Source organism: Pantoea rwandensis (genome assembly GCF_000759475.1).
In the GTDB taxonomy this organism is placed as follows: Bacteria; Pseudomonadota; Gammaproteobacteria; order Enterobacterales; family Enterobacteriaceae; genus Pantoea; species Pantoea rwandensis_B.
Window position 1 is genome coordinate 288,357 of the sequence record NZ_CP009454.1, and the last position, 57,671, is coordinate 346,027.

General features: G+C 55.2%; 53 protein-coding genes and 4 tRNA genes (2 of these 57 cut by a window edge). 13 read left to right on the plus strand and 44 right to left on the minus strand.

What is annotated here, in order from left to right:
- Positions 1-806: the 3' portion of an acetyl-CoA C-acyltransferase FadA gene (gene fadA, locus LH22_RS01250; protein WP_038643767.1), read on the plus strand. Its footprint begins 358 nt before the window's first position; 806 of the gene's 1,164 nt are visible here — the last part of the coding sequence; its start codon lies beyond the left edge, outside the window; the stop codon is at positions 804-806.
- Between the two features lie 45 nt (positions 807-851).
- Here fadA and fre read toward each other — a convergent pair whose 3' ends face one another.
- From fre to pepE, 3 genes are all read right to left on the minus strand, one after another.
- A complete protein-coding gene (fre, locus tag LH22_RS01255) occupies positions 852-1,553 on the minus strand; it encodes an NAD(P)H-flavin reductase (RefSeq protein ID WP_038643768.1) in 702 nt (233 codons plus the stop codon).
- 31 nt (positions 1,554-1,584) lie between these two features.
- Entirely contained in the window at positions 1,585-3,069 is a 1,485-nt protein-coding gene (ubiD, locus tag LH22_RS01260) for a 4-hydroxy-3-polyprenylbenzoate decarboxylase (protein ID WP_038643769.1), read from the minus strand.
- A 74-nt stretch (positions 3,070-3,143) separates the two neighbouring features.
- The gene (pepE, locus tag LH22_RS01265) at positions 3,144-3,875 is read right to left on the minus strand and encodes a dipeptidase PepE (protein ID WP_038643770.1); all 732 of its coding nucleotides are present in this window, start codon (positions 3,873-3,875) and stop codon (positions 3,144-3,146) included.
- A 216-nt stretch (positions 3,876-4,091) separates the two neighbouring features.
- Here pepE and rfaH point away from each other — a divergent pair, with 216 nt between their 5' ends.
- Positions 4,092-4,580 carry a transcription/translation regulatory transformer protein RfaH gene (gene rfaH / locus LH22_RS01270; protein ID WP_038643771.1) on the plus strand — a complete coding sequence of 163 codons (489 nt, stop codon included), beginning with the start codon at positions 4,092-4,094 and terminating at the stop codon, positions 4,578-4,580.
- On the opposite strand, the gene tatD is transcribed toward rfaH, so the two are convergent.
- The 10 genes from tatD to udp form a co-directional block, all read right to left on the minus strand.
- The gene (gene tatD / locus LH22_RS01275; RefSeq protein ID WP_038643772.1) at positions 4,577-5,359 is read right to left on the minus strand and encodes a 3'-5' ssDNA/RNA exonuclease TatD; all 783 of its coding nucleotides are present in this window, start codon (positions 5,357-5,359) and stop codon (positions 4,577-4,579) included. The two genes, rfaH and tatD, sit on opposite strands and share 4 nt — an antisense overlap.
- Before the next feature lie 83 nt (positions 5,360-5,442).
- The gene (gene tatC, locus LH22_RS01280) at positions 5,443-6,210 is read right to left on the minus strand and encodes a Sec-independent protein translocase subunit TatC (protein ID WP_038643773.1); all 768 of its coding nucleotides are present in this window, start codon (positions 6,208-6,210) and stop codon (positions 5,443-5,445) included.
- 2 nt (positions 6,211-6,212) lie between these two features.
- The gene (tatB, locus tag LH22_RS01285) at positions 6,213-6,878 is read right to left on the minus strand and encodes a Sec-independent protein translocase protein TatB (protein ID WP_038643774.1); all 666 of its coding nucleotides are present in this window, start codon (positions 6,876-6,878) and stop codon (positions 6,213-6,215) included.
- Between the two features lie 9 nt (positions 6,879-6,887).
- The gene (gene tatA, locus LH22_RS01290; RefSeq protein WP_038643775.1) at positions 6,888-7,133 is read right to left on the minus strand and encodes a Sec-independent protein translocase subunit TatA; all 246 of its coding nucleotides are present in this window, start codon (positions 7,131-7,133) and stop codon (positions 6,888-6,890) included.
- 110 nt (positions 7,134-7,243) lie between these two features.
- The gene (gene ubiB, locus LH22_RS01295; RefSeq protein ID WP_038643776.1) at positions 7,244-8,881 is read right to left on the minus strand and encodes a ubiquinone biosynthesis regulatory protein kinase UbiB; all 1,638 of its coding nucleotides are present in this window, start codon (positions 8,879-8,881) and stop codon (positions 7,244-7,246) included.
- Entirely contained in the window at positions 8,878-9,483 is a 606-nt protein-coding gene (gene ubiJ / locus LH22_RS01300; protein ID WP_038643777.1) for a ubiquinone biosynthesis protein UbiJ, read from the minus strand. Before ubiJ ends, ubiB begins: the two co-directional genes overlap by 4 nt.
- A 6-nt stretch (positions 9,484-9,489) precedes the next feature.
- Positions 9,490-10,248 (minus strand): bifunctional demethylmenaquinone methyltransferase/2-methoxy-6-polyprenyl-1,4-benzoquinol methylase UbiE, encoded by a 759-nt coding sequence (gene ubiE / locus LH22_RS01305; RefSeq protein ID WP_038643778.1) that lies wholly within the window; start codon positions 10,246-10,248, stop codon positions 9,490-9,492.
- A gap of 75 nt (positions 10,249-10,323) precedes the next feature.
- A complete protein-coding gene (gene rmuC, locus LH22_RS01310) occupies positions 10,324-11,835 on the minus strand; it encodes a DNA recombination protein RmuC (protein WP_038643779.1) in 1,512 nt (503 codons plus the stop codon).
- 85 nt (positions 11,836-11,920) lie between these two features.
- A complete protein-coding gene (locus LH22_RS01315; RefSeq protein WP_038643780.1) occupies positions 11,921-13,189 on the minus strand; it encodes a tetratricopeptide repeat protein in 1,269 nt (422 codons plus the stop codon).
- Between the two features lie 87 nt (positions 13,190-13,276).
- A complete protein-coding gene (udp, locus tag LH22_RS01320) occupies positions 13,277-14,038 on the minus strand; it encodes a uridine phosphorylase (protein WP_038643781.1) in 762 nt (253 codons plus the stop codon).
- A 300-nt stretch (positions 14,039-14,338) separates the two neighbouring features.
- On the opposite strand from udp, the gene LH22_RS01325 reads away from it, so the two are divergent.
- Positions 14,339-15,175 (plus strand): dienelactone hydrolase family protein, encoded by an 837-nt coding sequence (locus LH22_RS01325; protein WP_038643782.1) that lies wholly within the window; start codon positions 14,339-14,341, stop codon positions 15,173-15,175.
- 38 nt (positions 15,176-15,213) lie between these two features.
- Here LH22_RS01325 and metE read toward each other — a convergent pair whose 3' ends face one another.
- Positions 15,214-17,484, minus strand: coding sequence for a 5-methyltetrahydropteroyltriglutamate--homocysteine S-methyltransferase (metE, locus tag LH22_RS01330; RefSeq protein ID WP_038643783.1), 2,271 nt, complete (start codon positions 17,482-17,484; stop codon positions 15,214-15,216).
- A 215-nt stretch (positions 17,485-17,699) separates the two neighbouring features.
- On the opposite strand from metE, the gene metR reads away from it, so the two are divergent.
- On the plus strand, positions 17,700-18,629 hold the full coding sequence (gene metR, locus LH22_RS01335) for an HTH-type transcriptional regulator MetR (RefSeq protein ID WP_034827906.1): 930 nt from the start codon (positions 17,700-17,702) through the stop codon (positions 18,627-18,629).
- Positions 18,630-18,724: 95 nt separating this feature from the next.
- The gene (locus tag LH22_RS01340) at positions 18,725-19,207 is read left to right on the plus strand and encodes a DUF1456 family protein (protein WP_038643784.1); all 483 of its coding nucleotides are present in this window, start codon (positions 18,725-18,727) and stop codon (positions 19,205-19,207) included.
- Between the two features lie 484 nt (positions 19,208-19,691).
- Here LH22_RS01340 and LH22_RS01345 read toward each other — a convergent pair whose 3' ends face one another.
- Complete coding sequence (locus LH22_RS01345) at positions 19,692-20,561, minus strand: carboxylate/amino acid/amine transporter (RefSeq protein ID WP_038649734.1); 870 nt, start codon at positions 20,559-20,561, stop codon at positions 19,692-19,694.
- 433 nt (positions 20,562-20,994) lie between these two features.
- Between LH22_RS01345 and glpT the strand changes: the two genes are divergently transcribed.
- Positions 20,995-22,335 carry a glycerol-3-phosphate transporter gene (glpT, locus tag LH22_RS01350; RefSeq protein WP_038643785.1) on the plus strand — a complete coding sequence of 447 codons (1,341 nt, stop codon included), beginning with the start codon at positions 20,995-20,997 and terminating at the stop codon, positions 22,333-22,335.
- A 32-nt stretch (positions 22,336-22,367) separates the two neighbouring features.
- On the opposite strand, the gene yigL is transcribed toward glpT, so the two are convergent.
- A complete protein-coding gene (yigL, locus tag LH22_RS01355) occupies positions 22,368-23,168 on the minus strand; it encodes a sugar/pyridoxal phosphate phosphatase YigL (protein ID WP_038643786.1) in 801 nt (266 codons plus the stop codon).
- 32 nt (positions 23,169-23,200) lie between these two features.
- Entirely contained in the window at positions 23,201-24,193 is a 993-nt protein-coding gene (gene pldB / locus LH22_RS01360; RefSeq protein WP_038643787.1) for a lysophospholipase L2, read from the minus strand.
- A gap of 104 nt (positions 24,194-24,297) precedes the next feature.
- On the opposite strand from pldB, the gene rhtB reads away from it, so the two are divergent.
- Positions 24,298-24,921 (plus strand): homoserine/homoserine lactone efflux protein, encoded by a 624-nt coding sequence (rhtB, locus tag LH22_RS01365; RefSeq protein ID WP_034827889.1) that lies wholly within the window; start codon positions 24,298-24,300, stop codon positions 24,919-24,921.
- Between the two features lie 144 nt (positions 24,922-25,065).
- Here rhtB and rhtC read toward each other — a convergent pair whose 3' ends face one another.
- Genes rhtC through pldA form a run of 3 tightly spaced genes read right to left on the minus strand, consistent with a single transcriptional unit; the run spans position 25,066 to position 28,427 of the window.
- Positions 25,066-25,689, minus strand: coding sequence for a threonine export protein RhtC (rhtC, locus tag LH22_RS01370; RefSeq protein ID WP_038643788.1), 624 nt, complete (start codon positions 25,687-25,689; stop codon positions 25,066-25,068).
- A gap of 12 nt (positions 25,690-25,701) precedes the next feature.
- Positions 25,702-27,525, minus strand: coding sequence for an ATP-dependent DNA helicase RecQ (gene recQ / locus LH22_RS01375; protein ID WP_038643789.1), 1,824 nt, complete (start codon positions 27,523-27,525; stop codon positions 25,702-25,704).
- Between the two features lie 23 nt (positions 27,526-27,548).
- Positions 27,549-28,427, minus strand: coding sequence for a phospholipase A (pldA, locus tag LH22_RS01380; protein ID WP_038643790.1), 879 nt, complete (start codon positions 28,425-28,427; stop codon positions 27,549-27,551).
- A gap of 164 nt (positions 28,428-28,591) precedes the next feature.
- On the opposite strand from pldA, the gene LH22_RS01385 reads away from it, so the two are divergent.
- A complete protein-coding gene (locus tag LH22_RS01385) occupies positions 28,592-29,062 on the plus strand; it encodes a thioesterase family protein (protein ID WP_038643791.1) in 471 nt (156 codons plus the stop codon).
- 22 nt (positions 29,063-29,084) lie between these two features.
- A complete protein-coding gene (rarD, locus tag LH22_RS01390; RefSeq protein ID WP_038643792.1) occupies positions 29,085-29,984 on the plus strand; it encodes an EamA family transporter RarD in 900 nt (299 codons plus the stop codon).
- Here the strand turns inward: rarD and LH22_RS01395 are convergent.
- The 9 genes from LH22_RS01395 to LH22_RS01435 all read right to left on the minus strand — a co-directional run bounded on the left by LH22_RS01395 (position 29,955) and on the right by LH22_RS01435 (position 40,866).
- Positions 29,955-31,007 (minus strand): AbrB family transcriptional regulator, encoded by a 1,053-nt coding sequence (locus tag LH22_RS01395; RefSeq protein ID WP_038643793.1) that lies wholly within the window; start codon positions 31,005-31,007, stop codon positions 29,955-29,957. The two genes, rarD and LH22_RS01395, sit on opposite strands and share 30 nt — an antisense overlap.
- Positions 31,008-31,178: 171 nt before the next feature.
- Positions 31,179-32,132 (minus strand): magnesium/cobalt transporter CorA, encoded by a 954-nt coding sequence (gene corA / locus LH22_RS01400; protein WP_038643794.1) that lies wholly within the window; start codon positions 32,130-32,132, stop codon positions 31,179-31,181.
- A gap of 320 nt (positions 32,133-32,452) precedes the next feature.
- Positions 32,453-34,615, minus strand: coding sequence for a DNA helicase II (gene uvrD / locus LH22_RS01405; protein WP_038643795.1), 2,163 nt, complete (start codon positions 34,613-34,615; stop codon positions 32,453-32,455).
- Between the two features lie 174 nt (positions 34,616-34,789).
- The gene (yigB, locus tag LH22_RS01410; protein WP_038643796.1) at positions 34,790-35,506 is read right to left on the minus strand and encodes a 5-amino-6-(5-phospho-D-ribitylamino)uracil phosphatase YigB; all 717 of its coding nucleotides are present in this window, start codon (positions 35,504-35,506) and stop codon (positions 34,790-34,792) included.
- Positions 35,503-36,414 carry a tyrosine recombinase XerC gene (xerC, locus tag LH22_RS01415; protein ID WP_038643797.1) on the minus strand — a complete coding sequence of 304 codons (912 nt, stop codon included), beginning with the start codon at positions 36,412-36,414 and terminating at the stop codon, positions 35,503-35,505. The genes yigB and xerC overlap by 4 nt, the downstream gene beginning before the upstream one ends.
- Positions 36,411-37,115: a DUF484 domain-containing protein gene (locus LH22_RS01420; RefSeq protein ID WP_038643798.1), complete on the minus strand. Its 705-nt coding sequence runs from the start codon at positions 37,113-37,115 to the stop codon at positions 36,411-36,413. Before LH22_RS01420 ends, xerC begins: the two co-directional genes overlap by 4 nt.
- Positions 37,112-37,936: a diaminopimelate epimerase gene (gene dapF, locus LH22_RS01425; protein WP_038649736.1), complete on the minus strand. Its 825-nt coding sequence runs from the start codon at positions 37,934-37,936 to the stop codon at positions 37,112-37,114. The genes LH22_RS01420 and dapF overlap by 4 nt, the downstream gene beginning before the upstream one ends.
- A 29-nt stretch (positions 37,937-37,965) precedes the next feature.
- Positions 37,966-38,169 carry an LPS translocon maturation chaperone LptM gene (lptM, locus tag LH22_RS01430; protein WP_038643799.1) on the minus strand — a complete coding sequence of 68 codons (204 nt, stop codon included), beginning with the start codon at positions 38,167-38,169 and terminating at the stop codon, positions 37,966-37,968.
- Between the two features lie 135 nt (positions 38,170-38,304).
- Entirely contained in the window at positions 38,305-40,866 is a 2,562-nt protein-coding gene (locus tag LH22_RS01435; protein ID WP_038643800.1) for a class I adenylate cyclase, read from the minus strand.
- Between the two features lie 312 nt (positions 40,867-41,178).
- Between LH22_RS01435 and hemC the strand changes: the two genes are divergently transcribed.
- Genes hemC through hemY form a run of 4 tightly spaced genes read left to right on the plus strand, consistent with a single transcriptional unit; the run spans position 41,179 to position 45,210 of the window.
- On the plus strand, positions 41,179-42,120 hold the full coding sequence (gene hemC, locus LH22_RS01440; RefSeq protein ID WP_038649739.1) for a hydroxymethylbilane synthase: 942 nt from the start codon (positions 41,179-41,181) through the stop codon (positions 42,118-42,120).
- Positions 42,117-42,857: a uroporphyrinogen-III synthase gene (gene hemD / locus LH22_RS01445; protein WP_038643801.1), complete on the plus strand. Its 741-nt coding sequence runs from the start codon at positions 42,117-42,119 to the stop codon at positions 42,855-42,857. Before hemC ends, hemD begins: the two co-directional genes overlap by 4 nt.
- A 23-nt stretch (positions 42,858-42,880) precedes the next feature.
- Entirely contained in the window at positions 42,881-44,011 is a 1,131-nt protein-coding gene (gene hemX / locus LH22_RS01450) for a uroporphyrinogen-III C-methyltransferase (protein WP_034827857.1), read from the plus strand.
- Positions 44,012-44,013: 2 nt separating this feature from the next.
- On the plus strand, positions 44,014-45,210 hold the full coding sequence (gene hemY / locus LH22_RS01455) for a protoheme IX biogenesis protein HemY (RefSeq protein WP_038643802.1): 1,197 nt from the start codon (positions 44,014-44,016) through the stop codon (positions 45,208-45,210).
- A gap of 670 nt (positions 45,211-45,880) precedes the next feature.
- On the opposite strand, the gene LH22_RS01460 is transcribed toward hemY, so the two are convergent.
- From LH22_RS01460 to wzzE, 15 genes are all read right to left on the minus strand, one after another.
- A tRNA-Pro gene (locus LH22_RS01460) sits at positions 45,881-45,957 on the minus strand.
- Between the two features lie 45 nt (positions 45,958-46,002).
- A tRNA-Leu gene (locus tag LH22_RS01465) sits at positions 46,003-46,089 on the minus strand.
- A gap of 15 nt (positions 46,090-46,104) precedes the next feature.
- Positions 46,105-46,180: transfer RNA gene (locus LH22_RS01470), tRNA-His, on the minus strand.
- A 90-nt stretch (positions 46,181-46,270) separates the two neighbouring features.
- Positions 46,271-46,347, minus strand: a tRNA-Arg gene (locus tag LH22_RS01475).
- A 158-nt stretch (positions 46,348-46,505) separates the two neighbouring features.
- Positions 46,506-47,240 carry a lipopolysaccharide N-acetylmannosaminouronosyltransferase gene (gene wecG / locus LH22_RS01480; protein WP_038643803.1) on the minus strand — a complete coding sequence of 245 codons (735 nt, stop codon included), beginning with the start codon at positions 47,238-47,240 and terminating at the stop codon, positions 46,506-46,508.
- Positions 47,241-47,258: 18 nt separating this feature from the next.
- Positions 47,259-48,602 carry an ECA oligosaccharide polymerase gene (wzyE, locus tag LH22_RS01485; RefSeq protein ID WP_038643804.1) on the minus strand — a complete coding sequence of 448 codons (1,344 nt, stop codon included), beginning with the start codon at positions 48,600-48,602 and terminating at the stop codon, positions 47,259-47,261.
- Positions 48,599-49,669 (minus strand): TDP-N-acetylfucosamine:lipid II N-acetylfucosaminyltransferase, encoded by a 1,071-nt coding sequence (locus LH22_RS01490; protein ID WP_038643805.1) that lies wholly within the window; start codon positions 49,667-49,669, stop codon positions 48,599-48,601. The genes wzyE and LH22_RS01490 overlap by 4 nt, the downstream gene beginning before the upstream one ends.
- Positions 49,666-50,919 (minus strand): lipid III flippase WzxE, encoded by a 1,254-nt coding sequence (wzxE, locus tag LH22_RS01495; RefSeq protein ID WP_038643806.1) that lies wholly within the window; start codon positions 50,917-50,919, stop codon positions 49,666-49,668. Before wzxE ends, LH22_RS01490 begins: the two co-directional genes overlap by 4 nt.
- Positions 50,919-52,049, minus strand: a complete 1,131-nt coding sequence (gene rffA / locus LH22_RS01500; protein WP_038643807.1) for a dTDP-4-amino-4,6-dideoxygalactose transaminase — start codon at positions 52,047-52,049, stop codon at positions 50,919-50,921. The genes wzxE and rffA overlap by 1 nt, the downstream gene beginning before the upstream one ends.
- Positions 52,046-52,744, minus strand: a complete 699-nt coding sequence (gene rffC / locus LH22_RS01505) for a dTDP-4-amino-4,6-dideoxy-D-galactose acyltransferase (RefSeq protein WP_038643808.1) — start codon at positions 52,742-52,744, stop codon at positions 52,046-52,048. Before rffC ends, rffA begins: the two co-directional genes overlap by 4 nt.
- On the minus strand, positions 52,722-53,603 hold the full coding sequence (gene rfbA, locus LH22_RS01510; RefSeq protein WP_038643809.1) for a glucose-1-phosphate thymidylyltransferase RfbA: 882 nt from the start codon (positions 53,601-53,603) through the stop codon (positions 52,722-52,724). Before rfbA ends, rffC begins: the two co-directional genes overlap by 23 nt.
- Positions 53,604-53,626: 23 nt before the next feature.
- Positions 53,627-54,703 carry a dTDP-glucose 4,6-dehydratase gene (gene rfbB, locus LH22_RS01515; RefSeq protein ID WP_038643810.1) on the minus strand — a complete coding sequence of 359 codons (1,077 nt, stop codon included), beginning with the start codon at positions 54,701-54,703 and terminating at the stop codon, positions 53,627-53,629.
- Positions 54,700-55,959 carry a UDP-N-acetyl-D-mannosamine dehydrogenase gene (gene wecC, locus LH22_RS01520; RefSeq protein ID WP_038643811.1) on the minus strand — a complete coding sequence of 420 codons (1,260 nt, stop codon included), beginning with the start codon at positions 55,957-55,959 and terminating at the stop codon, positions 54,700-54,702. The genes rfbB and wecC overlap by 4 nt, the downstream gene beginning before the upstream one ends.
- Positions 55,960-55,961: 2 nt before the next feature.
- A complete protein-coding gene (gene wecB / locus LH22_RS01525; protein WP_038643812.1) occupies positions 55,962-57,086 on the minus strand; it encodes a non-hydrolyzing UDP-N-acetylglucosamine 2-epimerase in 1,125 nt (374 codons plus the stop codon).
- An 11-nt stretch (positions 57,087-57,097) separates the two neighbouring features.
- On the minus strand, positions 57,098-57,671 hold the 3' portion of the coding sequence (gene wzzE / locus LH22_RS01530; RefSeq protein ID WP_038643813.1) for an ECA polysaccharide chain length modulation protein. Its footprint extends 476 nt past the window's final position; only the last 574 of its 1,050 coding nucleotides appear in the window; its start codon lies off the right edge, out of view; the stop codon is at positions 57,098-57,100.

The following is a 57,671-nucleotide window of genomic DNA, read 5'->3' on the forward strand; positions in this document are numbered from 1 at the left end:
ATATGGGGCATGTGCCAATGAGCCACGGCGTGGATTTCCATCCGGGCTTGGGTCGAACGGTAGCGAAAGCCGCTGGCATGATGGGGTTGACCGCAGAAATGCTGGCGCGCATGCATCACATCACCCGTGAGCAACAGGATGCCTTTGCGCTGCGTTCACATCAACGCGCCTGGGCCGCGACCCAGCGAGGCGATTTCAAACGTGAGATCGTGCCGACCTATGGCCACGATGCCGACGGTGTGTTGAAACGCTATGAAACAGATGAAGTCATCCGTGAGGATACCACGCTGGAAGGATTGGCTGCGCTGCGTCCCGCGTTTGACCCGGTTAACGGTACCGTCACCGCAGGCACCTCTTCAGCACTCTCGGATGGCGCCGCCGCCATGTTAATCATGAGTGAAAGCCGCGCCCGCGAACTCGGACTGACCCCGCGTGCGCGCATCCGCAGCATGGCAGTTGTTGGCTGTGATCCCTCCATCATGGGTTACGGTCCGGTGCCGGCCAGCAAACTGGCACTGAAACGCGCCGGATTGAGCGTGCAGGATATCGATTTGTTCGAGCTTAACGAAGCCTTTGCTGCACAGACACTGCCGTGCATTAAGGATTTAGGATTGCTGGATCAGCTCAATGAGAAAGTGAATTTGAATGGCGGCGCGATTGCGCTGGGGCACCCACTCGGATGCTCGGGGGCGCGTATCAGCACGACGCTGCTCAATCTGATGGAACGTCGTGATGCGCAATTTGGTCTGGCGACCATGTGTATTGGCTTAGGCCAGGGCATCGCGACGGTATTCGAACGCGTTTAATACGTTGATGCACGTGTTCCCGCCCTTTCGGGCGGGCTTTTTTACTCAGATAAAGGCAAACGCATCGCCAAACATCTGCGCTTCAACCGCACCACGTTCCGCGCAGAAACGCTCGCGCGCTATCTTCGCCATCTCGAAACGACCCGCAATATAGATATCGTGCTCGCTGAGCGTCGCGTAATCCTGCATCACCGCTGTGAGTACGGTACCACTGCGCCCTTCCCAACCCTCTGCTGGCTGCTCCACCACCGGAATCACCTTGAGATGAGGATGCTTGACCGCCAACGCGTTCAACTCATCCAGATCGTACAAATGCATCAATTCCCGGCCGCCCCAGTAGATGGCGATATCGCGGTCTGGCTGCTGCGCCAGTGCCGTCAGCAGAATCGAACGTGCATAGGAGAAACCGGTGCCGCCCGCGATCAGAATAATGGGGCGATCGCTATCTTCACGCAGCCAGGCATCGCCATGCGGCATATCCACCGTGATTTGACGATCGTTTTTGATGCGATCCATCACCGCCATCGCGTAGAGATTGAGGTCAGATGCGCCAATGTGCAGCTCAATGATGTCTTTTTCCATCGGGGTTGAAGCCAGTGAGAAGGGGCGCTTATCACGCTCATCCATCACTACCATCAGGTATTGCCCCGCACGGAAAGTAAAATCCGCCGCAGGAATTAAACGGACGCGGTAAACGGTATCCGTAATCGCTTCGACCGAAGTCACCTTGCAGTTTAACGTCGTCATACGTGCCCTTTTTTATGGTTTTCTGCCGCCTTTAGCGCTGCGGCGGCTCGGCAAAGATAGCTAACTCATCCCAAATTGCGTCAATACGCGCGGTCACCGCCGGATCTTTTACAATCGGTGTACCCCATTCGCGAGTGGTTTCGCCCGGCCACTTATTGGTGGCATCAAGTCCCATCTTCGAGCCCAGGCCGGAAACCGGAGAGGCGAAGTCGAGATAGTCAATTGGCGTATTCTCCACCATCACGGTATCGCGCGCCGGATCCATACGCGTAGTGATCGCCCAAATCACATCGTTCCAGTCACGTGCGTTGACGTCGTCATCGCATACGATCACAAACTTGGTATACATAAACTGGCGCAGGAAAGACCAGACGCCAAACATTACGCGCTTGGCATGCCCGGCATATTGCTTTTTGATCGTCACCACCGCGAGGCGATAAGAACAGCCTTCCGGCGGCAAGTAGAAATCGACAATTTCCGGGAACTGCTTGATCAGAATCGGCACCAGCACTTCATTCAGCGCCACACCCAATACCGCAGGTTCATCCGGCGGACGACCGGTATACGTTGAATGATAAATCGGGTTGCGACGTTGCGTTACGTGCGTCACGGTAAATACCGGGAAGCTGTCTACTTCATTGTAGTAGCCTGTGTGGTCGCCGTAAGGGCCTTCTGGCGCCATGTCACCCGGTTCGATGTAACCTTCTAAAACGATCTCTGCGCTGGCTGGCACTTCAAGATCGTTAGACAGGCACTTCACCACCTCGGTTTTATTACCGCGCAACAAACCGGCAAAGGCATACTCCGACAACGTATCGGGCACCGGCGTCACTGCGCCCAGAATCGTGGCGGGATCGGCGCCCAGCGCCACGGACACCGGGAAACGTTCGCCCGGATGGGCTTTGCACCACTCCTGGAAATCCAGCGCGCCGCCGCGATGCGACAGCCAGCGCATGATCACGCGGTTTTTGCCGATCACCTGCTGGCGATAAATACCCAGATTCTGACGTTCCTTAAGCGGACCACGCGTGACGGTTAAGCCCCAGGTAATCAACGGCGCGGCATCGCCCGGCCAGCACTTCATCACCGGAATGCGCGACAGATCGACATCATCACCACTGAAAACCTCTTCCTGGCACGGTGCATTGCGCAGGCGCTTGGTCGGCATGTTCAGCACTTGTTTGAACTGCGGCATTTTATCGAACAGATCGCGGAAACCTTTTGGCGGCTCGGGTTCTTTCAGAAACGCCAGCAGCTTGCCCACTTCACGCAGCGCGCTGACCTCTTCCTGCCCCATGCCCATCGCCACACGCTTAGGTGTGCCAAACAGGTTACACAATACGGGCATGTCGTACCCTTTCGGGTTCTCAAACAGCAGCGCCGGACCGCCGGCACGCAGGGTGCGATCGGCAATTTCGGTCATCTCTAACTCAGGATCAATCTCCTGAGTGATGCGCTTTAACTCGCCGCGCTGCTCCAGCAACGCGAGGAAGTCTCGTAAATCCTGATATTTCATGCGGCGTTAGCTTCCAGCCAGAGTGAATTGGCCATTATAGGTCTGATTCACGCTGGCGTGTTGTGGTTTGTGGTTCAAGCTGGCTGACAGGAGAAAGGCACCAGCGATTGAATAGCCAGCACATCGTGATGTGCGGCGATTGGCTCACCATGACGGAACACTTTAAAGTCTTCGCCGCGCGCGCTGTAGTAACGCAGGCGGTTTTCACTGACGTGCAGGAAACTGGCTTCTCGCAGAGCGATCACCGACTCATGTGGATTGACGGCGCAGAACTCCGCTAGACGCTCATCACGGGTTTCCCCCATATGCCCGCTGACGTGAGCATCCAGGTAATGTGGGTTAATCTGCACCGGGAACAGGCCTAATGCAGGCAGAACCACGCTGCTGCGCACCGGCATGTCGTTAGTGGTACGAATCGATGGCGTGGCCACATTGCAACCGGCGCTCCAGCCGACGTAAGGCACATCTCGCTCACGCACGGCACGTTGAATCGCCACGATCAGCCCGTGCTCGTGCAGCATCTGATTGAGGAACCAGGTGTTGCCTCCGCTCACCAGGATTAACTCCGCCTGGTCAATTGCGGCCACCGGAGAGTCAAACTCGTGTACGGTGCGCACCTGAATACCCAATGAGTCAGACAGGTCTTGCGCACGCTGCGCATGGTCACCGCGAATGATGGCGTAGGGTACCAGTACGGCCGAGGTGATACCGCGCTGGGCGATCATTGCATGCAGTTGTGGGTGAGCGTAGCTCAGCAGTGGCGCGTCATCGGCCACTTTGCCATTACTTAATAAGAACAGTTCCATCAGCCAGTCCTTTTTCAAATGAGAGCGAAAGATGGGGAAGGAGTCTGATACAGATGGTCATCAGCCGTCAATTTTCTTGCAAGAAAGCGTTAATAAGCCGCACCAATCGGAAAATTCGTAGTGATTTTTATTTCACAGCCGCGTTTCCACTGGCCGATGCGCTATAACTCTGACAACAGGTTTGTTATTCTTAGCGTCCAATATTTGGGAGCAGTTATGGAATCCTGGTACTTACTCTATTGCAAACGTGGACAGCTGTTGCGCGCGAAAGAGCATCTTGAGCGGCAGGAGGTGAATTGCCTCAGCCCGATGATCGCTCTGGAAAAGATTGTGCGCGGTAAACGCACCACGGTGAGTGAGCCGCTGTTCCCCAACTATCTGTTTATCGAATTCGATCCGGAAGCGATTCACACCACCACCATCAGCAGCACACGCGGCGTCAGCCACTTTGTGCGCTTTGGCGCGCAACCGGCAACGGTCTCCAGCGAAGTGATTGAAGCGCTGCAAACCGATGTTCCGCAAATTATGCTGGATCCAGAAACGCCACAAAGCGGTGATGAAGTGATCATCACCGAAGGGACTTTTGAGGGGCTGCGCGCTATTTTTGCCGAGCCTGATGGCGAAACCCGCTCAGTGTTACTGCTGAACCTGCTCAACAAACAAGTGATGCGCAGCGTCGACAACAAACAGTTCCGTAAGCTTTAAGCCAGTTTAAACAGCTGACGTGCGTTGTGATTGACTTGCGCACCCAGCGTTTCAGCCTCTTCCCCACGCCAGTTCGCCACCTGCTGCACAATATGCGGCAGGAAACATGGCTCGTTTCGACGCGAAGGCGGCCGTGGATGCATATCACGCGGTAGCAGATAAGGCGCATCGGTTTCCAGCAGCAGACGCTCGGCTGGAATCAGTGGCAGCATCTCACGCAATTCCAGGCCACGACGCTCATCGCACACCCAGCCGGTAATGCCCACCGATAAACCCAAGGCTAGACACGATTCCAGTTCATCACGCGTGCCGGTAAAACAGTGTGCCACCGCGCCCGTCAATTTCGGCAGCCACGGCTCCAGCACCGCAACAAAACGATCGTGCGCTTCGCGGCAGTGGAGAAACACCGGCAGTTGTAACTCCGCTGCCAGCGCCAGCTGTGCATCAAAGGCGTACTCCTGCTGGTCGTGCGCCGAGAGATTGCGGTTAAAATCGAGGCCGCATTCACCGATCGCCACCACTTGCTCACTCTCAGCCAGACGGCGCAACGTGTTCGCCGTCTCTGCCGACCATTCACTGGCGTGATGCGGATGCACGCCGGCTGTAGACCAGCAATAGCCTGGGTGCTGTGCCGCGAGCTGACGCGCCTGCTGGCTCTCCAGCGCATTGGTGCCGGTAATCAGCAGGCCGGTGACGCCTGCTTCGCGCGCGCGTTTAACCACCTGATTGCGATCTTTTGCGAATTGCGTGCTGGTCAGGTTTACACCGATATCAAACATGTCTTCTCCCAAATAAAAACCGCCCAATGTGTGGGCGGTTTAGATTCTTAACGCTCATCCCGCTCGCTCGCGGGGATGCCTTGTCAGGATTCGGTATTCTGTTCCTCATCCTCTGAATCTGACGCCTTGCGCCCTTTACCCACATAGTAACGGGAGAAGAATACGCCGACTTCAAACAGGCAGTACATCGGAATAGCGAGCAAAGTTTGCGAGAAAACATCCGGCGGTGTGAGCAACATCCCAACAACGAACGCGCCAACCAGCATGTAAGGACGTTTCTTTTTCAAATCCTCTGGCGACGTAATGCCCGTCCAGCACAGCAAGACAATCGCAATCGGCACTTCAAAGGCCACGCCAAACGCCATGAAGATAGTCATCACGAAGTCGAGGTAATTGGTGATATCGGTGGCGATGGTGACGCCCTGCGGCGCGGTTTTGGCGAAGAAGCCAAACGCCAGCGGGAACACGATGAAGTAAGCGAAAGCCACGCCAACGTAGAACAGCAGCGTACTGGAGAACAGCAGCGGCATCACTAGCTTACGCTCATGGCGATACAGCGCAGGCGCCACAAAAGCCCACACCTGATACAAGATCACCGGCACCGCAAGGAACACCGAAACAATGATGGTGAGCTTAATGGGGGTGAAGAACGGTGAAGCCACGTCGGTGGCGATCATGCTGGCACCGGCTGGCATCTGGCTAATCAGCGGCGAAGCCACTAAGTGATAGATGTCGTTGGCGAAATAAACCAGGCACAAAAAGATAGCAAACACCGCAATAATGCAGTTCAGCAGACGCTTACGCAGCTCAATCAGGTGGCTGATGAGCGGTTGGGTATCTTCAACGGCCATGTTTATCTTTCATCTTTTACGGTGGGAGTGGGCGTCGCATTCTGCGCGGTATTAACAGGTGCCGCAGCCTCTGCTGTTACCGGTTGAGGTTTCTGAGCCGGTGCGCTGGCCGTGTGCTCTGGCGTTACCGCCTGAGGCGCCTGAGCCGGTGCGCTGGCCGGTTGCTCTGCCGTTACCGTTTGAGGTGCCTGAGCCGGTGCGCTGGCCTGGTGCTCTGCCGGTACCGCCTGAGGTGCCTGAGCCGGTGCACTGGCCTGGTGCTCTGCGGCCGCTGGGGTAACCGGCGGCTGGCTCGCCGTGACAGATTGTGCGGATACAGAAGACGGTTGATGAATGGTATTCGCTTCATCTTCCGCTTTCTCGATATCGATGCTCTGCTGCACAGAACGCTTCATCGAATCGGCGGTTTTACGCAGTTCTTCCATCGACTCTTTCAGTTCCGGCGAAAGCGAGCCACGGCCCGCCTCTTCGACCTTTTTCAGGCTGTCCTGCAATTCCTGCAGTTTCAGCTCCTGCGCCAGTTCGTTTTGCACGTTAGCAGCCAGGGAGCGAATCGCCCGAATCCAGCCCACGACGGTTTTCACCGCAACCGGTAATCGTTGCGGGCCAAGAACGATCAGCCCGATAACGAACACCAATACCAGTTCACTAAAACCAATATCGAACACAGTTAACCCTTACTTGTCCCGGGCGTCGTCTTTGCTCGCCGAGGTTTGCTGTTTGTCTGCCAGAGTCTTGGCGTTAAAGTCAGCGTCCTGCTCTTTCGGCTGATCCTTTTTATCGTCTTCATCGCCCATGGCTTTTTTGAAACCACGAATGGAAGAACCTAAATCCGAACCCAGGTTACGAAGTTTATTGGTACCGAACAGAAGAACAACAATGACGGCAATGATTAACAATTGCCAAATACTGATACCGCCCATGAGATATGCCTCTAATATTCTGTGAAAAACTTTGAATTGAAACGCACAGAAAGCCCGTATGAATTCGGGCTTTAGCCTGCGACATTACGCGATTTGCACCAGGCAAACAATCAGTTTGTCTTGCGCCAGCCTATCAGCCAGGTGACGATGCCAGCGGCCATTAATAGCGCTGGGAAGAAATCCCAGTCGGGTCGACTTAACAGCACTGCGGTGCCACTTAATAACAGTGTAGCCCCTACGCCAAACAGATAACGTGCCTTGTGATGGCGCGTGCGCTGTGCATTCATATCGCTGACCAGTTTATCGACGCTGTGCTGCAATAATTTATGCTGACGCATGCTGTCGTAGAACAGTTCAGGTAGCTCCGGCAGTTTTTCGGCCCAGAATGGCGCCTTCTCTTTCACCGCACGCAGAATCGCAGGAATGCCGATTTGATCTTTGATCCAATCTTCAAGGAACGGCTTTGCGGTTTTCCACAGGTCGAGCTGTGGATAGAGCTGGCGGCCAATGCCTTCAATGTAAAGCAGCGTTTTCTGCAACAGCACCAGCTGCGGCTGCACTTCCATATTGAAGCGACGCGCCGTGTTGAACAGGTTCAGCAGCACGTGGCCAAATGAAATCTCAGCCAGCGGCTTCTCAAAAATTGGCTCACACACGGTACGAATGGCGAACTCAAAATCTTCTACATTGGTATCCGGGGGAACCCAGCCTGAATCCACGTGCAGTTCCGCCACTTTGCGGTAGTCACGGTTAAAGAAGGCAATGAAGTTTTCCGCCAGATAGCGCTTATCTTCTTTATTCAGCGAACCGACAATACCGCAGTCAATCGCGATGTACTGCGGATCTTCTGGATGGTCGTAGCTGACGAAGATATTGCCGGGATGCATGTCCGCATGGAAGAAGCTATCGCGGAACACCTGGGTGAAGAACACCTGCACGCCGCGTTCTGCCAGCAGCTTCATGTTGACGCCATGTTTCTCCAGCGTCGCCACATCGGAAATCGGAATGCCGTAAATGCGCTCCATCACCATCATCGATTCGCTGCAGTAATCCGAAAACACTTCCGGCACATACAGCATCGGGCTCTGCTCGAAGTTGCGACGCAGCTGAATAGCGTTCGCCGACTCGCGCAGCAGATTGAGTTCATCAATCAGTGTCTTTTCGTAATCGCGCACCACTTCAACCGGGCGCAGACGACGACCATCCGGCAACAGACGAGGAACCCAATGCGCCATACGGTAAATCAGCTTCATATCCGCTTTGATCACCGGCAGGATGTCCGGGCGAATCACTTTGATCACCACGTCACGGCCGTTAGACTTCAGCGTGGCCGTATGCACCTGCGCGATAGACGCAGAAGCCAGCGGCTTAATATCAAAGTCGTCAAACCAGGTGTCGACAGGGCCGCCAATGGATTGTTCAATCTGCTGCTGGGCTTTCAGACCATCAAACGGCGCCACGCGGTCCTGCAACACCGCCAGTTCATCGGCGATGGCCGGTGGGAAGAGATCGCGGCGCGTTGACAGCATTTGGCCAAATTTAATCCAGACCGGGCCAAGCTGCTCCATCGCCAGACGAATACGCACGCCCGTCGATTCATTTTTGTGCTTGTTAGGGATCCAGAAGATGCAGCGCCGCCAGATGCGGAGCGGCAGTGTGATGCGCATGTGGGGGATCAGTTCATCAAGCCCGTAAGTCAGAAAGATCTTGATGATGAAGTATAAGCGCCGAATTTCTCCCAGCGTCATTTCGCCTCCAGCTGTGCTAAACGCGCTTCAAACGCATTAAGCGAACGTTCCATCGCTTCAACCTCTTCACAGAACCACGCCAGCTCCAGTGCGCCGGGGGCGACACGCCACTCTTCCGTCAGCACCTGACCGAGATAATCCTGCCGACGCGTCACCTGCTGCTGCACAAACTTCAGCGCCTGCTGAGCGGCCTGGCTGACACCCTGCGCGGCAATGTCGCCGATCCATGGAGCCAAATACTCGGCCGGATCGAGTTCGGCGAGATCCATCAGTGCGGAGAATTGCTGCACGACCTGTAAATCGCCTTCCACATCCAGCTCGCCGCTGCGGATCAAACTGGTCAGCTGCTGGCGATCGCGCAGTTTTGGCAAGGTGCTGAGGCGTAAGCTGACACTGCAATCGCTGCTGTCTTGCCAGTCACTCAACACATCCAGCTGGGATTCGCTAAACACCAGCACCAGCGGGAAATCCAGTTCCTGCAGGCGCAGCATGAGCACTTTACCCACCAGACGCTGACGCGCGGCTTTCAGGCTGCGATCACGATACAGAACACGATTGAGGGCGGTTTCAAGGCCGCCCGTGATAAGCGGGGTAAAAGTCATGATCAATCAGAACTTAAAGCCGCGATGCAACGCCACAATACCGCCGGTCATGTTGAAATAGGTGGTATTTTCAAAACCCACATCGTTCATCATCGCCTTCAGGGTTTCCTGGTCGGGATGCATACGAATCGATTCTGCCAGATAGCGATAGCTTTCGGCATCCTGCGCCACCAGCTGCCCAATACGCGGCAGGATGTGGAAGGAATAGGTATCGTAGGCTTTGCTCAGCGGTTCCAGCAGCGGTTTGGAAAACTCCAGCACCAGCAAGCGTCCACCTGGTTTCAGCACCCGGAACATCGAGGCCAGTGCCTTCTCTTTTTCGGTGACGTTACGCAAACCGAAAGAGATGGTGATGCAATCGAAATAGTTATCCGGGAACGGCAGCGCTTCGGCGTTGGCCTGCACATAGCTAACGTTGCCTGACACGCCCATATTGCGCAGCTTCTCGCGGCCCATCTTCAGCATCGAGCTGTTGATATCAGCCAAAACGACCTGACCCGTCTCGCCCACCAGGCGAGAGAATTTTGCTGTCAAATCACCGGTACCGCCGGCCAGATCCAGCACACGCTGACCACGACGCACGCCGCTGCTGTCGATGGTAAAACGCTTCCAGACACGATGGATGCCAAACGACATCAAATCGTTCATCAGGTCATATTTTGCCGCTACGGAATGAAACACGTCCGCGACTTTATCGGCCTTTTCGCTTTTCGCGACGGTCTGAAAGCCAAAATGGGTAGTTTCCTGCTGTGATTCATCTGCCATCGGGTTTACCTGTTCCACAAACAATTCTTGCCGAAGTGTATCAGAGTCGCGCTACGCGAGCACGCGACCACCGTGCTATTCGTTGATGCGGCGCAGAGAAGCGGCGGAGGAATCTGCCACATTTTCATTGGGCTCGGGATCGTCCGCCCAATTTTCGCCCGCCTCCTCCGGTTGCGCTCGCTCGACCAATTGGGGATTGATCGGCCGTTTAATCTCCACACCTAACGCGCGGAAGGATTCGCTTTGCGCAATCAAATTGCCGCGCCCTTCTGACAGTTTTTTCATCGCCTGGTGATAACTCTGCTGCGCTTTATCGAGGCTGTGACCGATACCGCTCATATCATCCACAAACAGTCGCATTTTATCGTACAACCGCGTAGCTCGGTCGGCGATGCGTTGTGCATTGCGACTCTGGTGCTCATAACGCCACAGGTTGTTGATGGTGCGCAGTGCCACCAGTAATGTCGTCGGGCTTACCAGCATGATGTTTTGCTGCAGCGCTTCGCTGATCAGCTCTGGCTGCCGATCAATCGCCAACAAGAACGCGGGCTCGACCGGAATAAACATCAACACATAATCCAGAGAGCGTAAACCGGGCAATTGTTGATAATCTTTTCGTCCCAGCAGCCGAATATGGCCGCGCATGGCGTTGACGTGCTCCTGAATCGCCTGCTCACGCGTGGCTTCATCTTCTGCGTTGAAATAGCGTTCGTAAGCCACCAGCGTCATTTTGGCGTCAATCACCACATCCTTGCCCTGCGGCAACCGCACGATCACATCCGGTTGCATCCTGCCCTGCTGCTCCAACTGCACGCTGACCTGCGTCTGGTATTCATAGCCTTCACGCAGACCGGAAGCTTCCAGCACCCGCGCCAGCACCACTTCGCCCCAGTTACCCTGGATTTTATTGTCGCCTTTTAGCGCTTTTGTGAGGTTGACCGCTTCCTGCGCCATTTGCGCGTTAAGCTGCTGCAGTTGACGAATTTCATGGGCCAGCGTATGGCGTTCGCGTGCTTCCTGGCCAAAGCTATCCGTCACCTGACGACGGAAACCATCCAGCTGTTCACGCAGCGGACCAATCAGCCCGTTGAGGCTCTGCCGGTTTTGCTCATCCACCCGACGTCCGCTGTTTTCAAAGATGCGGTTGGCCAGATTCTCGAACTGTGCGCTGAGACGCTGTTCGCTGTTAGTGAGCAGGCGCTGCTTCTCTTCTGCGCCAAAGCGCGTCTCTTCTAAACGGATGGTGACTTCACGCAGTTCAGCTTCCTGCGCACTGTTCACTTCCAGCTGATTACGCAATTCCCGGCTAAGCTGTTCGCTCTCACCACGCCAGTAATCGAGCTGTTGCAGCCGTTCCTGTGCACCGCTAAGCGTGCCATGAAGCTGCCGCAGTTCTTGCTCGCGCTGCTGAATTTGCTGCTGTAACAGTTCGAGTTGCTGCTGCTGGCGCTGTTGCGCCTCTTCCAGCAGGCGGCGTTCGGTAGTGAAGCTGGCGTACTGGTGTCCGGCACGCAACTGGGCCAAAATCCAGCCAAGGCCCAGTCCGGCCAGCGCCAGTGCGCCGCTAATGATAAGTTGCTGATCCATAATCCCCCCGCGGATCGTTTCGCTGAGGGAAAAGGTAAGTCGCTACTGTATGAATGTCCAGACTGTTGTGTAGCTGGCGTATGATTTACAGCGCTTTCACCGTCAAATCACCCGCTTTCCATGCATCAATCAGGAAAAACGGCATCGGCAACAGCCACTCACTGCCCTTCACTTTGGCGGGATAGCACCAGCTTTGTCCATTGTGAGTGAGTTCAACCTGCTGCCAGCCGTTATCAACATTCTCCACCTTGCCCGCCATGCTGGAATACCCGGCGTTGCTGCCGACGTGAAAACGCTCGGTTTGCCAGCGAATTGGCGGGTGTGCGGGCCACGCCTGGGCATGATGGAATCGGAAGATGTCGTCATGATTTAGCAGGCTTTCGCGCACCGTCGGCCACAACGCCACTTTGAGGAAGTACTGATCGGTGAAGCGTTCACTGCCGCTGTACTGGCCGATAAAGTCGCGTATCTGCTGCTCAACGTTGTGGAACACGCCATGACAGCCGCCCCACATGCCCGCCAGCAGCAGTTCGGTATGCGTAAAGTAATCACGCATATGATGGAACCAGCATGGCGATTGCAGCCAGGCTTCTACCGCCGCCACTTCACGCTCCGACAGCAGGGAGTCCGCATCTCGCACGATATAGCGTTTTACGCGGGGATCATCCATCACCAGAAAGCGCCACAGCGTCGGGAATAGGGTCTTCTCATGTGACATATCCACTAACTGGACATTCGACTGCTTTAGACGCTGCCAGACGTGTTGCGGCACGCTGTCGTCAAGATAGATGCGACACATCCAACCGGGATAGAACTCGCGCGCAACGTCGATATTTTTGATCAGCGTTTCACAGTAGCGCGGTTGGCCGCCATACAGACTGAATGAGATGATATTTTCAGTTGGGTTCGTGGGATTGAAAGACGGTGGCGCTGCTGCGGGATACGCCACTGTGTGGCCCTGACGAAAGATCGCGTCCGACTTCTCCAGCGACTCGCGGCCGTAACGTGCCACTTCATCGTGCTTTTCCAGCCAGCCACACACTTCCGTTAAGCCATCGAGCCAGGTGTCAGAGGCCTGCGCACGCTGTGCGGCTGGGGCCTGATAAATTTTTTGGTAGGTTTTGTAGGATTTTTTGTACTCGCCCACGCGCATCAGCGTTAGCGCATAGTCGCTGAGCACTTGCATATTTTGCGGCATGACGCGCAAAACTTCTTCACAGCACTGACGTGCCACGGGGAAGTCAGAGGCCGCCATTGCCTGGCGAAAACGTGCTGCCACGCTCTCAATACGAGACTGCGCAGCAGCGGGAGTAGGATTAAAGGCAGGACGCGGAGCAGAAACCGTTTTGCGCATAGTTGTTTTCTCAGTATCAGCTGAAAAACGTGCGCAATGTGATGGCAGCAGGGAATTCCTTATCCGTAATTCCTGCTGCCTTGCGCACTAAATTAAGCGACGCGCGGCTTCTACAACAATTTTCACCGCATCGCTTTCGGTCTGTTTCATGGTCGCGGCATCCGGGATCTCTTTCTGCGTACGGTTAACGATGACACCCGCCACCATGCCCGCTCGCAGCCCCTGACTGGCGCACATGGTTAACAGTGTAGCGGATTCCATCTCATAGTTAAGAACCCCCATTTGCTGCCACTCTTGCATTGATCCCTGGAAGCGATTCACCACACGTCCTGAGAACGTGTCGTAACGTTCCTGCCCCGGGTAGAAGGTGTCAGAAGAAGCGGTAATACCGATGTGCGTTTTGGCACCGCAGGCTTCTGCTGCGGCCACCAGCGCGGTGGTGCAGGTGAAATCGGCCACTGCCGGGAACTCCATCGGCGCAAAGTGCAGGCTGGCACCGTCAAGACGCACCGAAGCAGTGGTCACCAGCACGTCGCCGACATTGATATTCGGCTGGATCGCCCCGGTCGTGCCCACACGCAGGAAAGTACGCACGCCGAGCTGCGCCAGTTCTTCCACCGCAATAGAGGTCGATGGACCGCCGATACCGGTAGAACAGACCACCACCGGCTTGCCATCCACTTCCGCGAGGTAAGTGGTGAATTCACGGTGCGAAGCCAGATGCTGTGGATTATCCATCAGCGCAGCGATTTTTTTCACACGCTCCGGATCGCCGGGAACGATAGCCAGTGTGGCTCCTTTCAGATCGGCTTTAGTGATACCAAGGTGGAAAACGTCAGACTGGGCCATAACAGACTCCTGATAGATAAGGGATATGCGTGTCACTCTACGTGAGAGCGCCACATAAATATGTGATTTATTTCACCATCGACAATGAAACTTACATTATCAGGAAATTATTATGTGATTTTCATCACACATTGCAGCTCGGCAATTCCGAATTGCTACAAGCGGTACTGCGTAAGTTCGGGTGGCGGTGTTAATAGAGAAGAAGAACATAAGTACACATCCCTCTGAACCCTACGTCAGCCTTGCTCCTGGGCCAGGCTATAGTTACGTGATTGCGCACTTGCTAGCACGGAGAGAACAATGAAAACCGAAGACAATATGGCACAAAAATCAGCAGCCGGCGGCTTTGCCCCAGCCGTTCAGCCCATCGCCAGCAGCACCATTACCACCGTCAGTGACGCTATTCACACCGGTGAAACGTCTGTTCCCAGCCAGGGAGAGAACCTGCCAGCTTATTATGCCCGCCCCAAATCCTATGAAGGCAAGCTGCCGGTGATTCTGGTGGTGCAGGAGATTTTTGGCGTTCACGAGCATATTAAAGATATCTGCCGTCGTCTGGCGCTGGAAGGTTATCTGGCGGTTGCACCTGAACTCTATTTCCGTGAAGGCGATCCTGGTGACTACAGTGATATCCCGACACTGTTCAAAGAACTGGTCAGCAAGGTGCCCGATTCTCAGGTGCTGTCCGATCTCGATCACGTTGCCAACTGGGCCGCACGCCACGATGGCGATATTCGTCGCATGGCAATCACGGGCTTCTGCTGGGGCGGACGCATCAGTTGGCTGTTCGCCGCGCACAATCCGCAGGTGCGGGCGGCGGCGGCCTGGTATGGTCGGTTAGAGGGTGAGAAAACCCTCAAACAACAAAAACATCCTATCGATGTGGCCGTCGATCTTAACGCACCGGTGCTCGGATTGTACGGCGGTCAGGATGAGAGCATCCCGTTAGAGAGCATTGATAAGATGCGTCAGGCGCTGCATGCCGCCAATGCCAAAGCGGAGATCGTGGTGTATCCGGAAGCGGGACACGCGTTTAATGCCGATTATCGCCCAAGCTACCATGCTGACTCAGCCGCTGATGGCTGGGCACGGATGCTGGCCTGGTTTAAGCAGTATGGCGTTGCACCCAACGCGTAATAACAAGGGGCGCTGCACGGCGCCCCTGTTTATCGCGATTACGCCGATTCTGCGCGCAGCTTTTTCGCGGCGGTCACCATGTTCGCCAGCGCCTGCCGGGTTTCACTCCAGCCGCGGGTTTTCAAACCACAGTCCGGGTTGACCCACAAACGTGCGGGCGGAATACTTTGAGCCGCTTTGTGCAGCAGATCTTCAATCCATTCCACGCTGGGTACGTTCGGGGAATGAATGTCATACACACCTGGCCCAATTTCGTTCGGGTATTCGAACGCTTTAAACGCATCCAGCAATTCCATATCCGAGCGTGAGGTTTCGATGGTAATCACGTCCGCGTCCAGTGCCGCTATCGAATCCATGATGTCATTGAACTCGCAATAACACATGTGCGTGTGGATCTGCGTTTCATCCTGCGCCACAGCCGCGTTGAGGCGGAAGGCATCAACTGCCCAGGTCAGGTACGCAGCCCAGTCCGACTGGTGCAATGGTAAGCCTTCGCGCAGAGCGGGTTCATCAATCTGAATGATCCCGATCCCGGCTTTTTCCAGGTCTTCCACTTCATCACGCAGCGCCAGTGCAATCTGTTTAGCAAGGGTTTCCCGCGTCACGTCTTCACGCGGGAATGACCAGCACAGAATCGTGACGGGGCCGGTGAGCATACCCTTCACTGGCTTATCAGTCAGCGATTGCGCGTACTTCGCCCACTCAACGGTAATCGGCTGCGGGCGACTGACATCACCGATAATCACCGGCGGCTTCACACAGCGAGAGCCATAGCTTTGCACCCAGCCATTTTGCGTAAACACGAAGCCATCGAGGTTTTCGCCGAAGTATTCCACCATGTCATTACGCTCTGCTTCGCCGTGCACCAGCACATCCAGCCCGAGCCGTTCCTGTTCGGCAATCGCCTGCTTGATGTGCTCCGCGATGCCGGTGCGATAGTGGCCTCCATCGATATTGCCTTTTTTGAAGTCGAGTCGCAGGCCGCGAATTTCGGTGGTTTGCGGGAAGGATCCAATCGTGGTGGTCGGCCAGGCTGGCAGATTAAAGCGATGGCGCTGCGCTTTGGCACGTTCGTCATAGTGGCTGGCGCGCTCAACGTCTTTGGCCTGAATATTCGCCAGACGTGCACCCACTGCGGCATTGTGCACGCGCGAAGAATGAGAACGAGCACGAATCGGCGCGCTCCACTCCGTCAGCGAGGCCGCATCGTTATTATTGAGCGCCTGGCTCAACAACTTCAGCTCAGCACACTTCTGTAAAGCAAAGGCAAACCAGCTTTTCACTTCCGCATCGAGCCGGGTTTCGACACTGAGATCGATCGGGCTGTGCAGCAGCGAGCAGGAGGAACCAATCCACAGATTTTTACGCTGCCCGACCAGCGGTTTCAGGCGATCGAACCAGCGGCTGAGATCGGCACGCCAGACATTGCGGCCGTTGATCACCCCGACTGAGAGCAGCCAGTCGGTCGGGAGTTGTTGGTGAATATGCTGGATGTCATCTTTGCCATGCACCAGGTCAACGTGCAAACCTTGAACCGGCAGCGTCTTAATGACATCGAGATTTTGACCAATGCTGTCAAAGTAGGTCGTCAGTAGCAGTTTTACATGACCTTGCAGCGCATCGTAGGCAGGCTTGAACGCCTCACGCCATTCCTGTGGCAGCTCCAGCACCAGCGCGGGTTCATCTATCTGCACCCATTCAATACCGCGCTGATGCAGTTCAGCCAGCACTTGCTGATAGACCGGCAGAATCGCTGTCAGCAACGACAGGCGGTCAAACGGCTCACCTTTGACTTTGCCCAACCACAGGTAAGTGACCGGCCCCAGCAGCACCGGTTTGATCGGGTGACCCAGCGCCAATGCTTCGTCCACTTCTTCGAGCAGCTGTGTCCAGCTCAGTGAGAACTGCTGGCCTTGCGTGAATTCCGGCACCATATAGTGATAGTTGGTGTTGAACCATTTGGTCATTTCAGCGGCGGCGGCAGGTTCACCGCTGGGTGCGCGGCCACGTCCCAGACGGAACAGCGTATCGAGATCGACCGATCCATCCTGGTTCTGATGGCGCGCCGGCACATTGCCCAGCATCAGGCTGGTGGTCAGCACATGATCGTACCAGGCGAAATCGCCCACGGGCAGCAGATCCACCCCCGCGTCTTTCTGCTGTTGCCAGTGACGAGCGCGCAGCTCGCGCCCCACGGCCAGCAGCGCTTCCTGTGAGCTGTTGCCTGCCCAGTAGCTTTCCTGTGCTTTTTTCAGTTCACGACGCAGACCGACACGAGGGAAACCGAGCGTATGGTTCAGAATGGTCATTTAGTGATCTCCAGATATGCTTAACGAGTCGAGCCCGTTTACGTTCATCCAGCGAGTGAAATTGCCGTCCGCTGAACGCCTGAACTGGACGAAAGTCATGTGGCGGTGGCGCTTGCTTGAGATGTTTAGCCGTCCAGATGTTTACACCGCCATAATCTGCGGGTACTGTATGTTCCTCAAGCGCAATTTGTTCAATCTCGATGTGAAGGACTCTCATGATCGAACTCAAACACCTGAGAACGCTGCAGGCGTTGCAGAATACCGGCTCGTTGGCCGCTGCCGCCGCTCAGCTTCATCAGACACAATCGGCGTTATCTCATCAGTTCAGCGATCTGGAACAGCGGCTGGGCTTTCGCCTGTTTGTGCGCAAGAGCCAGCCGTTGCGGTTTACGCCACAGGGGGAAATCATGCTGCAGTTGGCCGAGCAGATTTTGCCGCAGATTCAGCAGGCGTTGCAGGCATGCCACGAGCCGCATCAGACCACGCTGCGCATTGCCATTGAATGCCACAGCTGCATTCAGTGGCTGACGCCGGCCCTCAATAATTTCCGCCAGAGCTGGCCGCAAGTGGTGGTCGATTTTAAATCGGGTGTGACTTTTGATCCCCAGCCCGCCTTGCAGCAGGGCGAACTGGATGTGGTGTTGACCTCCGATATCCTGCCGCGCAGCGGTTTGTTCTATACGCCGATGTTTGATTTTGAGGTGCGTCTGGTGCTGGCCCCGGACCATCCGCTGGCAAAGCTGGAACATATCTCACCAGAAGATTTAGCCGATGAGGTGCTGATGATCTATCCGGTGCAGCGTCAGCGTCTCGATATCTGGCGTCATTTCCTGCAGCCTGCAGGTATCAGTCCGGCGTTGAAGAGTGTGGACAATACGTTGTTGCTGATTCAGATGGTGTCAGCACAGATGGGTATTGCGGCCCTTCCGCATTGGGTGGTGGAGAGTTTTGAAAAGCAGGGTCTGGTGGTGACCAAAACATTGGGTGAGGGTTTGTGGAGCCGTTTATATGCCGCCGTGCGCGATGGTGAGCAGCGTCAGCCGGTGTTAGAAGCCTTTGTGCGCTTCGCCCGCCAGCACGCCTGTGACCATCTGCCGTTTGTACGCGATGCCGCTCGCCCGGGTTCATTGCAGTCAATTTCTTGATCATCCCATGGGCGACCTGTGTCGCCCGTGCTGTTATCCCTGCCCGGCCTGCTCTATAATGCGCCGCCTCAATCCGCGACCAAGAGAGTTTCACCATGACGAGTAACGATGTTCTGCGCAGCGTGCGCTATATGCTTGATTTGAGCGATAGCAAAGTGGTGGAGATTTTTGCCTTAGCGGGCAGTGAAGTGCCGCTGGAGGATGTGCAGGCGTGGATGAAGAAGGATGATGATGCGGCGTTCCGTAAGTTGCCGGACGTGCTGATGGGCTATTTCCTCAACGGTTTGATTTTCTTCCGTCGCGGTAAGAGTGAAGATGCGCCCGCACCTTCGGTTGAACGCCGTATGAATAACAATATTTTCATTAAGAAGCTACGTATCGCGTTTGCGCTGAAGACCACGGATATTCCCGTGGTGCTGGAGAAGGCAAACTTTAAGATTTCACAGGCTGAAGTCGGTGCGATTTTCCGTAATCCGGACCATAAGAACTACCGCGAGTGCGGTGACCAGATTCTGCGTAACTTTCTGAAGGGACTGACGATGATGAATCGTCCTGCGGCGCCTGCGAAAAAGGGCTGATGGCTTTTCAGGAATGGGCTGATTGCTGTGTGTTTGTGCTCAGTCAGGGATAGCGTGGCAGATCGCAAAGGAATCCCACATCCCTGTGGATCGGCCTCGCCATCCATGGCTCGGACGCTTTGCTCCTCTGCCACGCTATCCCTTCCCTTAAGCTTTGAGCGTCGCTTTGATATCAGGTCAGATGCAGGCCGCTCCGATCACGAAGGAATCTTACTTCCCTGTGGATCGGCTCGTCATCTATGGCTCGGACGCTTTGCTCCTCTGCCACGCTATCCCTTCCCTTAAGCTTTGAGCGTCGCTTTGATATCAGGTCAGATGCAGGCCGCTCCGATCACGAAGGAATCTTACTTCCCTGTGGATCGGCCTCGTCATCTATGGCTCGGACGCTTTGCTCCACTGCCACGCCATCCCTTCTCTTAAGCTTTTAGCGTCGCTTTGATAACAGAGCAAAGCAACGTGCTTGTTAGCCATTCAGCTCGGCCATTTAGGCATCGCTTTTGGACCCATGCCACACCACCCAACGCTTGTGCACGTATAGCGAAGCGAAAATGACAATCGCCCCGGCAATAAAGCTCGGCCAGTGCGGTTTTTCCTGCCAGATCGCCAGGTTCACCAGCAAGCCCGCCGGCACGTGCATGTTGTTCATGATGCCCAGCGTACCGGCATCGACCTGCGTCGCACCGTAGTTCCACATAAAATAGCCCAGCCCGGAAGCCGCCACGCCTAGCCACACCAGAATGCCCCACTGCAGTGAGGTGGTCGGCAGTTTGTTCGGGTTACCCCACAAGCTCCACGCAATGATGGCGATGATCACCGCGCCAAGATAGAACCACGAGAAGGCCGTGTGTTGCGGCATTGGGCGGGTTTCCTGCAGGCGCTTGTAGCCGACCATACCGATGGCAAAGCAGATGTTTGCCGCCTGCACCAGCAGCAAACCGAACCAGAAATGATCGCTAACTTTGTCATAGCGAATGATGGCCGCACCGGCTACCGCCAGCAGCGCGCTGAAGGCATAGCCGATTCGCAGCCGACGTCTGCTGAGCAAATCGTAAATCAGCGTGACGTAGAGCGGCGTCATCACGGTAAACAACAGGAATTCTGTCACGCTGAGGTAGGTATAAGCCTCAAAACTTAGCAGATACATGACGCCGAGTTGCAGCATTCCCACCAGCATGTACAGCAGGATGGTTGAGGCGCGATAGCCCTTCCAGCGCAGGAAGGGCAAAAAAACGAGCGCAGCCAACCCAAGGCGCATCAACACAGAGAACCAGGAGTCAACCTGGCCCGCAAGGTATTCCCCTATCAAACTAAAGGAAAAAGCCCACAAAATGGTGGTAACGATCAGTAACAGCACGGTATTGATCCCAAAATGAACAGTGGCGCTAGTGTAAACAAACTGTCGTGGACGGGCTGAAATTTCTGGTTGACGAGTGGTCAAATTAAAATCAAACAAATCGCCGAATCCTCTTCTCTCATTGAGATGAGGTCCACTGCCGAAATCAGCTCGCGGATTGCGGATGCAGTGAATGTCATTCGACGCAGCAACGGATTCCCCTTCCAAACCCAAAAGCCCCGACGCTTCATGCGCGAATACCAACATTTTTTGGTTTATATCGCTCTTTAATGTCATCAAAGTGTAACAATTGTGTCACACATCACAGTAACGTGGCGCAACCATCACTATCCTTTGCGCGAAATGGAACTTTGGTTTTGTTGTTACGCCAGAGGGCTTTTGACCCAACCTGCTGGGAATTTATAAAAATATCGCGCCCTGGAGGGCCACATACATGTTGAGTATCTTCAAACCGGCACCGCATCAGCCGCAAGTCGCTGACGATCGTGTCGATCCGCTTTATCGTCGGCTACGCTGGCAAATCTTCATCGGCATTTTCTTTGGCTATGCCGCCTATTACCTGGTCCGTAAAAACTTTGCGCTGGCGATGCCCTATTTAGTTGAGCAGGGCTTTTCGCGTGGCGATCTTGGCTTTGCGCTGTCCGGAATCTCCATCGCCTACGGTTTTTCCAAGTTCATCATGGGTTCCGTCTCTGACCGTTCAAATCCACGCGTCTTTTTACCTGCCGGACTGATTCTGGCCGCTGCGGTGATGCTCTTTATGGGCTTTGTGCCGTGGGCCACCTCCAGCATCATGGTGATGTTTGTGCTGCTGTTCCTGTGCGGTTGGTTCCAGGGTATGGGTTGGCCGCCATGCGGGCGCACCATGGTGCACTGGTGGTCACAGAAGGAGCGCGGCGGGATTGTCTCGGTGTGGAACTGCGCCCATAACGTGGGCGGCGGCATTCCCCCACTGCTGTTCCTGCTGGGTATGGCGTGGTTTAACGACTGGAAAGCCGCACTCTATATGCCGGCGTTTGGTGCCATCCTCATCGCCATTATTGCCTTTGCCCTGATGCGCGATACGCCGCAGTCTTGTGGCCTGCCACCGATTGAAGCTTACAAGAACGACTACCCGCCCGATTACAACGACAACCACGAGCAGGAGTTAACGGCAAAGCAGATTTTCATGCAGTACATCCTGCCTAATAAGCTGCTATGGTATATCGCGCTGGCTAACGTGTTTGTCTATCTGCTGCGTTACGGCATTCTCGACTGGTCACCCACTTACCTGAAAGAGGTGAAGCACTTCACGCTGGATAAATCTTCGTGGGCTTACTTCTTCTATGAATATGCAGGCATTCCCGGCACCCTGCTGTGCGGCTGGATGTCGGACAAGGTGTTCCGAGGCAATCGTGGCGCGACCGGCGTGTTCTTTATGACGCTGGTGACCATCGCGACGGTGGTGTACTGGCTTAACCCGCCAGGCAATCCAGGTATCGATATGCTGTGCATGATCGTCATTGGCTTCCTGATTTACGGCCCGGTGATGCTGATTGGTCTGCACGCGCTGGAGCTGGCGCCGAAAAAAGCCGCTGGTACCGCCGCGGGCTTTACCGGTTTGTTTGGTTATCTTGGTGGATCGGTGGCAGCCAGTGCGATTGTCGGTTACACCGTGGATTACTTCGGCTGGGATGGTGGCTTCATGGTGATGATTGCCGGATCGGTGTTAGCCGTGATTTTACTGCTGCTCACCATGATCAGTGAACATAAGCACAAGAAGCAGATGGCATAACGAGAATGGGCCGGTGATTCCGGCCCATTTTTTTAAGCAAGGAACAGCTTGCGCAGCGTATGCGGCACCGCATCTTCAGCATTGCTGCCAATCACTTCTAACGTTGGCAGCGTATCTTTCAGGCGCTGGTGCGCATTGCGCATAATGCAGCCTTTACCCGCCATGCTCAGCATTTCCACGTCATTCATGCCATCGCCAAAAGCGATGCACTCTTTCAATGAGTATCCGAGTTGTTTGGCGACGGCTTCCAGTGCATGCCCTTTCGATACACCACCCGCCATCACTTCCAGACAGGTCGGCAGTGAGAAACTGACATTCACGCGATCGCCCCAGCGCGCTTCAATCGCCAGTTCCAGTGGCGCCAGACGCTCAGGATCGTCACAGGTAAAGAACACCTTGCTGATACCGTCGGTTTCCAGCATGCCTGGCTGGTACACCTGATAGTTAAACACCGACTCGCGGAAGTAGTCCTGTTCCTCCGGGCGATGGCGGCTCATATACCACTCATCGTCGCGATACACGTGTGTCAGGATATGCTCATCGTGATACTGCAAACCGTAGAGTTCGCTGGCAATATCGGCATCGAGGTTATGGCTAAACACCAGTTCACCTGCTGCATTGTGCACACGAGCACCGTTAGAGGTGATCATGTACGCCGGAATGCCGAGGTTATCGCGCATCTGGCCCACGTCGATATAGTGACGACCGGTGGCGAAAACGAAGTGAACATCTTGCGCCACCAGTTCCTGCAGCGTGGTGCGAGCAAAAGGTGTCAGGCGGTGTTCCGGTGAGAGCAGCGTGCCATCCAGGTCGGATGCGACGATGTGGTACATGTAAACCTCTGGTATTGATGTCGGAAAATGAGTTAAACGTGGCGCTCGAAAAAATCGACCACCAGGTTAAGCGCTTCAGCGCGCATGGCGTCTGTTTCGAACAAAATCTCGTGACGCGCGCCTTGAATCACATACGGCACGGTTCCTTCGCAGGGATGTCCCGCATCGGCCATCGCCGTACAAAAAATATCTTGTGCGCGGTTATCCACCACATCGTCTTCGCTGGCCTGTAACACCAGCGCCGGTGTGGTAATTTTCGCCGCCTGACTGATGATGCTGCGTCCGGCATAGACGCCTTCACGCACCCAATGATAGGTCGGCCCTCCCACACGCAACCCCGGATCGTCGGCGTAAAAACGCAGGTTGCGCCGATAGCGTTCACGACTGTGCGTCAGGCGATTAATGCCAAACGGGCTGGCCCGCCAGCGGCCGGTGCCGAGCGCATAGCGTTCGCGGATTGCCGGCAGTTTTTCCGCCCAGTCTAAAATCGGGTACGCCATCCAGTCGGGCAACGGCAACACAATGCCAAACATCGGTGCCGAGAATACCGCCGCATGGAATGCCTGCGGCTGGCGCGCTAAAAACAGTGCCAAAATTGCACCGCCCATCGAATGGGACAGCACGTAGCGTTGCTGATAATGGTTGCTGACTATCTCTTTCAGATACAGCGTTTCCAGATCGTCAACGTAATGGTTGAATTCCACCACATGCCCGCGATGAGTATCCGCCAGCAAGCGATCGGAACGGCCCTGCCCGCGATGGTCAATTATCACCACGTCATAGCCGCAGTGAAACAGATCGTAAGCCAGTTCCGGGTATTTGATATAGCTTTCGATGCGGCCGGGCACAATCAGGATGACACGGCGATGTTGCGGTGAGGTGAAACGAACATAGCGAATCTTCAGGTTACCGACGCCGGTAAATTCACACTCCTCACGACGTCGCCAGAAGTCGAGCAGCGGACCCGTAGCAAAGGCCGAAAAGCCTTTCTCACGCCCGAGCCAACTCTGTTTGTGATGCTGCATCCGTCCCCCTGAAAAAAAGCCTCATCGCGCGCCTGTACGCCATAGCGCACCGCGATATTCTGGCGTATTGTGTCACACTTCGTTCACTTCAGGGAATGTCACACATGACCATTGAATGGTGGTTAACCTACCTGTTGACTACAACTATCCTCAGTCTTTCACCCGGTTCTGGTGCCATCAACACCATGAGCACCGGCATTAGCCATGGCTATCGCGGCGCGGCGGCTTCCATCACTGGCTTACAGCTGGGTCTGGCGATTCACATCGTGCTAGTCGGCGCCGGTTTGGGGGCGCTATTTTCACAATCGATCATGGCCTTTGAAGTACTGAAGTGGGCAGGTGCCGCGTATTTGGTGTGGCTTGGGATTCAGCAATGGCGTTCCGCAGGCGGTATTGATTTGGATGCCGTGGCGAAAGCGATGCCGCGTCGTCGTTTGTTCAAACGCGCTATCCTGGTAAATCTTACCAACCCGAAAAGCATCGTGTTTCTCGCCGCACTATTTCCGCAATTCATTCAGCCACACCAGCCGCAGCTCATGCAGTATCTGGTGCTCGGTGTCACCACCATCGTGGTTGATATTATTGTGATGATTGGTTACGCCACGCTGGCAACACGCATTGCGGGCTGGATTAAAGGGCCAAAACAGATGAAGCTGATGAACCGCACCTTTGGTGGCTTGTTTATGGCCGTCGGAGCCTTGCTGGCAAGTGCGCGCAGAATCGCGTAAGAGGTTTTGCAATCAGTCACACCGAGGGTAAATCGTCGGTGGTGCAGCCAGTTCGGCGCCGGCAAGCCGCACAAACCCCGGAACGTACACGAGGTACGTGAGGGGCGAGCACTGCCCGGTGCCGAAATGGCAAGGAAAATCGATTTAACGAGAAATAATCAGGTGAATGCCGAATCCGGCAAATAGCACACCCGCCATGCCATCAACCCACTTCGCCATACGCTGATACTTATCCCGCATCCACGGCAGCGCGAAGATTGCCGCCACCAGCGTAAACCAGGCAAAGGTTTCACCCACGATCAGCATGAACAGGCCCCAGCGCTCCATCGCACCCACATCATTGCCGACAAACAGTGAAAACACGCTGCCGAAGTAGATAATCGCTTTCGGGTTCGACAGATTAGTCAGAAAACCTTTCAGGAAACTCATACCTTTCTTTGGCAGTTCCACCACCGGCGCATTAACCTGTGGGGCTTTGTGCTGCTGACGAGCTGAGCGCAGCAACTGCCAGCCCATCCACAGCAAGTACAAACCACCGCCCACCATGATGATTTCATGCAGCCAGGCCATTTTCTGCAGGATCAGATGCAGGCCCATCAGCGCCACGCCCGCCCAGATGACGATCCCCAACGTAATACCCAACACGCCCATCATCGCCTCTTTGCGCGAGCGGCTGGCCGCCGTTTGCGACACAAAGAAGAAGTCCGGGCCTGGGCTCATTAGCGCAACCAGATGCACCAGCGCGACAGTGGCGAATAACATCAACATGGTTTCTTTCCTTTACTCTTCATCGACATGCTCTTTGATCATCACCAGGAACGGTTTACCAAAACGTTCCAGCTTGCGATGACCGACACCGTTCACGCTCAACATTTCTGACGCGGTAATCGGCATTTGCTCCGCCATCTCAATTAATGTGGCATCGTTAAACACCACGTATGGCGGAATGTTAGATTCGTCGGCAATCGCCTTACGCAATTTGCGCAGCTTGCCAAACAAGGTGCGATCGTAATTGCCACTGTGCACTTTTGGCGAGCTGCTGCGGCTCTTCACCGTGACGATGCGCGGTACCGCCAGCATCAATGGCACTTCGGCACGCAATACCGGACGCGCCGCTTCCGTGAGCTGTAAAGCGGAGTGCATGGCAATATTTTGCGTCACCATACCAAGATGGATCAGCTGACGCAGCACGCTGACCCAATGCTCCTGACTCTGCTCACGGCCGATGCCGTACACCGGCAATTTATCGTGCCCGTTATCGCGAATGCGATGGTTGGTGGAACCGCGCAGCACGTCGACAATATAGCCCATACCAAAGCGCTGGCCGGTACGATAAATGCTGGAAAGCGCCTTCTGCGCTTCCACTAAACCATCATATCGACGTGGAGGATCAAGGCAGATATCGCAGTTGCCGCACTGCTGCTGACGCCCTTCACCAAAGTAGTTGAGCAGCACTAAACGACGGCAGGTTTGCGCTTCGGCAAACGCGCCCATCGCATTGAGCTTGTGACGCTCAATATCTTGTAACGGGCCGGGCGCTTTCTCTTCCAGACATTTACGTAACCACGCCATATCCGCTGGATCGTAAAGCATCATCGCTTCGGCGGGCAGGCCATCACGCCCGGCGCGACCGGTTTCCTGATAGTAGGATTCGATATTGCGCGGAATATCAAAGTGCACCACGAAGCGCACATTAGGCTTGTTGATGCCCATACCAAATGCCACGGTGGCAACCACAATTTGCAGGTCATCACGCTGGAAGGCTTCCTGCACGTGCGCGCGCTGGGCGCTGTCGATACCGGCGTGATACGCGCCGACACTAAGCCCACGGCTTTGCAGACGCGCGGCCGTGTCTTCCACTTTGGCACGGCTGTTACAGTAAATAATGCCACTTTTACCCCGCTGCTCCTGTACATAGCGCAACAGCTGGTCGGTCGGTTTAAATTTTTCCACCAGCGTGTAGCGAATATTCGGGCGGTCAAAGCTGCTGATTTGAATCAGCGGATCGTCCATCTGCAACAGATGAGCGATGTCATTACGCGTGGTTTCGTCAGCGGTTGCCGTCAGCGCCATCACCGGCAGATCCGGGAAACGCTGACGCAGTTGACCAATCGAGCCATACTCCGGGCGGAAATCATGGCCCCATTGCGAGATACAGTGCGCCTCATCCACCGCCAGCATCACCGGATTCCACTGGTGCAGGCTGTCGAGGAAGTTATCCATCATCAGACGTTCAGGCGCGATATACAGCAGCTTCAGCTTACCGGTGCGACAATCCGCAAAGACCTGTTGCTGCTGCTCACGCGTCTGCGTCGAGTTGAGGCACGCCGCTGCCACGCCGTTGGCCAGCAATTGATCGACCTGATCCTTCATCAGTGATATCAGCGGTGAAACCACCAGCGTCAGCCCCTCGCGCACCAGCGCCGGGATTTGATAGCACAGCGATTTGCCGCCACCGGTCGGCATCACCACCAGACAATCACGCCCTGCGAGCGCGGTTTCGATGATGGTTTGCTGACCGGGGCGAAATTGCTGGTAGCCGAAGGTATCTTGTAATACCTGCTGCGCCAGCATTTCCTGATTAAGCACTGCCGATGTTGCCACGGTAATCCTGTTTTTCTGACTGGTTAGAACAGATCGTTAAGTGTTACACCCACGCCAAAACGGGTCTGACGATGGTTATAGTCGATAAGCGATTCACCATACCCGCTGAACAGCTGGGTGTAAAAGCGCACATGCTCAGAGATAGGATAGCTCCAGGCGAAAGTCGCGCCGCCATAGCCGCTGTTCCAGTTGTAGTTGCCTTCCACGCTGAAGATACTTTCACCCATTTCATAACCGAGCTTGGCGCGATAGTAGCCCATGTACTTGGTAATGTCGGGGTTATCATCGTTATTTTCATTTTCTGGAATGCGATACCACGGTTTGATTTCCGCAAGGAAGTTACCGTTCTGCGCCATCAGGCGCGCATAGACGCGGTTCCAGCTGCGTGATGTCGGATCGCTACGTCCGTTAGACTCGTGGTTAAGACCGGTTTCGATGTCGCGCAGAGTCCAGCCGGCAAAAGTGTAATCCGTTGCCCAGCCGAGGAAAATCTGCGGCTCATAGTTGGTTTCACGAAACGGCGATGACGCACCACGGTTGGAGAGCTGCCACCACGAGCGCTGCGTATAAGACGCGGCCAACACCGAGTTATCACCCAGAATGCCACGCCACAGTGGGAACGCCAGGCTGAGCTGGAATTTTACTTCATCGTTTTTTGCTTTGTCAGCCCAGTTGTACGAAGAGATCGCCTCTTTGTTCATGTCACTGGTGTAGGTGTAGAGCAAATAGTTGTTTTCGTAAGGATAAAGCACGAACGGGTTATCGTGTTTTTCCAACAGGTTCGCAATAATACTGCCCTTCACTGCCGGGGCGTCATGCACCTCTTTTATGGTGGCTTCATCAGCCTGTGCCAGCGCAGGTATCATCAAAGCTGCGGCCAGCAACGCGTATAGCTTACGCATAACATTCTCCAGGAACTGCGTGTTGTCATTATTAGGGCAATGTTCAAAAAGCACGCCATTCTACACGCAAAGACACAGGTTGATCAGTGCCGATTTCTGAAACTGGAAAGCCGCGCGAACGCGGCATAATATACACAACTCTTTAACATCTTAAGGCAGAAAACATGTCATCCCCGTTGCTGTCACAGCAGGAAGCTCGCCGCCTGATTGGCGAAATCTTTGTTTATCACATGCCCTTCAATCAGGCGCTGGGTTTAGAGCTGGATCGACTCGAAGCGGATTACGCCGAGTTGGGCTTTGCCAACAAAACCATGCTGGTCGGTAATGCGGCGCAGCATATTTTGCACGGCGGCGTGATTGCCTCAGTGCTGGATGTCGCCGCCGGTCTGGTGTGCGTCAGTCATGCGCTGTCGCGTCAGGAGAGCATCAGCGAAGAGGAACTGCGTCAGCGTCTGTCGCGCATGGGCACTATCGATATGCGCGTTGACTATTTACGCCCTGGACGCGGCGATCGCTTTGTCGCCACCAGCAGCCTGCTGCGCGCCGGTAATAAAGTGGCGGTGGCGCGAGTGGAACTGCACAACCAGCAGGGCGATTATATCGCCACAGCAACCGCAACCTATTTGATTGGCTAATGCCCTTTTTTTGGAAAGCATGATGGATACGCAACAAACGCGTCAGGGCATAGGTTATGCGCTCGGCGCTTACTTTATCTGGGGCATTGCGCCAGCCTACTTCAAGCTGGTGAAGGAAGTTCCACCGACAGAAATCATGACGCATCGCGTGATTTGGTCGGCACTGTTTATGCTGGTACTGATTACCCTGAGCCGCAGCTGGCAGCAGGTGCGCACGGTGCTCGCTCAGCCAAAGAAAGTGCTGTTGCTGGCCGTCACTGCCGTCACCATTGGCGGCAACTGGCTGCTGTTTATCTGGGCAGTGAATAATCAGCATATGCTGGAAGCCAGCCTCGGCTACTTTATCAACCCGCTGATCAACGTGGTGTTTGGCATGCTGTTCCTGCGCGAGCGCTTCCGCCGCCTGCAGTGGCTGGCGGTTTTACTGGCAACACTCGGCGTGCTGGTGCAGCTATGGCAATTTGGCTCGCTGCCGATTATTGGCCTTGGCCTGGCGCTGAGTTTTGCCGTCTATGGTTTGTTGAGAAAGAAAATTCAGGTGGATGCGCAGAGCGGCATGCTGATCGAGACCGCATGGCTGTTTCCGCTGGCGGCCATCTACTTGTTTGGCTTTGCTGACAGCGCCACCAGCCACCTCAGCGCCAATCCACTTAGCCTCAACCTGAAGCTGATCGCCGCAGGCATCATCACCACGATTCCACTGATGCTGTTTGCCGCCGCCTGTGCACGCCTGCGTTTGTCGACTGTGGGCTTTTTCCAGTATCTCGGCCCCACGCTGATGTTCCTGCTCGCGGTGGTGTTCTACGGCGAAAGTCTGACGCCAGACAAGATGGTCACCTTCGGTTTTATCTGGCTGGCGCTCGCCGTGTTTATCGTTGATGCAGTCGCATTCTCAGCTCGCACCCGCGTGCGCGTAACGTGAGATAAAGCGTGCGATAGCCGGGCCGGTCAGCAAGATGGTGAACAGGCGTAATGTCTGCAATGCCATCACAAATGCGATATCGACCCGGCTGCCCGCCGCAATAATCGCCACGGTATCCAACCCGCCCGGGCTGGTTGCCAGATACGCCGTCATCAAATCGACGTGCAACACTTGCGTCAGCATCCACGCCAATCCACCACACAGCAACATCAAGCCGAAAATCGACACCAGCATTTGCGGCAGGGTGCGCAGCGCCAGCAGGAAGATCGGGCGCGTAAAGCGCAAGCCCACGCTCCAGCCAATTAACGCATAGGCCAGCGCCAGCAACCACTCCGGCACCTGCAAAGTGGCAACATCGGTGCCGTGCAGCGTCGCACCAATCAGCGCGGGCAGCAGCAGCGCACCCGAAGGGATACGCAGTTTTTGTCCCAGCCAGGCGCCCGCGAACATCACCACCAATGTCAGGATGAAGCTGCTTTGTAAGGCAGGGAACCATACCAGCTCCACTGCACCACCGTTGGTGCCCAGCCCAATGCGTGCCACCACCGCGGCTGCAGTCGCCACAAACAGCACGCGCAGATACTGCATAAACGCCACTAAGCGCACGTCCGCACCGAAATCACCGGCCATCGCCACCATCGCAGAAGCGCCGCCAGGCGACGATCCCCACGCACCGGTTGGCCCTGGAAGGTTGCTAAAGCGCACCAGTAGAAAACCCGACAAACCGCTGGCCGCCAGCGTAAGCACCAATACCGCCAGCACCACCGGCCAATCCGCTAACAGCGGTGAGAGAATAGCCGGTGACAGCGTTTGCCCGATCATGCACCCCAACACCGCTTGTGCGAGCACAAACAAACGTTTGTCGATGCGGACGGTCGCGCCAGAAAGGCCCATGACGGTTCCGACGATCATCGGACCTAAAAGCAGTGCAGCAGGAAGGTGAAACAGCTGAAGAATGATCCCCAGTACTAACGAAGCAATCAGCAGAATGGTCCACTGCTGTCGCAAAGAAAGACGCGCCATAGGGTGGAAATCAGAAAGTGAGAAGTGACAAACAGCCTACGCAGAAAAGTTAAACCATGCCAGTTTTGTCGCGGCGCAATTTGTCACGCATCTGTTAGCAGCATTGTCGCTTCAGATGAACGCGATAAATCGCGCCGCTACGAAATCGGTAAAACCTGTCTGGCCGTGTTATTACAACCAGTTTTTCCGTTTGAAATAGAGGTACGGCGCTAAACCGGCGAGGATCATCAGGGAGATCGCACCAGGATAACCGAAGCTCCACTTCAGCTCAGGCATAAACTCGAAGTTCATCCCGTAGCTGGATGCCACCAGCGTAGGTGGCAGGAACACCACCGACACCACCGAGAAGATCTTGATGATGCGGTTCTGCTCGATGTTGATAAAGCCCATTGCCGCCTGCATCAGGAAGTTTACCTTCTGGAACAGCGATTCGTTATGCGGCAGCAGGGATTCGATATCGCGCAGGATTTCACGCGCCTGCTCCAGCTGATTGCCTGGCAGACGGGCTTTACGCACCAGGAAGTTCAGCGCGCGTTGGGTATCCATCAGACACAAACGCACTTTCCAGCCGATATCCTCCAGCTCCGCCAGACGCGACAGCGCCTGATCGTACTCTTCGCCCTGTTGCCCTTCCATGATCACGCGGCTGAGTTTTTCCAGCGCGCTATAGATGTTCTCGATCTCATCCGCCAGCTGTTCGATTTTCGTCTCAAATAGATCCAGCAACAGCTCGTAGGCGTTGCCATCAGTCAGCGTCTGGTTACGGGCACGCATACGATAGAGACGGAAAGCCGGCAGCTCACGTTCGCGCAGCGTATACAGGCGATCTTCGCGGATGGTAAAAGCCACGGTGGAGTTGCCAGCGTGGTCTTCCGCATCTTCAAAGAAGAAGAAGGAGTGAATGTGCAGGCCATCTTCATCTTCGAAGAAACGTGCGGAGGCCTCGATGTCTTCCAGCTCCGGACGCGTGGCCAGGCTTTGACCCAGCTCGGATTGCACACGATCACGTTCAGTGTCGTCGGGCTCGATTAAATCGACCCACACCGAGGTGTTGAGTGTGTCGTTGTTGTCTTCCAGTTCGATGCGCGTCAGGCGATCGCGTTCGAGTTTAAAAGCGCTCAGCATAGCAATACTCCCCATTGCAGACTTAATGGGACAAGGCGGCACACCGTCAAGCCAAAGGCAAAACGGGCACGGCAAAGCCTGAACGCGGAAACTTTCGCTTCAAGGGTAAATCAGTGCTGACTCGTGCGACGAGAGTGTAAAGGGAGGTCGCTGATAACCGCTAAGGCTACCCGCGTATTGAGGTAGCCTTAGATGTTATTCCTGTTAAACAGGCGGTTGAGCCAGCATCGACTGGGCGCGTCCAAGGCATTGTCCTCTCATGATAATAGTGCGCGCATGTTACGCTGAGACGAAAAAGTCGTCAAGGTAACGCAACGGCGCTACACCGTTTCCAGACGCGCGTAAGCCGCCACCAGCCACTTGATCCCCTGGCCCTGAAACGCCACCTGCAAGCGGCTGTGTTCGCCGCTGCCTTCCAGGTTAATGATGGTGCCTTCGCCGAATTTGGCATGGCGCACACGCTGACCGAGCGCGAAACCACTGTCGTTTTCCGCGATCGGGGTACCCATGCGCTGATGGCTCACCGGACGGCTCACGCTGGCGCGCAAACGGACTTCCTCGACGCACTCCTCCGGCAATTCGCCGATAAAGCGCGATGGACGGTGATACACTTCTTTACCATAAAGGCGACGAGTCTCGGCGTAGGTCAGCGTAAGTTTTTCCATCGCGCGCGTGACGCCAACGTAGGCAAGACGACGCTCCTCCTCCAGACGCCCGCCTTCATCTAGCGACATCTGGCTCGGGAACATCCCCTCCTCCATACCCACGATAAACACCTGCGTGAACTCAAGACCTTTCGCCGAGTGCATGGTCATCAGTTGTACTGCATCCTGCCATTTATCGGCCTGACCTTCACCGGCTTCCAGCGCCGCATGCGACAGAAACGCCTGTAGCGGCATCAAATCTTCGTCTTCGTCCTGATAACTGAACTGCCGCGTGGCGGTCACCAGTTCCTCTAAGTTTTCGATACGCGCCTGGCCTTTCTCGCCCTTTTCCTGCTCGTACATGATCCACAGGCCGGAATCCTTGATCACGCGATCGGTCTGCACGTGCAGCGGCATATCGGCGGTTTCCGTAGCCAGGGAATCCACCAGCTCGCAGAAGCGCTGCAGCGCCGAGGCTGCACGTCCCGCCAGGGCTTTGTTTTGCAGCAGCTCACGCGTCGCTTGCCACAGCGTTAATTGCTGTTCGCGCGCGGTCTGGCGCACCACATCCAATGTGCGATCGCCCACGCCACGCACCGGCGTGTTCACCACGCGCTCAAAAGCGGCATCGTCATTGCGGTTCGCCATCAGGCGCAGATACGCCAGCGCATCTTTGATTTCCTGGCGTTCGAAGAAGCGCATGCCGCCGTAAATACGGTACGGCATGCTGCCTTGCAACAGCGCCTCCTCCAGCACGCGCGACTGGGCGTTGCTGCGATAGAGAATGGCGCAATCCTGCAGCGCATTGCCGTTCTCATGCCAGGTTTTGATGCGGTTTACCACGAAGCGAGCTTCGTCTAATTCGTTAAACGCGCAGTAGAGGGAAATCTTTTCGCCGTCACTGCCATCGGTCCACAGCTCTTTACCGAGACGGCCATTATTATTGGCGATCAGCGTGTTAGCCGCTTTCAGGATGTTATTGGTCGAGCGGTAGTTTTGCTCCAGGCGAATGGTTTCCGCACCAGGGAAATCCTGCAGGAAGCGCTGGATGTTCTCGACCTGCGCGCCACGCCAGCCGTAAATCGACTGGTCGTCATCACCGACGATAATCACACGACCGGTATCGCCGGCCAGCATACGGATCCACGCGTATTGGATGTTGTTCGTATCCTGGAATTCGTCCACCAACACGTTGCTGAAACGCTCGCGGTAGTGATTCAGGATATGCGGCTTATTCAGCCACAGCTCATGCGCACGCAGCAGCAGTTCGGCAAAATCCACTAAGCCCGCGCGATCGCAAGCCTCCTGGTAGGCCTGATAAATGCGCAGCCAGGTTTGCTCCACCGGGTTGCCGTAGCTTTCGATGTGCTTAGGACGCAGCCCTTCATCCTTTTTGCCGTTGATGTACCACATGCCCTGGCGTGCAGGCCACTGCTTCTCATCGAGGTTCATGGCTTTGATCAGACGCTTGAGCAAGCGAAGCTGATCGTCGCTATCGAGAATCTGGAAATCCTGCGGCAAATTGGCATCAAGATGATGCGCACGCAGCAAACGGTGCGCCAGTCCGTGGAACGTACCAATCCACATGCCACCCTGACTGGTGCCGATCAGCTGATCGATACGATGGCGCATTTCTGCTGCCGCTTTGTTGGTAAAGGTCACCGCCATGATTGAGTAAGGCGAGCAATTCTCTACCGACAGCAGCCAGGCAATACGGTGCACCAGTACCCTGGTTTTGCCACTGCCTGCTCCGGCCAGCACCAGCAAATTGCTGCGCGGCGCGGCGACCGCCTCGCGCTGTTTGTCATTTAAGCCGTTAAGCAGATCAGAAACGTCCATAAGCACCGTTTTGCCAAAGTATTAAAAGGAGAATTGAGAAATGCGGTTTCTCAGCATTTAAGCAACGCACCCTGTATAGCGGTGCTATTCATCGCAGGATGAAGGGTGCCGCTACGATTTGTGCGTCAGACAATGCCCGTATCATCCAGCCATTAGCTGGATGAACATACAGCATTATAGCAGCGAGGTCAGCGATGCCAACTGATGAATTTCGACGTGCGGCAGCAAACGCGCATCGTCAATTTTCATCAGGTTGCCATCACGCAGATTGATCCAGCAGGCTTGCATGCCCGCATTTAATGAACCGACCACATCGGTGGTGAGATCGTCGCCCACGTGCAGAATATGCTCAGGTGCGATGTTCAAACGCTCGGCCGCCAGCTGGTACATATCCTGCCACGGCTTAGCGCGACCGTGCGGGCCAGCGCGCAGGGCGAACTGGAAGTAGTGATTAATCCCCAGCTTTTCCGGACAGGCGTTGCCGTTGGTGATCGCCACCAGCGGCACGCGCTCGCCCAACCACGTCAGCGTTTGATGCGTCTCATCTGGCATCTCGACTTCGCTGCGCCACTGGTGGAACACGCCCATCACTTCGCTGGCACCGGCGCGGGCTTCAGCAGCGGATAAGCCGATATTGATCATTGCCAACTCGACCGAGCGGCGACGCCACTCAGACACGTCGTGATAAATTTCCGGCTCACGCACCAGCAATTCGTCGCGCAGCGCCTGATAATCAGCGGGGGTGAATTCACGCAATGCCGGATGAAAGGCCTGCAATGCGGCGTGGGATTCGGCGGTGGTTTTAAGGATCACGGGATGGTTGTCATACAGCGTATCGTCGAGATCGAAAGTGATCGCTTTGATCGGGCCCAGCGGGCGGTAGAACTTCATTCAGACTTTCCTCGTTTAGCACGTGGATGTGCCGCGTCATACACGGTCGCCAGATGCTGGAAATCGAGATGGGTATAGATTTGCGTGGTCGACAGATTGGCGTGGCCGAGCAGTTCCTGCACCGCGCGCAGATCGCCACTCGATTCAAGCAAATGGGTAGCAAAAGAGTGACGCAGTTTATGCGGATGAATATGGTTGGCCACGCCCTGCTTAATGCCCCACTCGGCAAAACGCTTTTGCACGTTACGCGCCGATATGCGCGTGCCGCGACTGGAGACAAACACGGCGTCATCCTGCGGCGCGAAGCTATCACGCAGTGGCAACCAATGTTTCAGCCAGGTCACCGCCGTGCCACCAATCGGCACACGTCGTTCTTTGCTGCCTTTCCCCAGCACCCACACTTCACCGGCGTCGAGATCGACATGACGACAATCCATGCCCACCAGCTCCGACAAGCGTAAACCGCCGCCGTACATGGTTTCCAGCATCGCTCGGTCGCGCACCGCCAGTGGATCGTTCAGGTCGATTTCCAGCAGCTGGTTAACCTCGTCAACATCCATATTTTTTGGCAGATGGCGGGCATTGCGCGGCGTAGAGATGCCTTTGGCCGGATTGGCGCTTAACATCCCCTGGCTGACCTGCCAGTCGAGAAAACTGCGTAGCGCCGACATGCGCAGCGCCAGGCTGCTGGGCCCTAATCCGGCACGACGGCTGCGCGCCGCCAGTTGGCGAACCTGTGCGGGCTCCAGTTGTGCCCATGAGACGATCTTCATCTCATCGGCCATCGCGGTCATCGTCTGCAACTGGCGGGTGTAATTCTTTTGCGTCAACGGGCTGAGCTGGCGTTCGACTTTCAGATAACGCAGAAAGCCCTCAACGGCAGGCTGCAACGGGCTGACGTCACTCATGCGCGTTCAATCCAGCGAGACAGCAGATCCGGCAGCATTTGCGCCAGATGCTGCAACAGTAAGGTGCCCATGCCCGCTTGATAGTGCTGGTTATCGCGGCTGCTGAAAATCAGCACACCAAGTTCACCCCGTTCGCCCATCAACGACATCGCCACCGACCCGATGGCTTTCGCCTGTGGCAACAGCAGCAGTAACTCCGGGCCATTCAGGCTGCCAAGGTAATGATGTTCAGCACCAAAGCGTTGAATACGCAGCGGCTCAAAAGCCTGACGAGAAAGACCCAACTGGGTGAAATCAGAAGGTGCGCCGATGTGCCAGTGGTCGTTGAACACCCGCACATGGGCTCCGGCCAGACCCAACTCACGCGCCCAACGGTGCAGACGCGTTAACATTTCCTGCAAGCTGTCCGCCGCGGCAAGATGGCCTTGCAACCCCAGCAGGCGATCAAACAGTTGATGGTTGGCCGTGGCCTGCTCCATCAACAGCGTGATTTCCTCTTCCAGCTGCTGGATGTGGTTGCGTTGACGCGCCATGTGCCACTCCACCAGCGACACGCTGCCGCGCACCGGGTGCGGCACCATCATCTGTTCAACCTGGCGCGCATTACGAATAAAGAAATCGGGGTTCTGACGCAGGAAGGCGCTAACCGACTGATCGTCCAGCAAAACCGCGCTGTCGGTTTGCTCTTCGACATTTTTCATAGATGAATAAACCCATCGTAGACGTGTGTGGCTGGGCCGGTCATAAACAGCGGCTGACCCGCCCCTTTCCAGGCGATATGCAGCGTTCCGCCAGGCAAATCAACGCGAACTTTTTCCGCCAGAATGCCTTGCTGAATGCCGCAGGCAACGGCCGCACAGGCACCGCTGCCACAGGCCTGGGTTTCACCTGCGCCGCGTTCATACACGCGCAGACGAATGTGTTCAGGATTAACCACTTCCATAAAGCCCACGTTGACGCGTTCCGGGAAGCGTTCATGGCTTTCCAGCACCGGACCCAGTGTTTCCACGGCTGCCGTTTTCACACTCTCAACCTGAATCACACAGTGCGGGTTACCCATGGATACCGCACCAAACATCACGGTCTGCTCGGCAACACGTTGCAGATACAGACTTTCCGCTTTATTGGCGCGCAGCGGCACTTGCTGGGGATCGAAGTTGGGTTCACCCATGTTAACGCGTACCAGCTCATCGCTGGTCACGCTCAGCACCATGCGCCCGGTTTGCGTACTTACGCGGATGTCGCTTTTATTGGTCAGCCCTTTCAGGCGCACGAAGCGGGCGAAACAGCGCGCGCCGTTGCCGCATTGGGCCACTTCACTGCCATCCGCGTTGAAAATTCGATAATGAAAATCAAGATCCGGATCGTAAGGCGGTTCGACGATCAGCAGCTGATCGAAACCGATCCCCAGATGCCGATCCGCCAGGCGGCGAATCAGTTCCGGCGAAAAAAAGACGTTTTGCGTCACGGCATCCACAACCATGAAATCGTTGCCGAGACCGTGCATTTTCGAGAACTGCATTTTCTGCTCCGCCGGATTACTCATAGAGATTAGTTCGCCTGTGAACCCGATTTACTGGTGACCAAACCGTTAACGTCAGCATCCTGCGCCGCTTTTTGCTGCTGCTCGGTGACCTGCTGATTTTGTTTCGTCGGCTGATCTTTGGGCGGGAAATACAGCGGTCCTTTCAGGCCACAGCCTGCGAGGCTGACCAGTGCCAGCGCCATACCCAGCTGACTTATCATGTGTCTCATTCTGTCTGCTCTTCCTGTCCTTAAGCCTTGGCTGCTTATCATCGCAGTTGACGTTGTAAAAGCAACAGGAAATACCCGCAAATCCGGGCGCATGTCAGAGGAAAAGCCAATCCCACCGCGCGAACGCAGGCGGGATCAGTGCATTTGGTAGCGCGGCTGGAAATCGCCGTTGTCGTTATCGGGCTGCGTCGCACAGAGCTGCGTCAGCGTCTGGCTGCGGAACGGAATCACCTGGAAGCGATCGCCTGCGTGCACAATCTGGTAGAACTGTGGCAGGTTGAAGTTGATAAAGCTGGAGCCATAGGTGAAGCGGTCATGCGACGAGGAGTAAAAACGGCTCACGTCACGCACCAGCTCTTCTTTACTGCCTTCGCAATGGTGATAAACCTCAACGCGATTGGTTTCGTCGAGGATATAGATGTTGAAGCCGCGATCGTCATTGGTGTCTTCAAAGAAGAACTGAATGATGCCTTCGCTGGCATAGCCATTCACCACCGGCGGCAATGGCGTTTGATTCGACTCCACTTTGATCGACAAACCGTGCAACTTGTTGTTGGAAATCGCGCCGTAGAACTCCACCGCATTTTCCAGCTTCTGCACCGATACGCTCATGCGCTCGAAGAACAAGCCCCACGTCTGGCCCGCCATGCGCAGCGCTTTGAAGCGGCCTGGCTCCTGACGGGTGCTGGAGAGTCGCAACTCAATACACTCAGACACCAGCTGCTGCACGCGGGTACGAATTAAACCGCGCAGATGCTGGCTATAACAGAACACTTCCACCGTATCCGGCGGCGCGGCATCCTGATGCATTTTGCCGAGAATGGTTTTCAGCGCTTCGATCATCGCCTGCTCACCGCTGAAGTGCAGCGTACGCACTTCATTCCACGAGTTGCGGTACAGCAAATCAATGCTGCCAATCAGGCACTGCTGCTGCTGGCCGAAGCTGAATACATCCAGCTTACGGAAATCGAAATGCACCACCTGATTGCGGAAGGCTGAGGTCGGATCGTGTTCGAGATTGACAATAATCGCCAGATGACGAATTTCGCACGGGCTGTACAACGCTTTTGGCGTCGGTGCCGCTACGCGCAGCGGGAAGTGACTCGAGACATCGTTGACCAACTCCTGCAAGCGCGGCAGATCGCAGAATTCGTTGCCCTTCATATGCAAACGCGTTTTGCTGGTCAGCAAACCGTTGAACCACGCCCACGCCACTAACTTGTTCAGGTAGCGGTTATATTCCAGCGGCTGATGGCTGATGATCGAACTCATGTCCGGCGACTGGTTGTAAAGATACCAACCGGCGCGATTGGCGCGGCCTTCCGGCACATGAATAAAGGTCAGATTATCTTCCGACAGGTCAGGCGAAATCTGTGGGTTCACCAGCGTCACTTTGCCCGGCAGCGCTTCAAACGCGGCATACAGTTTACGCGTCAGCACGCCGATATCCTGCGGGCTGGCACTGACGCTTAAATTGTTACGACGGGCAAAACGGATCAGGTTGCGATAGCTCTGCATCATCGCATCCAGCAGCTCGTTGTGCGCTTCACGCACACGCTCAATTTTCCACTGGGCGCGGTTATCCAGTACCGCAATTTTCTCTTCATCCCAACCCCACTCTTTCACCAGTTGCGAAAGAATCTCGCGGCGCCAGCCTGAGCGGTGATGGTGGTGATCGTCACTCGAGAGCTTCTCACACACTTTTAAATAGAAACATCGACGCACCAAATCAAGGCGCGCCATGTCATCAACGCTGGTCAGATAGCGCGTCACGCGCTCCAGCATCATGCAGTAGGGATCGAGGCCAAAGCAGACAATTTCGCCATCGTGCAGACGCTGTTTGATATCCATCGCCAGCAATTGCGTGTTCGGATATTCCCAGCTGTACGCTTCTAACAGCAGGGTTTTCAGCACCGCTTTGTACGGTGAATCGATACTTTTGTACAGCTGCCACAAGCTGGCCCCGAAGTACTCTTCGGCTGACAGCGTGCCGAGACCGCCGAGATCCAGCCACTCATTCGGCGTCAACACGCCTTGTGAATAGAGTGACATAACGTAATCGTCGTAATGATGCTCTTCTTCGCCGGGCACCATGTTCCACAGGATGCGTTTGCCCGCCATACGCACAGCGGTACGGTAGAACTCATCCAGCAGCAAAATATGTTGGGTTGAACCGCAGTCTTCACCACCGAGGCTGCCGCTCTCATTGTGGCGGAAACGGTTCTCGTCGATCAGGAAGAAACTGACTTCCACACCCATTGACACACACCATTTCTGCAACAGCGTACACTTGCGCTGCAGATTGAGACGCTCTTCATTATCCAGCCAGGATTGGTGGCACACCCAGATGTCGAGATCGGACACGCTGTTCTGACCGACAGACGAGGTACTACCCATCGAATAGATGCCGGTAATCGGACGTTCACCTTTGACGGCAGTGCTGAGATCCAAAGACTGATCGCCTGCCAACTGTTGCAACAGATGCTGTTGGTTTTCATCAGGCGTGAAGAAGCTGACGCCGTGGGGAACGCTACCTTCAAGGTAGCCGGGCATCAACGGGTGATGATAGTGCAGTAATGTTGGCAGCAGACTGTAGACTTGCTGGAAGGCAGGTCCCATAGCAGCCAGTGCGCGATCAACGCGCAGCTGGTTAATTGCATCCAGTCTCTGTTTCAGTGTCTCAATGTAGAGGTACAAGACGTTTCGCCTGATTGTCCCAGTGTTAAGCACCCTGTTTCCAAAACCTGCCGCTTAATAATAAAGATGTTGGGCAAATTATTGCTGGAAACGTGATCAATCTAACACCTGGAGGATTGACCGTAAAGAAAGTTGCGCTACATGACAGTTTAGCACGTTCCCCATGTAGCCCTGCTTTTTCGGACTTAGACGTCAGATAATGACGCAATAATGCGTATCAACTGACATCGAGGCCTTTTCAATCCGTTGAAACTGACAGCATTCCCCTATCAATGATAGGATAATCGATGAACGATCAAAATGGTTAACAGCATGTTAAACAAAATTTTCAGAATTGCTACCAGACAAAGTCCCCTTGCTTTATGGCAGGCACAATATGTCCAACAGCGCCTGATGGCAGCACATCCGGGCGTGCAGGTTGAGCTGGTGCCAATGGTCACCAAAGGCGACATCATCCTCGATACACCGCTGGCTAAAGTCGGTGGAAAAGGCCTGTTTGTCAAAGAACTTGAACTGGCAATGCTGGAAAACCGTGCCGATCTTGCCGTGCACTCCATGAAGGATGTGCCGGTGGATTTCCCGGAAGGTTTGGGTCTGGTCACCATCTGCGAGCGTGAAGACCCGCGTGATGCCTTCGTCTCCAACCTTTATAACAGCATTGATGAGCTGCCACAGGGCGCGATTGTGGGGACTTCCAGTCTGCGTCGTCAGTGTCAGCTCAGTGCGCGTCGCCCTGATCTGATCATCCGCTCTTTGCGTGGTAACGTGGGCACCCGCCTTGGCAAGCTGGATGCCGGGGAATATGACGCCATTATCCTTGCCGCGGCAGGCCTGAAGCGCTTAAACCTCGACGACCGTATTCGTCAGGCGATGCCCGCTGAAATCTCGCTGCCCGCTGTGGGCCAGGGTGCCGTCGGCATTGAATGCCGTCTTGATGATCACGAACTGATCACCTTGTTGCAGGCGCTGAATCACGCCGATACCGATGTTTGTGTGCGCGCTGAACGCGCGATGAACACACGCCTTGAAGGCGGTTGTCAGGTTCCCATCGGCAGCTTTGCCGTATTAGAAGACAATCAGTTGTGGCTGCGTGGCTTAGTCGGCTCACCGGATGGCCACCAAATGGTGGTAGGTGAACGCCGTGGTCCGCGCGAAAACGCCGTGCAAATGGGGATCTCCCTGGCAGAAGAGCTGCTGGATGGCGGCGCCCGCGACATTCTGCGCGACGTTTATCAGGGGCAAACGCCTGCATGACCATTCTCGTGACCCGCCCGGAGCCCGCTGCCAGTGAATTGGTTTCGCGTCTGCGAACCCAGGGAAAACTGGCGTGGACTCTACCGCTGATTGAATTTACGCCGGGTCGCGATTTGCAACAATTGCCACAAAAGCTGGCGGCTTTACGGCCGGGCGATCTGGTGTTTCTGCTGTCACAGCAGGTGGTGCTATTCGCCCATCCGGCGCTTCAGCAAAGTGCCCTCAGCTGGCCCGAAACACTCGACTACTATGCTATAGGGCGCAGCACCGCGCTGGCACTGCATACCGTCAGTCATCTGAAAGTAGACTATCCTCATGCGCGGGAGACCAGCGAAGAGTTAGTGCGGCTCAACCGCCTGCAGCAGGTTAATGGCAAGCGTGCGCTGATTTTGCGCGGCAGCCCAGGCCGTGAATTACTGGCAGAAACCCTGCTGGAACGCGGTGCCGAGGTGGAATACTGCGAGTGCTACCAACGTTGTGAAAAGCATTATGAGGGCGCGATTGAAGGCCGTCGCTGGCGCGATCGCGGGATTACCACGCTGGTGGTCACCAGCGGTGAGATGTTACAACAACTCTTTGCACTGTTTCCGCCAATTGATCGTCGGGAATGGTTATTGCACTGTCGACTGGTGGTCGTCAGTGAACGTTTGGCTACTCAGGCCGCCGAATTAGGCTGGCAGGATATTGATGTAGCCGATGGTGCTGATAACGATGCGCTGCTGCGTGCGTTACGCTGAACTTAACAATGGGATGAGCCATAATGACGGAACAAAAAGCCTCCTCCGCCATGGTTGAAGAAACCACCCCTGCGGACACTTCCCCCACGCCAGACGGTAAAAAGCCTCGCGATAAAAAAAGCGATGGCAAAGTACTGAGCGCGGTGGCGATCGTGATTGCGCTGGCGATTGGCGCGGGACTTTACCTCAATGGGAAACATCAGGCCGATTTACAGGCTCAGACAAACCAGAACCTGAGTGAACAGTTGAGCGCACTGCAGCAGCAACTGGGCAGCGACAAACAGCAGCTGACGCAACAACTGGATACCGCGAATACGGCGTTGCAGGAAGCGCGAACGCAGCAGGATAACAGCGCCAAAGAGCTGGAGACCCTGCGCGATAAAGTCGCGACGATTTCTGGCAACGACACCCGCACCTGGCTACTGGCGCAAGCGGACTACCTCGTGAAACTGGCGGGTCGCAAGCTGTGGAGCGATCAGGATGTCACCACAGCAGCCGCGCTGTTGAAAAGCGCTGATACCAGCCTGGCCGATATGAATGACCCGAGCGTGATGAATGTGCGCCGTGCTTTAACGCAGGACATCAGTTCTCTCTCAACGGTGAGCCAGGTCGATTACGATGGCATCATCCTCAAACTCAATCAGTTGTCGAACGGCGTCGATAATCTGCGTCTGGCTGACAATGACAGTGATGATTCACCGATGGATGCCGATGGCGGAGAGCTTTCCAGCTCGCTGCACGAATGGCGTCAAAATCTGGTGAAGAGCTGGCATAACTTTATGGATGATTTCATCACCATCCGCCGCCGTGATAATACCGCACAGCCGCTGCTGGCACCGAATCAGGACGTTTACCTGCGTGAAAACATTCGTTCACGCCTGCTGATTGCCGCCCAGGCCGTGCCACGTCATCAGGATGAAATCTACAAACAGTCGATTGATGCGGTCTCAACCTGGGTGCGCGCCTGGTATGACACCAACGACGCTGCCACCAAAGCTTTCCTCGCACAACTGGATGAGCTGAGTCAGCAAAACATCTCAATGGATGTGCCGGATACGCTGGAAAGTCAGGCGCTGCTAGAAAAATTGATGCAGACGCGCGTGCGCAACCTGCTGGCGCAGCCATCGGTTCCGGCTGATCAACAGGGAGGCTAAGCATGCTGAAAGTATTGGTGCTTTTCCTGCTGCTGATCGCAGGCGTGGTATTGGGGCCGATGATTGCCGGCCATCAGGGCTACGTGCTGATTCAGACCGATAACTGGAACGTGGAAACCAGCGTCACCGGTTTGGCTATCATCCTGATCCTCAGTCTGCTGGTGATTCTGTTTATTGAATGGATTTTGCGCCGCGTGTTCCGCACCGGTGCACGCACGCGTGGCTGGTTTGTTGGTCGCAAGCGTCGTAGCGCACAGCGTCACACCCAAAGCGCGCTGATGAAACTGGCGGAAGGTGATTACAAGCAGGTTGAAAAACTGCTATCGAAGAATGCCGATCACGCCGATCAGCCCGTTGCTAACTACCTGCTGGCTGCCGAAGCGGCACAGCAACGTGGTGACGAAGTCCGTGCTAACCAACATCTGGAGCGCGCCTCTGAGCTGTCTGAAAATGACACCATTCCGGTTGAGATCACCCGCGTACGCCTGCAACTGGCACGTAATGAAGATCACGCCGCCCGCCATGGCATTGACCGTTTACTGGAAGTCGCTCCGCGTCATCCTGAAGTGCTGCGTCTGGCTGAACAGGCTTATATCCGTACCGGCGCATGGGGCGCGTTGCTGGATATTCTGCCCTCCATGCAAAAATCTCAGGTCAATGACGAAGCCCATCGTGAGGCGCTGCAACAGCAAGCCTGGCTAGGCATGATGAATCAGGCAATGGCCGATCAGGGTAGCGAAGGTCTGAAGAAGTGGTGGCAAAACCAGAGCCGTAAAACGCGTCAGGAAACGGCGCTGCAGGTAGCGATGGCTGAACATCTGATTGAGTGTGATGACCCTGATACCGCGCAAAGCATCGTGCTGGAAGGATTGAAGCGTCAGTATGACGACCGCCTGGTGCTGTTAATGCCACGTATTAAAAGTGGCGATCCGCAATCACTGGAGAAAGCGCTGCGCCAGCAAATCAAACAACATGGCGCAACGCCGCTGCTGCACAGCACCTTAGGCCAGATGCTGATGCGCCACGGTGAGTGGCAACAGTCCGCAGAAGCTTTCCAGCAGGCACTGGCACAACGCCCTGATGCTTTTGATTATGCCTGGTTGGCCGATGTCTATGATCGCCTGCATCGCCCCGAGGACGCTGCTCAAATGCGTCGTGAAGGTCTGCTTCTGACCTTGAAGACTAATCCAAACGCTTGATTTAACGATTGTTACTTTTGTGCACGCCGGGCTTGTCCCGGCTTTTTTTTGCCTGAAGAGTAGCGGAATGGGGGAAATCACAGATAAAAAAACACCTGCCATAAGCAGGTGTAAGATCAGGTCGTTCAGACAACTGATGGTATCCGACTCAACGTAATGTCCTTCTTACTGCAGTAAAGCGTGCGCAATAACTGCCAGGCTGGACAACAGATACCGTAAGGGGCTCTGCATCATTCCCAGGTTTATGTAGCATCAGCAAACATAAGAGGTGGAATGAGCATCTACAGATTTATTATTGCATAAGTCGTGCCAGAGTTGGAGGTATAGAGATAAGTTATTTTAAATCAGTCAGATAAAGGTAAAAGCCTCTCTCAGGCTAAACAGTGCGTCGTGATTTCGCTACACTCCCCTTAATAACTGTCTCCTATCAACGACAAGCAATGCAAGGAACTGTCAGTCATTTTAAAATCAATGAGTTACGAGTCTCATTATGGCGACAACGGCGCTGAGAGTGATTTATAAGGCTGAGAAGCTGAGAAGCTGAGAAGCTGAGAAGCTGAGAAGCTGAGAAGCTGAGAAGCTGAGAAGCTGAGAAGCTGAGAAGGATAAAATCAATCAAGGAAAAGATAAAACGAAAAAAGCCTGCTTTTTCAAGCAGGCTTTTCGAATATGGTCGGCGAGAGAGGATTCGAACCTCCGACCCACTGGTCCCAAACCAGTTGCGCTACCAAGCTGCGCTACTCGCCGATTTTTTCTGTATCTTATTTCTTCACGCTACCGCGTAATTTTGCCTGGTGCGAAGGGAGGGACTTGAACCCTCACGTCCGTAAGAACACTAACACCTGAAGCTAGCGCGTCTACCAATTCCGCCACCATCGCGTGCCCAGCAAAATTTGGGGTGGCTAATGGGACTCGAACCCACGACAACTGGAATCACAATCCAGGGCTCTACCAACTGAGCTATAGCCACCATAATTCTGGTGCGTAAGCATCTCTGCTTACTATTTTCACTGCATAACGCGGTTAAACCAACCACCGAAGCTCTTGCGCACAAACTAAATGGCGCGCCCGACAGGATTCGAACCTGAGACCTCTGCCTCCGGAGGGCAGCGCTCTATCCAGCTGAGCTACGGGCGCGTAGCGCCGTTGCGGATGGGCATACTACGGGCTTGACCTCATACTGTCCAGCGCTTTTTTATAAAAAAAACGCGTTTGATTACGCTTTGTGCATTCCGTCGATTATTAATGCAGTTTTACTGGCTGCACTGATGATATTGCTGAAAAAATCGGCGACATCAGAGATCGCCACGCCAATGATAGCGCAAATATTTCAGCAGTTTTAACTGGCGGCGCCAACGCGAAGGCTGCCGAATCAGACGATAGAGCCACTCCAGCCCTAATTTCTGCCAGATTCGCGGTGCACGCGCGACGTGGCCGGTGAAAACATCATAGGTACCGCCCACGCCCATATAGAGCGCATGCGGCCAGTGCACACGGCAATCACGCATCAGCAACTCCTGACGCGGCGAACCCTGCGCCACCGTGACAATCTGTGCACCGCTGGCCGCAATGCGCGCAAACAACGCCTCACGCTCTGCCGGGGCAAAATAGCCATCCTGACTGCCGACGATGTTCACATTCCACTGGCGACGCAGTTTGTCACAGGTTTCATCCAGCACCGCCTGACGACCGCCAATCAGAAATACCGGAATGCTGCTGCGGCCCGCGCGCTCCATCAGGGCTTCCCACAGATCGGCACCAGCAATGCGACTAACCTGCAACTGCGGATATTTTTTGCGTAAGGAGCGCACAATGCTAATGCCATCCGGATATTTAAATTCCGCTTCAGCAATCAGCGCCCGCAGCTGCGCATCCTCTTCCAGCGTCAGCATCTTTTCTGCATTCATCGCCACCAGCGTGCCACAACGCGGCTGGCCACCCGGCAGCAAGAAGTGCAGGAAGCTGTCCATGTCGATAAACGCGTGAAGATCGACACCGCGCAGGTTATAGCGCGGCTTATCGGTTTTCATGAATCATGTTCCCAAAGGTTAAGACAGGCTGTGTACCACTGGCTTGCTACGCGAGCGAATCAACCCCGCACGCGCTAACAACCAGTACAGCAATTTAGCCACCGCCATGCAGGCAGCAAAAATAATGCAAAAGAACACCACGCGCGAACCGAAAGCATCCAGCCCTTCACGCGCCAGCACGATCATGTTGAATACCGCACCGAAGCAAAAGCTCTGCAGAATCGCCCCGCTATAACGGTTCGAAGCGTCACGGCCTTGCAGATAGAGGTTATCGAATCCTTTCATCAGCCAGCCGACGGCAATCGCACCCAGCGGAATAAACCACACGCCGCCCATTACCAGCAACGAACCCAGCAGCGTGGGCGAAATCGCCAGTCCTGAATGGTTGTTCAGCACTTCCCAGGTAAAGTAGTTGGCGCTATTTAACACAATCGACGGACGTTCCGGCCAGAGCCAGCTCGGAATGAAGACATAAAAGTCACGCCAGACCGGTGCTAAGCCCTGGAAGTCAATTTTGTCGTAGTTCTGCAATAACAGCGCGAGATTTTCCCAGGGGGAGAAGGTATCACGCGTTAAATACAGGAAGGTGTAAAACGCTTCATCGCCCACCACATCGAGGTTATAGCGCCGCAGTGCCAGCCAGAACATGCCAGCAATCGCCATCACGCCTGCGCCCACCAGCATCCACAAGGTGATCCAACCGCGCGTAATACCGATAAACAGGAACAGGGCAAAAGCGATGATGATATTGGCGCGCGTCCCGCCCACCAGCGCATAAGTCAGCAAACCAAATGCCACCGACACCAGCAAAAACCATAGCCACTGGCGCTGTGTGGGGTTGAGGAAATAGCGAATCAGCATCGCCGGAATAAAGAAGTAGAAAAATCGTTTGAGCGCTACGCCGGATACTTCGCTGGAGAAAATCTGGTTATACGCAGAAAGTCGGAACAACAGTAACCCGTTGTGCATGAAGAACACCGTGACCGTGCCAATCGCCACCAGCGCCAGTAACAGACAGGTTAGATGGGTTTCGACTCGGTTCATCTGCAACCAGGGTTTGCGCGGTGCAGCGTTGATCGGCCTTAACCGGACTTTATAACTGACGTAATAAATCGCATAAAAACTGGTCGCGGCCAGCAACGCCTGTAACAGGTACTCCGGTGGCACCACTTCAACATTAAAGCGGAATACCAGCACACTGGTGAGGGGGAACCCGAAATAAAAGGTCAGTAAAAAAAGGATGGTGAAGAACAGGTGGAAGTTAAAACGCACCCGTTTAAATTCCCGCCAGGTCAGCGTCAAAATGAAACCTAGCGAGAACAGATAAACCACCAGCAGACCACTAAACTGCATCAGGCTCATGTTCTCTCCCTTTCACTCAGGCTCAACGCGTTGCGCCAGCCAGCCAGATAACCAGGGGCGAAAAAGGCAATCGCGGATTTATCACACTGTGCCAGCTGACGCTGAGCTTCAGCCACACTCGACGCATCCAGTGCATCTTCACTGAAAAGAACCGGCAACCCTTGTTCGCTGAGGTCGCGCCAGAACGGATTTTTTCGGTTCAGCACAAAGGGAATGTTGGCCTGCATCAGCAAACATAACGTGCCAATACCCTGTTGACGTTCGAACATAAAATAGCCGAGCTGGCAGTCACTGAGCAATTGCAGATAGGTATCAAAATCTATCTTATCGCGTAGTAAAGTCACCTGGCCTTGCGGATACAGGCGCTGTGCAGCCGCGCTGATCTCGTCAATGTACGCCTGATTGTTTTCCGGATAGCCCAGTGGGATGAGCACTTTCACGCGATCGCCAAACTGAGCGTGAATCGCCTGCAAGCCTTCGATATGGCAATTGCTGCGATCGCCGGAATTGCCCAGCAGCACGGTGAAATCACCGCTCGTGTTGCCGCCGGGCACTGCAGCATTGGGCATACGCGTTGGAAAGTAGAGCAGCGATGTCGGCACGCGCGGATGGCGCTGCTGAAAACAGTGTAAATCACCACGCGTCGCGAACACATGGGCAATGCGATGCTGTGCCATGCGGCGCAGCAGATAAAACAGCCGATACTTCAGCCCACGCCCTTCTTCGTACAGATCCGCACCCCAGATATGCCAGTAGGCCTGCTGACGCCGCAGTTTACCTCTGAGCAACGCTAGCCAGATTTGCGGATTGAACTGTCCATGAAAGAAGAAGCGTTGCGTACGGTCAGCCGCACGGGACATTACCGCCTGTGCAAGTGCGCGCTTGCTGGGATAGCTTTCGATTTGCAGCGCGGTATAGGCTTGCAGCGCTTCAGGCGTTGAAGTCACCACCATAAACTGGCGCGGTCCAGCACCCGGCAATTCGGTGCTCATCACCTCATCAAAGAAGCGCAACACCGTATGGTTATGATGTGGGATATCCGATCCCAGCACGTGAAATAAAGTCATTTTTTTCGGCAATAAATCATAAAGGCGCCACAGCAAAGGGCGAAGTAGAGCACGTAAGTCGCCATATAGGCTTGTGCGGCTCCGGCGGTTCCATGCAGCGGAATCAGCCAATGTGAGAACGCGGTTAACAGCACAAACTGGCTGATTTCCGTCAAAATATAAAAGCGCAGTGAGGCTTTAGCGATCACCAGATATCCGAAAACATAGGCGCCAACTTTAAAGACGTCACCGCACAACTGCCAGACAAACAGGTCTCGCATCGCGGTAAACTGCGGTGAAAACAGCAGCCAGATGGCAATGTCACGCAGTAACCACACGCAGAAACTCGCAGCCGCCACGGCAGGTAACACAAAACGCAACGCACGCCCAATTTCACGCGCAATCTGCGGTTTGCTTTCCAGTCGCGCCAGCGTCGGCAGTAACCAGACACTAAAAGTCGCCGTGATAAATTGCAGATAGGCATCGGAAATACTGGTCACACCCTGCCACAGACCCACCTGCGCCCACCCCTGCTGTTCTGCCAGCAAGTTACGCATCATCACCCACGCCACCGGCAAGGTGACCGATGTAATCAGTGCCATCAAGGTGAACTTTGCCAGATTTCGCGCCAGTTCCGGCTGCCAGCTCGGTTTTAACCAGCGCAGCGGTAGCACCTGACGATGACGGCGCAGCATCAGCAATGCCGGAAACACCAACAGTGCAGGCACCAGCGCTAAACCCACCAACGCGCCAGCATATCCGCCCAGCCACCAGCACAACACATAACCCAGCACGCCCACCAGACTACCGATAATCAGCGCCAGCGCATTGCCGCGCGCATCGCGGAAGCCTTTTAGTAATGCCAGCGTCAGATTGGCCCAGGCAATGCCGAACTGCAGAAAGGCCACGATCCTCACCACATTGGCAAAGTCGTCATGACCAAATAGCGCATGACTTATCGGCCCCGCCGCCAGCAAGAACACCAGCGCCACCAGTGTGGAGAAGCCGATCACCATGGATGATGCCGTACCCGTCACGGCACGCAGTGGCTCGGGCTGCTGCTGAAATTGTGCGATGTAGGTGGTTACACCGTTGAAAATGCCCGCGCCGGCCAATACACCTAAAACGGTAATCAGCTGGCGAAAGTTACCGGCCTGGCCAACCCCTTCCGGCCCAAAGCTGACCGCCAGCAATTTCACCACCAGCAGACCGGCAATGATTTTCACTAACGTTGATGAGGCCGTCCAGACTGAGGCTTTGGCTAACGACATCAGGCAAAGAAACTCAACAGCGAGCTGATAACGGTGCGCTGGTTGTTATCCGACAGGTTATAGAACAGCGGCAGGCGCAGCAGGCGCTCACTCTCTTTGGTGGTGAAGCGGTCATCGCCGTGGAAGCGACCAAAACGTTCACCGGCTGGCGAAGAGTGCAAGGGAATGTAGTGGAACACCGTGAGGATTTCTGCCTCTTTCATCCAGTTGATCAGCGCCTGGCGGTCGTCGCTGTCGCTCAGTTTGATGTAAAACATGTGCGCGTTGTGACGGCAGTTTTCCGGCACCATCGGCAATGCGATACGTCCAGCGGCTGCCAGTGGTTTCAGCGCATCATAATAGCGCTGCCACAGGCGCAAACGCTGCTGATTAATGCGCTCAGCCGCTTCGAGTTGCGCCCACAGGTAGGCAGCCTGCAGATCCGCCATCAAATAGCTCGAACCGATATCACGCCAGGTGTATTTATCCACCTGACCACGGAAGAACTGGCTCCGGTTGGTGCCCTTTTCGCGGATAATCTCCGCACGCTCCACCAGCTTCGCGTCATTAATCAGCGTTGCTCCACCTTCACCGCCGGCGGTGTAATTTTTGGTTTCATGGAAGCTAAAGCAGCCAATATGGCCAATGGTGCCCAGCGCACGCCCTTTGTATTGCGACATCACGCCCTGCGCCGCATCTTCAATCACAAATAATTGATGCTTTGCCGCCAGCGCCATGATGCTATCCATCTCGCAAGCGACGCCCGCGTAGTGCACCGGCACAATCGCACGGGTTTTCTCAGTGATCGCGGCTTCAATCAGCGTTTCATCGATATTCAGCGTATCGGGGCGCACATCGACGAACACGATCACAGCACCGCGCAGCACGAAGGCATTGGCAGTGGAAACAAAGGTGTAGCTCGGCATGATCACTTCATCACCGGGCTGGATATCGATTAACAGTGCGGCCATTTCCAGCGAGGCAGTGCAAGAGGGTGTCAGCAGCACTTTTTTGCTGCCAAAGTGCTGCTCCATCCACTGCTGACAGCGGCGGGTAAATCCACCGTCACCGCAGAGTTTGCCGCTGGCCATCGCCGACTGCATATATTCAACTTCGCTGCCGACGACCGGCGGCGCATTAAATGGGATCATGAGGCTGTCCTGTAAAACCAGTAGGCGGTGCTTTCAAGGCGAGCACCGCTGCGTAAATAGAGGCGCATCGCCATAAGATTACTCAGCTGTGTCGCGACGCGCAGTCGTTCAAGTTGCCGCACGCGGCCCCAATCCGCTGCCGCCAACAGCAAGCGTTGACCCATGCCCTGCCCTTGCGCTGCGGGCAGCACGGCGAGCAGGCCGATACGCGCATCACCGTTCACTTCACGCATCGAGACAAAGCCTTGTAATTGACCGGATTCGTCGCTGGCCACCAGGCATTGGTGATCAAAGGTGCCGCGAACCGCGTTTTCAATCCACTGCGCATAGAAACGACCGCTGTCATCAGCGTTAAACCAGGGCGCACGAAAACGGCTTTGGCGAAAGGCATGCGATGCCGCCTCACGCAATGCCGGGATCTGTGCTTCACGCGCGATGCGCACGCCAACCTGGCGCTCGGTGCGTTTGATATTAATGGCCAGATCGGCCTCACCCTCCACCAGCTGAAAACCGTGCTGGCTCAAGGCATCAATGGCGTCAGTACGCTCGGCGGGCACTTTGGCCTGCCACAACGTATCTGGCTGCTGCAGCGCGTCGGCAAGGGTGAAGTCGCCATCCAGGTCGATACGCGCACTGTTCACGCCGAAGAAATCGCTTTCCCACGCAAGGGGGTTAATACTGACGCGGACGGGCATGGAGAACATCCAGCAGATATTGGCCGTAGCCGGTTTTGGTCAGTGCTTGCGCCGCCGCCAGCAACTGATCATCAGTCAACCAGCCGTTACGCCACGCAATCTCTTCCAGACAAGCGATTTTAAAGCCCTGACGTTTTTCCACGGTCTGGACGAACATACTCGCTTCTATCAGGCTGTCGTGAGTTCCCGTATCCAACCAGGCAAAGCCACGTCCCAGTAACTCGACGGAGAGTTCACCCTGCTCAAGATACATCTGGTTAATCGCAGTGATTTCCAGCTCGCCCCGAGCTGAAGGCTGTACCTGTTTGGCAAACTCCACCACGCGGTTGTCGTAGAAGTAGAGGCCGGTAACCGCCCAGCGCGATTTGGGTTGCAGCGGCTTTTCCTCGATGGAAAGCGCATTGAAGTCGTCATCAAACTCCACCACACCAAACCGCTCAGGGTCCATCACCTGATAAGCAAACACCGTGGCACCACAGCTGCGCGCGGCCACTTTTTTCAGCTTCGGGCTGAAGCCCTGACCAAAATAGAGATTGTCGCCCAGCACCAGACAGCAGCTGTCATTGCCAATAAAGGACTCACCAATGATAAACGCCTGCGCCAGACCATCGGGACTGGGTTGTTCGGCATACTGCAACTGCAGGCCGAACTCGCTGCCATCGCCGAGGAGACGCTCAAAGTGCGCACGATCTTCCGGCGTGGTGATAATCATAATCTCGCGAATCCCCGCCAGCATCAGCACCGACAGCGGATAGTAGATCATCGGCTTGTCGTACACCGGCAGTAGCTGCTTTGAGATAGCACGGGTGATAGGGTGCAAGCGCGTGCCTGAACCACCCGCGAGGATGATACCTTTCATCGTTGCTGCTCCTGTATTATGCCTCAGTGCGGCGTAGCTAAACCCAACCGCTCGCCACGATAGCTGCCGTTGAGAATCGCCTGCCACCATTGTGGATTTGCCAGATACCACTGCACGGTCTTGCGAATGCCACTTTCGAAAGTTTCCTGAGGCGTCCAGCCTAAATCACGCGCAATTTTGCTGGCGTCAATGGCGTAACGCAGATCGTGACCGGGACGATCGGTGACAAAGGTAATCAGATCACGATAGCACGCGAGGTGCGCCGCGCGCTGCTGCGGTGCGAGTTCGTCCAGCAGATCACACAGGGTTTCCACCACCTCAATATTACGGCGTTCGTTGTGACCACCAATATTATAGGTTTCGCCGACTTTGCCGCTGCTCACCACGCAGTAAAGCGCTCTGGCGTGGTCTTCGACATACAGCCAATCGCGGATCTGACTGCCATTGCCATACACCGGCAGCGGTTTTCCGGCTAAAGCATTAATGATGGTGAGCGGAATCAGTTTTTCCGGGAAGTGGCACGGGCCATAATTATTCGAACAGTTGGTGACAATAATTGGCAAGCCGTAGGTGCGTAACCAGGCCCGCACTAGATGATCGCTGCTGGCTTTCGTCGCTGAATAAGGGCTGCTGGGCGCATAAGGCGTGGTTTCAGTGAAGAAATCATCACTGCCATGCAGATCGCCAAACACTTCGTCAGTGGAAATATGATGGAAGATGAAGCCTTTTTTACGCTCATCCACCATGCCATTCCAGTAGTGGCGAGCCGCTTCCAGTAGCTGATAGGTGCCCACAATGTTGGTTTCGACAAACGCAATTGGCCCATCGATCGAACGGTCCACATGGCTTTCTGCGGCCAGATGCATAATGCAATCCGGTTGATACTGGGCCATGACGCGGTCCAGTTCGGCTCTGTCGCAAATATCCACCTGCTCAAAGGCATAGCGCGCATCATTCTGTACTGAAGCCAAAGAGGCTAAGTTGCCAGCGTAGCTGAGTTTATCCACCACCACCACCTGATGGTCTGTTTGCTCAATCAGGAAGCGCACCAGTGCGGAACCAATAAAGCCAGCACCACCCGTGATGAGGAATTGTTTCATCGCCAGACACCTTTAGTATCGATAATCCACGGCTGCGTAATCTGGCTGGCATCGATCGTGCGGAACGGCGTGTGATCCACCAGCATCACGATGATATCCGCCTGCTGCAACGCATCCTCAGTGGAAACCAGTGTTGCTTCATTTGCCAGTCGCGCAGGAATTTCTGCCACATGCGGTTCAACCACCAGCGTGCTGCCGCTGTGCCACTCGGCAATCAGGTGTGCCACCGCCATCGCCGGGCTTTCACGTAAATCATCGATGTTCGGTTTAAACGCCAGGCCGAAGCAGGCAATCGTCACCTCAGAAGCACGTTTTCCGCTGACAGTCAGGCAATCTGCCAACTGCTGTTTGACCTGATCTAACACCCACGTCGGTTTCGCATCATTCACTTCCCGCGCGGTGCGAATCAGCCGCGCCAGCTCCGGATTTTGCGCCACGATAAACCAGGGATCGACAGCGATACAGTGCCCACCGACGCCCGGCCCGGGCTGCAGAATGTTGACGCGCGGATGGCGGTTCGCCAGCGCAATCAACTCCCACACGTTGATCTTCTGCTCCGCACAGATCAGCGATAGCTCATTGGCAAACGCAATATTCACATCGCGGAAGCTGTTCTCCGTGAGTTTGCACATCTCGGCAGTACGCGCGTTGGTTTCCACACATTCGCCGCGCAGGAAGATGCGATACAGTTCGCTGGCCCGTGCTGAGCACGCAGGCGTCATGCCGCCAATCACACGGTCATTTTCCAGCAGTTCTACCATCACTTTGCCGGGCAGTACGCGCTCCGGGCAGTAAGCGATAAACACGTCACAGTCATCACTGTGCTGCGGGAAACGCAGGTCAGGACGCGCCTCCGCCAGCCAGGTGGCCATCTGCTCGGTAGCGCCAACCGGTGAGGTCGATTCAAGAATCACCAAATCGCCGATTTTCAATACCGGTGCAATCGACAATGCTGCCGCCTGTACGTAGCTCAGATCCGGCTGATGATCGCCGATAAACGGCGTGGGTACGGCGATTAAGAAGGCATCCGCGGCTTCGGCTTGCGTGGTGGCGCGCAGATGTCCTGCCTGAACGGCGTTGCGCACCACGTCACCCAGCTCCGGCTCAACAATGTGAATATCGCCGCGATTAATGGTCTCGACTGCGCGAACATTGATATCCACGCCGATCACTTTTTTTCCCTTTGAGGCAAAAACAGCTGCCGTTGGCAGCCCAATGTAGCCCAGTCCGATAACGGAAATGGTTTCAAAACGCATAATTATACTCTGTGTTGTTTCAATGCCTGCAGGATGCGCGCGCAGGCTTGTCCATCGCCATACGGATTGTGCGCGCGACTCATCCTCTGCCAGGCTTCCTCGTCCTGCAGCAGCAGGCCGACTTCTTCGACAATCCGGTTGATATCGGTACCGACCAGTTTTACGGTGCCCGCATCCACCGCTTCCGGACGCTCAGTAGTATCACGCATGACCAGAACAGGTTTACCCAACGATGGCGCTTCTTCCTGAATGCCTCCGGAATCGGTGAGGATCAGCCAGGAACGGTTCATCAGCCAGACAAACGGCAAATACTCCTGTGGCTCAATCAAAATGATATTCTCGATCCCACTCAGGATACGATTGACCGGCTCGCTGACGTTGGGATTGAGGTGCACCGGATAGACGATTTGCGCCTGCGGATGCTGACGTGCAATCTGCGCCAGCGCGCTGCAAATGCGTTCGAAACCGCCGCCAAAGCTTTCACGACGATGGCCGGTGACCAGAATCAGTTTTTTATCTGCATCAAGGAACGGATAACGCGCTGCCAGACGCGCATTCAGGTCGCCATCATCCAGCACCCGATCGCGCACCCATAGCAGCGCATCAATCACCGTATTGCCGGTAACAACGATACAGTCATCCGGCAAATTTTCACGCAGCAGATTCTGCCGCGAACTCTCGGTTGGAGTGAAATGGTAGCTCGCCAGATGACCGGTTAAGGTGCGGTTAGCCTCTTCCGGCCAGGGCGACATCAGGTTGCCCGTACGCAGTCCTGCTTCGACGTGCCCCACAGGGATCTGATGATAAAAGGCGGCTAAGCTCGCGGCAAAGGTGGTGGTGGTATCGCCGTGCACCAGCACCACATCGGGTTGGAAATCGGCGAGCACCGTTTTCATTCCTTGCAAAATGCGGCTGGTGATCTCCGTCAGCCCCTGCTCCGGGCGCATAATATTGAGATCGTAATCGGGCTGCAGCTTGAACAGCCGCAGCACCTGATCGAGCATTTCACGGTGTTGCGCGGTCACGCACAGGCGTGATTCAAACGACGGGTCCTGCGCCAATGCCTGCACCAGCGGGGCCATTTTGATCGCCTCAGGACGCGTGCCAAATACGGTCAGAACTTTCACGTGGCTTCTCTTTAATGGCTCGTTGGTGACGTTGGACGAGGACGGCGCACCAGCGCCACACCTGCACCCACCAGCGCGCCAATGACGCCCCACATGATCATCATAAACACTCGGCGCGGACTGTCGCGCGACACCGGCTCTTCAGGCGTACGCAGATAGCGATATGTCTGGAATGGCTTATCCAATTGCGCGCCTGCCTGCAACGTGCCCAGCATCGCTCTGTTCTGATCATAGCTCAAATCGTAAGCGGGCCCGCTGGCCTGCAATGTATCGAGCTGAGCCTGCAACATTTGCTGCCCAAGCAGGAAGCGATCGCTGTCAGGCAGCGCTTCGCCGATGGCCGGTGCACGGTTTTCCTGGATGCCCTGCTGGCTCGCCACCTTTAAAGCTTGTTCAATACGTTGGCGCTGGCGATCAAACACCGCTTGTGCCACTTCCTGCTGGCGAGTCACCTGCGCTTGCAACTGCGCACTGCGCGCCTGCCATGCGCCTTTTAGTTCCGCATTCAGATGGCGTGCGGCACGCTCGCTGGCATAGGCGATATATTGGCGCAGCAGGTTATTCGCGTCGCCAGCGGTTTCGGCA

Excerpts from the sequence above, each read along its gene's own strand:
- fre (WP_038643768.1), bottom strand. The coding sequence starts at position 1,553 with ATGACGACGTTAAACTGCAAGGTGACTTCGGTCGAAGCGATTACGGAT.
- ubiD (WP_038643769.1), bottom strand. The coding sequence starts at position 3,069 with ATGAAATATCAGGATTTACGAGACTTCCTCGCGTTGCTGGAGCAGCGC.
- pepE (WP_038643770.1), bottom strand. The coding sequence starts at position 3,875 with ATGGAACTGTTCTTATTAAGTAATGGCAAAGTGGCCGATGACGCGCCA.
- rfaH (WP_038643771.1), top strand. The coding sequence starts at position 4,092 with ATGGAATCCTGGTACTTACTCTATTGCAAACGTGGACAGCTGTTGCGC.
- tatD (WP_038643772.1), bottom strand. The coding sequence starts at position 5,359 with ATGTTTGATATCGGTGTAAACCTGACCAGCACGCAATTCGCAAAAGAT.
- tatC (WP_038643773.1), bottom strand. The coding sequence starts at position 6,210 with ATGGCCGTTGAAGATACCCAACCGCTCATCAGCCACCTGATTGAGCTG.
- tatA (WP_038643775.1), bottom strand. The coding sequence starts at position 7,133 with ATGGGCGGTATCAGTATTTGGCAATTGTTAATCATTGCCGTCATTGTT.
- ubiB (WP_038643776.1), bottom strand. The coding sequence starts at position 8,881 with ATGACGCTGGGAGAAATTCGGCGCTTATACTTCATCATCAAGATCTTT.
- ubiJ (WP_038643777.1), bottom strand. The coding sequence starts at position 9,483 with ATGACTTTTACCCCGCTTATCACGGGCGGCCTTGAAACCGCCCTCAAT.
- ubiE (WP_038643778.1), bottom strand. The coding sequence starts at position 10,248 with ATGGCAGATGAATCACAGCAGGAAACTACCCATTTTGGCTTTCAGACC.
- rmuC (WP_038643779.1), bottom strand. The coding sequence starts at position 11,835 with ATGGATCAGCAACTTATCATTAGCGGCGCACTGGCGCTGGCCGGACTG.
- LH22_RS01315 (WP_038643780.1), bottom strand. The coding sequence starts at position 13,189 with ATGCGCAAAACGGTTTCTGCTCCGCGTCCTGCCTTTAATCCTACTCCC.
- udp (WP_038643781.1), bottom strand. The coding sequence starts at position 14,038 with ATGGCCCAGTCTGACGTTTTCCACCTTGGTATCACTAAAGCCGATCTG.
- LH22_RS01325 (WP_038643782.1), top strand. The coding sequence starts at position 14,339 with ATGAAAACCGAAGACAATATGGCACAAAAATCAGCAGCCGGCGGCTTT.
- metE (WP_038643783.1), bottom strand. The coding sequence starts at position 17,484 with ATGACCATTCTGAACCATACGCTCGGTTTCCCTCGTGTCGGTCTGCGT.
- metR (WP_034827906.1), top strand. The coding sequence starts at position 17,700 with ATGATCGAACTCAAACACCTGAGAACGCTGCAGGCGTTGCAGAATACC.
- LH22_RS01340 (WP_038643784.1), top strand. The coding sequence starts at position 18,725 with ATGACGAGTAACGATGTTCTGCGCAGCGTGCGCTATATGCTTGATTTG.
- glpT (WP_038643785.1), top strand. The coding sequence starts at position 20,995 with ATGTTGAGTATCTTCAAACCGGCACCGCATCAGCCGCAAGTCGCTGAC.
- yigL (WP_038643786.1), bottom strand. The coding sequence starts at position 23,168 with ATGTACCACATCGTCGCATCCGACCTGGATGGCACGCTGCTCTCACCG.
- pldB (WP_038643787.1), bottom strand. The coding sequence starts at position 24,193 with ATGCAGCATCACAAACAGAGTTGGCTCGGGCGTGAGAAAGGCTTTTCG.
- rhtB (WP_034827889.1), top strand. The coding sequence starts at position 24,298 with ATGACCATTGAATGGTGGTTAACCTACCTGTTGACTACAACTATCCTC.
- rhtC (WP_038643788.1), bottom strand. The coding sequence starts at position 25,689 with ATGTTGATGTTATTCGCCACTGTCGCGCTGGTGCATCTGGTTGCGCTA.
- pldA (WP_038643790.1), bottom strand. The coding sequence starts at position 28,427 with ATGCGTAAGCTATACGCGTTGCTGGCCGCAGCTTTGATGATACCTGCG.
- LH22_RS01385 (WP_038643791.1), top strand. The coding sequence starts at position 28,592 with ATGTCATCCCCGTTGCTGTCACAGCAGGAAGCTCGCCGCCTGATTGGC.
- rarD (WP_038643792.1), top strand. The coding sequence starts at position 29,085 with ATGGATACGCAACAAACGCGTCAGGGCATAGGTTATGCGCTCGGCGCT.
- LH22_RS01395 (WP_038643793.1), bottom strand. The coding sequence starts at position 31,007 with ATGGCGCGTCTTTCTTTGCGACAGCAGTGGACCATTCTGCTGATTGCT.
- corA (WP_038643794.1), bottom strand. The coding sequence starts at position 32,132 with ATGCTGAGCGCTTTTAAACTCGAACGCGATCGCCTGACGCGCATCGAA.
- uvrD (WP_038643795.1), bottom strand. The coding sequence starts at position 34,615 with ATGGACGTTTCTGATCTGCTTAACGGCTTAAATGACAAACAGCGCGAG.
- yigB (WP_038643796.1), bottom strand. The coding sequence starts at position 35,506 with ATGAAGTTCTACCGCCCGCTGGGCCCGATCAAAGCGATCACTTTCGAT.
- xerC (WP_038643797.1), bottom strand. The coding sequence starts at position 36,414 with ATGAGTGACGTCAGCCCGTTGCAGCCTGCCGTTGAGGGCTTTCTGCGT.
- LH22_RS01420 (WP_038643798.1), bottom strand. The coding sequence starts at position 37,115 with ATGAAAAATGTCGAAGAGCAAACCGACAGCGCGGTTTTGCTGGACGAT.
- dapF (WP_038649736.1), bottom strand. The coding sequence starts at position 37,936 with ATGCAGTTCTCGAAAATGCACGGTCTCGGCAACGATTTCATGGTTGTG.
- lptM (WP_038643799.1), bottom strand. The coding sequence starts at position 38,169 with ATGAGACACATGATAAGTCAGCTGGGTATGGCGCTGGCACTGGTCAGC.
- hemC (WP_038649739.1), top strand. The coding sequence starts at position 41,179 with ATGTTAAACAAAATTTTCAGAATTGCTACCAGACAAAGTCCCCTTGCT.
- hemD (WP_038643801.1), top strand. The coding sequence starts at position 42,117 with ATGACCATTCTCGTGACCCGCCCGGAGCCCGCTGCCAGTGAATTGGTT.
- hemX (WP_034827857.1), top strand. The coding sequence starts at position 42,881 with ATGACGGAACAAAAAGCCTCCTCCGCCATGGTTGAAGAAACCACCCCT.
- hemY (WP_038643802.1), top strand. The coding sequence starts at position 44,014 with ATGCTGAAAGTATTGGTGCTTTTCCTGCTGCTGATCGCAGGCGTGGTA.
- wecG (WP_038643803.1), bottom strand. The coding sequence starts at position 47,240 with ATGAAAACCGATAAGCCGCGCTATAACCTGCGCGGTGTCGATCTTCAC.
- wzyE (WP_038643804.1), bottom strand. The coding sequence starts at position 48,602 with ATGAGCCTGATGCAGTTTAGTGGTCTGCTGGTGGTTTATCTGTTCTCG.
- LH22_RS01490 (WP_038643805.1), bottom strand. The coding sequence starts at position 49,669 with ATGACTTTATTTCACGTGCTGGGATCGGATATCCCACATCATAACCAT.
- wzxE (WP_038643806.1), bottom strand. The coding sequence starts at position 50,919 with ATGTCGTTAGCCAAAGCCTCAGTCTGGACGGCCTCATCAACGTTAGTG.
- rffA (WP_038643807.1), bottom strand. The coding sequence starts at position 52,049 with ATGATCCCATTTAATGCGCCGCCGGTCGTCGGCAGCGAAGTTGAATAT.
- rffC (WP_038643808.1), bottom strand. The coding sequence starts at position 52,744 with ATGCCCGTCCGCGTCAGTATTAACCCCCTTGCGTGGGAAAGCGATTTC.
- rfbA (WP_038643809.1), bottom strand. The coding sequence starts at position 53,603 with ATGAAAGGTATCATCCTCGCGGGTGGTTCAGGCACGCGCTTGCACCCT.
- rfbB (WP_038643810.1), bottom strand. The coding sequence starts at position 54,703 with ATGAAACAATTCCTCATCACGGGTGGTGCTGGCTTTATTGGTTCCGCA.
- wecC (WP_038643811.1), bottom strand. The coding sequence starts at position 55,959 with ATGCGTTTTGAAACCATTTCCGTTATCGGACTGGGCTACATTGGGCTG.